This window comes from Bradyrhizobium sp. Kon58, assembly GCF_055807455.1.
Genome location: NZ_JBVVOT010000039.1, coordinates 1 through 55844, shown reverse-complemented (window position 1 = coordinate 55844; position 55844 = coordinate 1). Strand labels below are relative to the sequence as shown.

The window sequence follows — 55844 nt, the reverse complement described above, 5'->3', positions numbered from 1 at the left end:
GCTCAGTGCGAGTCGGCCCAGACCTTCTTCTTGGTGAAGTACATCAGGCCGGCGAAGATGATCAGGAAGATGAAGACTTGGAAACCGAGGCGCTTGCGCGCTTCCATGTGCGGTTCGGCGGTCCACATCAGGAACGTGGTGACGTCCTTGGAATATTGCGCGACCGTGGTCGGCGAGCCGTCGTCGTAGGTGACCTGGCCGTCGCTGAGCGGCTTCGGCATCTTGATGGCGTGGCCCGGGAAATACTTGTTGTAGTAGGACCCCTCCGGGATGGTCACGCCTTCGGGCGCCTTGTCCTCGAAGCCCTGGAGCACCGCCGAGACGTAGTCCGGGCCCTGCTCTTGATACTGGGTGAAGAAGTCGACGATGAACCAGGGGAAGCCGCGGCCGTAGGAGCGCGCCTTGGTGATCAGCGACAGATCCGGCGGCGCCGCGCCGCCGTTCGCCGCACGCGCGGCCTGCTCGTTCGGGAATGGCGAGGGGAAATAATCCGCCGGCCGGCCCGCGCGCTCGAACATATCGCCCGCGTCGTTCGGGCCGTCCTTGACCTTGTAGTCGGAGGCGAAGGCTGCAGCCTGCGCGACCGAATAGCCGGGACCACCGGCTTCCGCGAGGTTGCGGAAGGCGATGTAGGACAGGCCGTGGCAGTTGGCGCAGACTTCCTTGTAGACCTTCAGGCCGCGCTGCAACGCGCCGCGGTCGTACTTGCCGAACGGACCCGCGAACGACCATTTGTTGCCCGGCGGCTTGTCGCTGCCTTCGGAGGCACGCGCGTTGTCGGCGGAGCCCGCAAACAACGCGCCCGCCAGCGCAAGCACGATCGCGCTCGACACCATCGGCGTCGACCTGCTTCCGGTTTTGGCCAGGACGGCATCCGAGATCGAGTTCGGCACAGGCCGCGGCTTCTCGATCCGCGAGAGCAGCGGCAGCACGATCAGGAAATAGGCGAAGTAGCAGAACGTCAGGACCCGGCCGGCGATCACGTAGATGCCTTCCGGCGGCTGCGCGCCGAGATAGCCGAGCAGGATGCAGACCGCGACGAAGATCCAGAAGAACTGCTTGGCCAGCGGACGGTACTTCGACGATTTGGTCTTGGCGGCGTCGAGCCAGGGCAGGAAGCACAGGATGATGATCGCCGAGAACATCCCGATCACGCCCGCGAGCTTGTTCGGGATCGAGCGCAGGATTGCGTAGAACGGCAGGTAATACCATTCCGGCACGATGTGCGGCGGCGTCACGCCCGGATTCGCCGGAATGTAATTGTCGGCGTCGCCGAGATAGTTCGGCATGTAGAAGATGAACCAGGCGTAGAGCAGCATGAAGCAGGACACGCCGAACATGTCCTTGATGGTCGCATGCGGCGTGAACGGAACCGTGTCCTTCTCCGTCTTGGGCTCGACGCCATCAGGGTTGTTCTGGCCGGAGACATGCAGCGCCCAGACGTGAAGCACGACGACGCCCGCGATCAGGAACGGCAGCAGATAGTGCAGCGAGAAGAAGCGGTTCAGCGTCGGGTTGCCGACCGAATAGCCGCCCCACAAGAGCGTCACGATGCTCTCGCCGACATAGGGGATGGCGGAGAACAGATTGGTGATGACGGTAGCGCCCCAGAAGCTCATCTGGCCCCAGGGGAGCACGTAGCCCATGAAGCCCGTCGCCATCATCAGCAGGTATATGATGACGCCGAGGATCCACAGCACCTCGCGCGGCTCCTTGTAGGAGCCGTAATAGAGGCCGCGCAGCATGTGGACGTAGACGGCGACGAAGAACATCGAGGCGCCGACGGCATGCATGTTGCGCAGCAGCCAGCCGTAATTGACGTCACGGACGAGCAGCTCGACCGACTTGAAGGCGAGGTCGGCATGCGGCGTGTAGTGCATCGCCAGGATCACGCCGGTCAGGATCTGGATCCCCAGCATGAAGGAGAGGATGGCGCCGAAGGTCCACCAATAGTTCAGGTTGCGCGGGGTGGGATAGACCACGAAGGAGGAGTGCATGAGGCCGAGGATCGGCAGACGTCGCTCGATCCATTGCAGGGCCGGATTGCTCGGCTGGTAGTCGGATGGTCCGCTCATGATGCGATCCTGAGGAAATAGTACGACGAGACGGCGCGAAGCTTCGGACGAGGGCCCGAGGCTCAGCCGATCTGGATTTTGGTGTCGGAAACGAACTGGTACGGCGGCACCGGCAGGTTCGCGGGCGCGGGCCCCTGGCGGATGCGGCCGGACGAATCGTACTGCGAACCATGGCAGGGGCAGAAGAACCCGTCGTAATTGCCTTCATGGGCGATCGGGATGCAGCCGAGATGGGTGCAGATGCCGATCACGACCAGCCACTGCTCGTGGCCGGACTTGACCCGGGCCTCGTCGGACTGCGGATCGGGCAGGCTCGCCACGTTGACGGCGCGCGCCTCGTCGATCTGCTTCTTGGTGCGGTGGCTGATATAGATCGGCTTGCCGCGCCAGAACACCTTGATGTCCTGCCCCTCGGCGACCGGGCTGAGATCGACCTCGATCGGCGCACCGGCGGCGATGGTCGACGCATCAGGATTCATTTGGGAAATGAAGGGCCAGAGCGCGGCTGCGCCCCCTACTGCTGCAGCTGCCCCCGTTGCAACGAATAAGAAATCACGGCGTGTCGGATGGTCCGCCGAAGACGCTGTCGTCACGATTCCAACCCTTTCTTCTTATGCAGCCGGCGGAACCGCTCCAGGAGCCCCCAAGGTCCCCAGAACAGCCTGCCGGCGCCCGCGGCCCCCCGCGGCGGCAGAACTTCACGTGCCCCCACCAAAACAAGGCGAAAACAGCAGTCCAGAATCGTTCTATTGGCACCCTTGCCGGGCGAGCGCAAGCCCGCTATCGGCGCGGGAGCGTGCAATGCACGAATTCCGCGGCCAGCGATGTTTTATTGAGACATTTCCGGCCCGCACCGAACCGAGACAGCCCATGCACAGCCCATGCAGATAGCGCTTTTCCAACCCGACATCCCCCAGAACACCGGCACGATTCTCAGGCTCTGCGCCTGTCTGGGCGTGGCCGCCCATATCATCGAGCCGGCCGGCTTCCCGGTCTCCGACCGGCATTTCCGCCGGGCGGGAATGGACTACCTCGATCAGGTCAGCATCGTCAGGCACGACTCCTGGTCGAAATTCGAGCAATGGCGCGCGACGCAGGGCGCCCGCCTGCTGCTGTTCACCACCAAGGGAGCGACCGACTACCGCGATTTCCGTTACCAGACGGCGGACATCCTGCTATTCGGGCGCGAGAGCGCCGGCGTCACCGAGGCCGTGGTCGAGGCGGCGGACGCCCGGCTGGTGATCCCGATCGCTCCGGGGCTGCGGTCGCTCAATGTCGCCATGACCGCGGCGATGGCCGCAGGCGAAGCACTGCGGCAGCTCCGGAACCCGCAAGTTTGAGATTGTTGAGGAGAGACGGTTGAGTTACGCGGTCAAGGAAATCTTCCTGACCCTGCAAGGCGAAGGCGCCCATGCCGGGCGCGCGTCCGTGTTTTGCCGTTTTGCCGGCTGCAATCTCTGGAGCGGGCGCGAGACGGATCGCAGCGAGGCCACCTGCACATTCTGCGACACCGATTTCGTCGGCACCGACGGCACGCTCGGCGGACGCTATGCTTCGGCCGCGGAACTCGCCGGCACCATCGCGGCGCAATGGACGGCGTCGGCCGACAACCGTTACGTGGTGCTCACCGGCGGCGAGCCGCTGTTGCAGGTCGATGCCGCGCTGGTCGATGCGCTCCACGCAAACGGCTTCGAGATCGGGGTCGAGACCAACGGCACCATCGCCCCGCCCGAAGGGCTCGACTGGATCTGCGTCAGTCCGAAGGGCGGCAGCGATCTGGTGATCCGGCGCGGCCACGAGCTGAAGCTGGTCTATCCGCAGCCGCTCGCCATGCCGGAGGCCTTCGCGGATCTCGCCTTCGAGCGCTTCTCGCTGCAGCCGATGGACGGGCCCGAGGTCGCCCAAAACACCGCGGGCGCAATCGACTATTGCCTCAATCATCCGCAATGGCGGCTCAGCGTGCAGACGCATAAGTCGCTCGGCATCAGATAGGATTGGTTTTCGAACAGATGTGGGAATTGACGAAATCGTTTCGCTTCGAGGCGGCGCACTCATTGTCGGGAACGACGTTCGGCGCTGATAGCGAAGAGATCCACGGCCACTCCTTTCGCGCGGAGGTGACGCTGCGCGGCACGCCCGATCCCAAAACCGGCATGGTGGTCGATCTCGGCCTGGTCCAGCGCGCCATCGAGGACGTGCGCATGACGCTTGACCATAAGTACCTCAACAAGATCGAGGCGCTGGGCACACCGACGCTGGAAAACCTCTCGCGCTTCGTCTGGGAGCGGCTCGCCCCTATCGGCAAGCTCACCCGCGTCAGCATCCACCGCGACAGTTGCAACGAGAGCTGCACCTATTACGGTCCGCAGGGTTGAGAGAATGACATCCACATTGGACCCGAGCTTGATCGAAGACCGTAAGACCCGCGCTCGCGCCTGGTTCGAAGCCCTGCGCGACGACATCTGCGCGAGCTTCGAGCGGCTGGAGGACGATGCCCCGCAAAGCCTTTATCCGGGCGAGCCGGGCCGCTTCAAACGCACGCCGTGGCAGCGTACCGATCATACCGGCGCGGCCGGCGGCGGCGGCGTGATGTCGATGATGTCAGGCCGCCTGTTCGAGAAGGTCGGCGTGCACTGCTCCACCGTGCACGGCGAATTCGCGCCCGAGTTTCGCGCGCAGATTCCCGGTGCGGCGGACGACCCGAAATTCTGGGCCTCCGGCATCTCGCTGATCGCGCATCTGCGTAATCCGCACGTGCCGGCGGTGCACATGAACACGCGCTTCGTCGTCACCACAAAAGCCTGGTTCGGCGGCGGCGCCGATCTCACGCCGGTGCTCGATCGCCGGCGCACGCAGGACGATGCCGACAGCATCGCCTTCCACGCCGCAATGAAACAGGCCTGCACGCAGCCGAACGGCGTCGCCGATTACGGCAAGTACAAGAAGTGGTGCGACGAGTATTTCCACCTGCCGCACCGCAAAGAGGCGCGCGGCATCGGCGGCATCTTCTACGACTGGCATGACAGCGGCGACTGGGACGCCGACCTCGCCTTCACCCGGGACGTCGGCCGCGCCTTCCTGAAGATCTATCCCGACATCGTGCGGCGCAATTTCGCGACAAGCTGGACCCCAGAGGATCGCGAGGAGCAGTTGATCCGGCGCGGCCGCTATGTCGAGTTCAACCTGCTCTATGACCGCGGCACCATCTTCGGTCTCAAGACCGGCGGCAATGTGGATTCGATCCTGTCGTCGCTGCCGCCGGAGGTGAAGTGGCCATGACGACGATGAAGCCCGCAATGAAGCCGCTGCCGCGCGCCATGCTGATCGATATGGACGACACCATCCTGTCGGCCTATGCGCGGCCCGAGATCGCCTGGAACACGATCACAGCAGAGTTCGCCGATGAGCTCGCGCCGCTGCCGCCGCAACTGGTCGCAAGCACCGTCCTGGCCTTCGCGAAAAACTTCTGGGCCAATGCGGACGCCTCCTGGCGGATGAAGCTCGCCGAGGCCCGCCATCTCACTGTCAAGGGCGGTTTTGCCGCGCTCGCGGCCGCCGGTCATCGCGCCCTGCCCGACGACCTCGCCATTCGCCTCGCCGACCGTTTCACCGCCTATCGCGAGGAGGAGATGTTCGTCTTCCCGGGCGCGCATGACGCCATCGACAGGCTCAAGGCGCTCGGCATCAAGCTCGCGCTGGTGACCAACGGCGCCGCCGACACCCAGCGCGCCAAGGTGGAGCGCTTCGAGCTGGCGCATCGCTTCCATCACATCCAGATCGAGGGCGAGCACGGCTTCGGCAAGCCCGAGGAGCGCGCCTATCTGCACGCGATGGACGCGCTCGGCGTCACCGCCGAGGATACCTGGATGATCGGCGACAATCTGGAATGGGAAGTGGTGACTCCGCAGCGTCTCGGCATCTACTCGATCTGGATCGACGTGCATGGCGACGGCCTGCCCGAAGGCTCGATCGTCAAGCCCGACCGCATCATCCGCTCGCTGACAGAACTGGTGCCGGGCTGACTGCAATCAGGGTGCGCAAACAAAAACATCGAAAACAACCCCATGCACAGTAGACGGCCGCAGCAAAATCAAGGACTTGCGGCAAGCGTAAACTGCGTATCTGACAAAATCGTTTGCTCCGTCGGGCAAAACAGGCGCATGGTGTCATGGTCGCGACGCACGGGACGGAAGAGCCCTTGCGCCATCCATCGAGCAGGCGCCATTGCCTCTCGTGATGGGATCGCTCCGGCCTAAAGCTCTCTGATCGACGTTTCAGCAGTCCGGCCGGCGGATGCGCGCTACCGCAACACATAAACTGACCGAGTAGCCCGTGATTGGCATGTCATGCCGGTTTGCTAGCTTCACCGTCAATCAACCCGAAAGGACCATCCATGGAACTAAAAGCCGGCGATATCGTCATGCTGAAATCCGGCGGGCAGCCGCTCACCGTCGCGGACGTGAAAGGCGACGACGTGATCTGTCTCTGGATGGGCGCGGAAGGCGATCTGTTTCGCGAGACGCTCCCGCTTGCGGTGCTCGAGCACCTGGAAGAGCTCGACGACGAAGACGAGGATGAAGACGACGAAGACGAGGAGTAAGCGCGGCTGAGGCCGCATCTAGTTTGATCGGAGCGCACAGCTCCGGCGCGCATGATGTCCGCTTCTTCGCCAACAATGGCGCGATAGCGGACATCGCTGCATGGCAGAACGGCCGACGAGGACGTTGTCCGGATTCGTCCTCTTGTCAGCATCCGTTACCTTGCTGACGGGATTCCTCGGCGGATACTTTCAGGATCATCGTGTCTCACGTAAGTGGTGCAGCCAGCACTGTCACGGCAATTCCCATTTGTCCCGTCGGCCGTAGGCCGAGATCAGCTTGTGTAAGCCTGAAGGCCCGCGCCGATATTTAGCGATCGGCTACACGGTTCGATGGCTTCTTCGTATTGGCGGAGCTGCAGGTGCGCAACACAGAGGAGCCGCACCGTGATATTCTTCTGCAAGATGGCTAGATCTGTCCGATCGCCGTCGAACCGGTCGGACCATACGTCGTGCGCAGTCTGAAGATCAGTCAGCGATACGCTGATCCGCACCTGATCTCCGCTGCGCTTCACCGCGCCGCGCACCGCCCAGCGGGTGCCGATATCCGTTCCAAGCTGCTTCAGATCGATCGACTTATTCTTGTAGGTGCGGGCGGCCTCGCGTCCGATGACGAAAGTGGCGGGCGCTCGCGCAAGATCGGTCGTCAAATCTGTCGTGATGGCATCGGCAAGGTGATCCTGCTCTGGATCGTTGGTGAGGTTGGCGAAGGGCAACACGATGAGAGAGAGACGATGCGCGATCTCGGGCCTGACTATCGGCTGTCCGTGAAGCTCTCGAGCTTCCTGAACCGCGTCGGTACGGAGCGTCTTCCAGACATTCCAATAACCGACAAGGCCGCCGGCAATTGCACCGATGGCAGCCACCGACGCCAGCGTCCCGCCGACGAACTTCAGAGGGCCTCTGATGTGACGCACCCAGTTCTTGGGCCGCCATTTGAAAGCTACTTTTTCGGAGAACTCCGGGACCAAAACCGCTGCCTCCGCGGCTGCGCGCGCAAGATTCGACGGTTCTGCGAGGGCGCCTAATGTCACCGCAGTTTCGGGACATCGCTCGTCATCGTGGACAGCGCCCACGAAACGAAAGCCCTTTCGTGGAAATGTCTTGATAAGACGTTGTTGCACGCCTGAGTCACCGATCGCGCGTCGGACCGCGTTCAATCGGGTCGTCAGGGCCGCATCGGACACGATCCGACCATTCCAAATCGCGTTTATGAGATCATCCTTGCTGACGACGCGATCCCTGCTGCGGATCAAATAGCCGAGCAGATCAAGTACCTGTGGCGTCGTAGGCACGGCATCAGCCCCGCGCCGCAACTCGCGCCGGTCGGTATCCAGCATACAGTCCTCGAAGAAATAGCGCATGGCACCATTCCCCAGGCTTGCCCTCTACTGCCGAGAGCGCCGCAGCGATTGTCCGGCGGAGGATAGGCCTTCGAACGGAAAAATGTAAGCCGAATATCAAGTGTGCCTTGCCCAGCGTCGCGGGATCGGCCGACGTCAGCCGCACGGAAACGCCCCCGCACCGGCTGGACGCAAAGAATAAGCCGCCGGTAAGAAAAATGTAAGCCCCTCGTCAAGCGTGCCGGACCAAGCATTGGCACCTTAGCCCTCGGTGAGAAGCAAGCCAAAGGAGATTGCGATGAGCGCGATCTATGGCGCCGCGGGGATGCGACGGCCCTTCGGATCAACGCAGCGCGTTGTCAGCCTGGTCCGGCAATTCTTGAGCACATGGCGGGAGCGCCGCAGACGCCGGAGTGCACAAGCAACCCTGTGCGGCCTCAGCGACAGGGAACTCATGGACATCGGCACGACGCGTGGCGAGATCGACTACATCGCCTCGCACCGAAACATCGCGAGGCCGAATCGTTCGACAGACCGGGACAGCGGCGTCATTGCCCTGCTGCTCTGTGGCGCGCTTATCCTCGCTTTCGCAAGCGAGGCCAAAGCTCAATGCACCGCGCAGGACGTTCTGCGCAATCACCTGGACCTCAAGACCGCTCCTCCGGTGCCGCGATCGCAGACTCCCGTCAGTTCGGCCGCCGATGTTCGGCTGTGGAAGACGATTGCGATAGGGACGTTCAGGGACATGCGCGCCCTTCGCAAGGCGATGAGTGCAATGGGCTGCGACGTCGGAAGCGCCGCTGCTGAAGTCCTTGCGCGGCCGGCTTTTACTCTGAGTGGCAAGAAAACGGACGTGGAGCTCGTCCCTGTCTCGGCCGCTGAGCTCGGCTTCGAGGGCGAGACAGCATCGTTGACCGAAATCTATGCGCGCGCGCAACGGCTGGGTTTCGGACTTGCGCCCGCAGAAATCGCTCCGCAGCTGAGACTTCAGTACTTGGACCAGCCAATCGGTGAGTTTCTCATCATCGGCATGGAGCCGATCAGGACATGGGCGGGTGAACCGGTCATCCTGACGGTGGCCAATGGTGGAGCAGGCCTCATTCTCATCGGCCAGGGCACCCGCGAGAACGCGGAAATTCCAGTGAACTCCACCATTGTATTCGTGCGGCCAAGTACACCCGCCCTGGCGGAGACCGCGGCATTCAAGTAGCTCGGGTGATGCGTAAGTCCGCTTTAGGCCGAGAAGCGGCATTTATGGGTACTCGCCCTGGTCGCGTCGAGCCACGTTGAGAGTTTCAGCTTGGCGCTGTCGAAAAGATTGTCCGGCCTGCTCCTGCGACTAGAGCTTGCGAGGCCAAGTTGGGTCCGGGCTTCCGGTTCAACCCATCCGGAACGTCAATCCAACGGGACGTTCAAGCTGGTACCTTTGGTGATGATGCCGCCGCGGTTGCCGATCTCAATCGAGCCATAGCGCTGCTTGAAGCAATCGGGCAACGGCCGGTCGCCTTCCATGCTGAGCCAAAGGCGCAATAAATGACGCTTCTGGCCTGCATCGGGCCAATCGCGGAATCCGGTCCGGTCATGCAGCAAGGCATGATTGTAAACGAACTGCATGTCACCCGGCTGAAGCCGCATGCCGAAATGCAGAGTGGGATCATTTGCGAGCGCGTCGAAGAGATCGAGCGCCTCGACGTGAACAGGCGTCAGTCTCGGCGCATCGGGAAAGCGCTGCGCACTATCGATATACTGGCGCTGATAAAACCCGGTCAGGAACCCCGCATGCCAATTCAGCACCGGGATTTCAAGATATGGCTTTTCGTTCTCCGGCACCTCGCCTCGCCGGTCTGTCGCGATCGGATCAAACAAGAGAGCGGCAAGGTCGGGACGACGGTCAAACATCTCGTTGTAGATTGTCGTCGTACTGACGAGGAGAGAATCCCCTCCCTCCATCGCCTCGCGAATGCATAACAATCCAACCACGTCCGACGAATCCGTGTGGAATGTCTGCCGTTCCGAAGTTTGATAAATGCGGGTGTTCGGATCCTTCGCATCGGCGCCGGTGTCACGAACGTGACCGAGAATGTGGCCCGCTGCATTCTGAGACCGCGCCGATCCAAGATGCGCGCCCACCCCGCAAAATATCGTCGCGGCGAACTCCTGGTTATACTTTGCCACCGGCAGGCCGCGGATCACCTCGAAGCCAAGGCCAGCCAGGAGCGTTGTCTTAAGCTCTTCCAGATGCGCGCCGAGGCGGGGAAGCGGAAAGCTTTCCTTCGTGATCTCGGCGATTTTCTTGTTTCTGCCGAGATATCTTTCAGCCGCGCCCTCGAGCTCGGCGATCTCGCCGGCCGCAAGCGATATCAACCATCGATCGGGATTGGCTTTCATCTCAGCGCCCTGCCAGGCGGACGGGATATCGACCTTCCCAGGAGGGCGATGGATCCCGCCGGGCACTGAGACCACATTCATAGTGTTGGTTCCTGAGGGAGATTGAACGTCAGACATCGGCGCGGAAGACATGGGCGCGGATGATCGACGATATTGTGCCGACCGCTTGTTTGCAACTTGGCTGAAGCGCCGCCGTGAGCCGAGCGCATTGTCCCCGTGACGAGATCCGTTCCAAGCAGTCGCGTGTTGGGTGAGCCGCTTCCGCCAAAATGATTACACGGCCATTCGTTCGGCCGGACAAAGCCCGGGAAAAAGTGGCATCAGCCGGAACGTTCACGAAGCTGGCTGAGTTAAAAGTCATGCGCGTCGCGCTGCGGTCATGGCCGCACCGCACGGCCCGGATAAGGCTCTGGAAGAGGCGAAAGCTACTCTGCGGCGTGCTTCGCGGCACGGCCGCGCGAGGATCGCGATGTACACGACGGCGATATACGATGAGCTGAGGCAGATCGAGCGCGACGTCGTCGAGGGAGAACGGCGGCTCGCAGAGCAGGAGGCGCTGATCATCGAGATGAAGCGCCAGAACCTGGACACAGCCAAAGCTGAAGGCGAACTCGAACGGATGCGCATGGAGCAGCGAGGTCGCGATCAGGATCGGCAACGTCTGCTCTCACGGCTGCAGCCCTGAAACAATTCCGCTCAATGGGGCTGATCCGCCGAAGGCGTCGTGTTCCTGAGACGCAAGACCAGGCCAGGTGCACTCGGCGAGAAGTCCGCCAGGAGTTTACGCCCTTTGTATCGCCGGATCGATGTCCGAAGGCCGGTAAGCCATCGAATTGCCAAGCACGCAAACGAGAGAGTCCCACCTTCTTCGTTGTTCCATGTAGGATTCGCACGAATGCGGAAGGTCGTCGGTGACACTGATGCCGGCTTGCCGCAGCCGCCGTCGCGCATTGTCGAACCGGACCCGCCAGACTTGCCGATCTCCATCGTCGGCCTCATCCGAGGCTTTCTCGTGCAGGAAAACGTTGTTGAGGGTCGAAAGGAGCAGCAGCGCGGAGGACCATAGTTGGGTGACTGCGCCGGATTGCTTGAGCCAATCGGCGTCCTTCGGCAATGCACTTCTGATCAGCGAGACTGCATCGAGGACGATCAGTGACGACCGCGAGACGGAGTAGAACGGTTCAGGGAAGCGGAAGTAGAACAGGACGGGATAGAAGTGGTGAGCTTCTTTGGTGCCTGTAACCTCTGCGGCCAACTCGGACAAATTGTTGTAACCCGCACTCAGCTGGTTATTTGCGAACAGATGCCCGAGCAGATCCGCGGCATCGCCGGTCTCACCGCAAAGCGCGTGAATCTTGAGGCAGAGCGTGTTCCTGCTCCTGAGTGCGCCGTAGATCTGCATCAGGTAGGTGATCGTGAGCGATATGACTGACGTCCCGATCACCGAATTCAGAACAAACAACAGCTTCGCTCCGGCACTCTGCGGACCAAAGTTGCTGCCGCCTACGATCGACAGGCTGCTTCCGGCGACATAAAGCGCGGTCACGAAGTCGGTTGGGGTCTCCTGGTTGCTGGTAATGCTGGTCCCGAGCTGAGGGTGCACAATCAGTGCAGCCCCAAGCGCGAGCAGAATAGACCAGGTGAACAGCAAGGCGACCAGAATCAACGGGCCGCAGAATGAAAGCAGATGGTTGCCGTTGCCGGCCGAGGAAAGCCGGCGCAGCGCGAGCCAAACCAGTCTGGCCAGGCGGTCGCTGATAATTCCGGTGCCGGCGCGTGCGTAGAGAACCGTGAGGAATACGTCGGCAAGGATCAGTGCCATCAGCAGCGCGCCGGCTAAAGGCTCAAGCCAGTAGGCCATCATTCCTCCTCGCCCTGCGGCGTTTCCGGAGCCCTGCGCTTACTGCCGGTTCGGGTCGCGGCTTGACCCGACGGTGTTCGCGTCGCCGGGCATGAACTTGAACAGCGTGAAGTTCTTGTCGGTCCACGCCATGTGGAACCAGGGCGAATCCTGGATATGCGACGCGGTGACATAGATTGCGCCATCAGGACCTTGCGAGAAGGTGTCCGGCCAGCGCAGGCGCGAATCCGTCAACAGCTGTCGCACGGTCCCATCGCTGGGGTTGAGGACCTTGACGGCATTGTTGGCGATCGAGCTCAGATAGATTTCGCCATTTTCGCCGGTCCAGAGCCCATCGACGGGCTCCGTCGTTGCCACTGTTTCCGGCCGAGCGTGAGCCGCCGCGTCCGCACTCTGGATACTGGACGTGGCGATCCGGTAGAGCGTCTTTCCGGTCAGGGCCTGCCAGTAGAGGGTGTTGCCGTCCTTCGAGAGCGCCAGACTATCGGCATTGAACAAGGGCTGCCGTCCGTCCGGCCGCCGCAAGGGCTGGCCATCTGTCATCACGGTGACGCTCGGATCGAATTGGGTCGAAGGATCCTCGCTCAGCACACGCCAAGCCTGCCCGGACTCGATGTTGAGAACAACCAGGCCGCCGGGCGAACCGGAATCGGTCAGATAGGCGAATTTTCCGTCGGGAGCGATACGGATGTCGTTGAGATAGCTGGCCGGACCAGCGACGTCCGGCCCGATCGGAAAGGTCCGCTTCACAGTGTTCGATTTCAGATCGACCTCGACGATCTTGGGTCCACCCTTCACCGTCTTCTCGGCATTGGGAGCCGCGGGATCGACGACCCAAAGCGATCCGCGCCGGTCCGCAACAACACTTTGAACGCAAACGAAGTGATCCTTGGGCGATACCTCGGACATTCGCGCGTTGCGCCAGCCGTTCCATTCCTCATTGGGATATGGCTTGGTCGAGCCGTCCGGCATGAGTTCGGCCACCGAGACCGGCGTATCCTCCGTCCAGCGCGGGAAGTTCACGAAGATGCGGCCGTCCGGGGCGACCGTGACGCCGGTCACCTGATGGTCGAACGTCGCGAGCGATTGCAGCCGGCTGTCGCGACTTTCGACAAGAGGCGCGACAAGCCGCTGGGCCTTGGACTTGATATCCTCTGTTGCGGATTGCGCGTGAACCGCGGACGAAATGGATAGCACGACTGCCAAGCAGGAGCTGAACGCGATTGCACGCATGAGAGGCCCTTTCCAAAAAGTTTAGGGCCCAATCCGGCTTTGCTTCGATCGTTCCTCGCGACTCCACATCTGCCAACGCGTTTGATGGCTAGTTCCGTCAAACAGTCGAGCGATGATAGTTGCCGAGGTATATGGGGCGAGCGAGTTCATCGCCTCCGTCGCGATCACAATTTCAAATCAGCAAATCATGATGCGCAGGTACAATGGCTTGATGCGCGCCGTTATTGCCGTGATCGTCCGCGTGTCCGTTCAGCGCATGAGGGACGGGCTTGGCGAGGTCCTCCGCTTGACCATGCGGAACGTGCGGAACGTGCGGAACGTGCGGATCGAGCGGATTATTGAGCTGTTTCAGCTCAACTGTCGCGACGAGAGTAGAAGGAGTTGGTCCGCTATCGAAGCGGAACACCGGTCCTTGGTCCAGGCCGCCGATCCCCAACGCAGCTTTGGCAGGGTGCGCGTCTTCCGATGCGATTGCAGCAGATTGCGCAGGGTGCTGCGAGTTGCCGCGTCCGGCGTTGCCGCCGGCTGCGACGCTCGGCTCTATGACGTCGGCTGCTTGCGATGCGTTGGCAGAGGTTGAGTGCAACTCGTCCTCCGAGCTGCCGTGGTCCACCGTGGCTGGTTCTGTCGTCTTCACTGCCCCCGCAGCGTGCGAAGCCGAAGCGTGATGCTGGCCGCCATCGCCCGGTTTGCCCCCAGCTTCAGTCGATTCCGTGCTTGCCGCGTTTGCAGAGCCCGGCTCTGAAGCGTGCTGCGAGTTGCCGTGGCTTGTGCTGGCGGCCGTTGCGACGCCCGGATCGGTCTCAGCTGCGTCCGGTGCGTTTGCAGCAGATGAGTGCCCGGATTTGCCGTGTTCCGCAGCCCCTGGTTCTGCCGTCTTCGCTGGTCCGTGCGCCGCATCAGAAGCCGAAGCGTGATGCTCGCCGCCGTTGCCCGGTTTGGAGCCAGCTTCAGTCGGTTCGCCGGCTGCCGCCTTTGCAGACCCCGGCTCCGAAGCGTGCTGCGAGTTGCCGTGGCCTGCGCTGGCGGCTATCGCTGCGCCCGGATCGATCTCGCCTGCATCTGGTGCATTTGGGGCGGCGGAGTGCCCGGATTTGCCGTGTTCCCCGCCCCCTGCGTCGGCCTTCTTCGCTGGCCCTTCCGGAGCTTCCGAAACCGAAGCATGATGCTCGGCGCCATTGCCGACGCCGTGGCCCGGTTTGGAGCCAGCTTCAGTCGGTTCGCCGGCTGCCGCCTTTGCAGACCCCGGCTCCGAAGCGTGCTTTGAGTTGCCATGACCCGCGTTAGCGGCCGTTGCGACGTCCGGATCGGTCTCAGCTGCGTCCGGTGCTTTTGCAGCTTTTGAGTGCCCGGCTTTGCCGTGTGCCGCGCCGTCTGGTTCTGCTTTCTTCGCTTGCCCTCCCGGAGCCTCCGGGCCCTTATCGTGATGGTCGGCGCCATTGCCGACGCCGTTGCCCGGCTTGGAGTCTGCTTCAGTCGACGGGTCCGAAGCGTGCTGCGAGTTGCCGTGGCCCGTATTGTCGGCGGTTACGATATTGGGTTGGCCGATCTCGTTCGGTGCCGTCGACGAAGCGCCGGTGCCCGTATTGGTCGGACCACTGTTCGATGTGACATTGGCGACTGCCGGGGCCGTCGCGCTATGCGTAAGCTCGATGGATGATCCGTGAGCCGACGCCGCAGACGCAGCATCGCTCTCTTCCGTTGCATCCGCGGACGGGTCGGTGGAGCTTCCGAGCCTCGTCGACGTTCCCAAACCGGTCCGGGCCTGCCCGAAATGGAAACCCGAGCCGTTGTTGGCCAGAAGGGCCCAGGCTCCAGACGTCCCGAGCGTGCTCTCGCTCCCCTCGATACTGGTTTGGACATGGTCCTTGCTCAAAACAGTCTCATCGGTTTCGGTCGCCGATGTCACCGCGGCTTCGAGCTGCTCCAAGGTGGTCGCGATAACGGCGCCATCGGGCTCGGAGCCGACGTCCGCCTCTGCAATGGATACAATCCCCTCCAGATGAATTTCCAGCAGGCCGCGATCGCCGACATCAAGGACACGATCGGTCGCATTCACATAGACGATCGTTTCGTTGCTTGCGGAGTCGTAGACCCAAGCGAGTGTATGTGGCGGTATAGACTTGGTTGCCGCCGTCATATGCAGCCAGGCAAGCGCTCCGAAAGCCGCAAGATTGATCCTGCCCGGCCCCGATGCGAAATCGAACACAGCGTCGGAAGAGGTCGGCTTGGAATGGTTAGACTCGGAATCGATCGGGGAGCGATAAACAATTTTTTCAACGTTGCCGCCTACGCCGATACCGGCATCGTGACCAAGGTCCGCGCCAACAGGTGTATGGAGATTGTCACCCGTATCGCCTGCGCCTTTTTGAACCAGAGCGCCTTCTTGAACCGCATTGTCGTGTCCAGCGGTCACAACGGCGGAAGACAGGTGGACATCGTGCGAAAGAAAACTTGGGGCTGAATGGTCGTCAGGATTGGCGGCAGCATGAGTGATCGCAGCCAGCTTTGTGGTCGCACTCTCTTCAGTGACGGCCAGGATGCTGTCGATCGAGGCGTCACGGAGTTCATGCGCGTGGACGGCGAGATGGGGGTCCTGCAGTGCGTAGATCAACGCACCGGTGAGGATAGCAAAGTTGCCATACCCTCCATGCATCGACGTCGCATTGGAAAGAAGCCGCGGGAATTGATGTTCCGGGGCTGGGTCGTCACCGGTCTGTATGTCGATGGCTTCTCGCAGTAGGCGCGGAAGATCGGGCGCGCTCGATCCAGCAGGAGCGTGGTGTGTCCACGGTTTCGAGCCTCCGGAGTGCTCGGCCGCGCGCAGCGCTTCCATTGCCGCCGCCGGGTTCGTGATTTGGACCGCCTTGGCGAACAGATCTCTCTGGGCTTGCGTCGGCGTCTCGCCGGATTCCCAGACGACGAGGTGCCGGAGAATTCCTTTTTTCCAGGGCTCGTACGCGGCGTGCTCGTCCGCGTGGCCGACGCCGTTATCATCCGGAAAGATGCCGTTCGCTTCCGACGCCTTGAGTTCGTCCGCAATAGCGAACGCCAGAAAGGCCAGGGAGAGCGCGGCCAGGCCGGAGGGGCGTTGCAGCAACGCAATGGTCGCGAGCACAGTCCTGTTGGTGATCTCAAGCTTCTGGAAAATGTTGTAGAGGTGGACTTTGACCGTCCCGTCGGAAACCTTGAGCTGACGCGCGATCTCCTTGTTCGACAGTCCTTCCGCCACGAGTCGTGCGATTTGACGTTCCCGTTGCGTCAACAGCTCCAGCATCTTTTCGACTTTGCCGTCGCCGTCCGCCTCCTTGCCGGCTGCCGAGAGATCGGACTTCGCCAGCGCCACGCCGCTCTTGGTCATCAGCCGCAGTGATCGCAGCATCGTGGCGGGAGAGGCATATTTCGAAATTGCGCTGCAGGCGCCGGCTGCGATGGCGGAAGCCAGATCGTGGTCGGTGTCGGACTCGGTAAAGAACACCAGGCGCGTGGAGAGCTTCTCAGCCTTCACAATCGCGAGGATCTCGGAGACCGTGAGATCCGGCACCCTGTCGGCGAGAAGCGCGACGTCGGGTGTCAGCTTCCGAATTGCTTCGAGGCAGCTTGTCCGATCGCTGGACGCTGCGACAACGTCGAAATCCGGCTGCGTCCCGAGGACCGACCTCAGTCCCTGCAAAACGATCGGCTGTGGATCGACGAGCAAAAGCCGGATGGGCTTGAGTATCCCCTGCCTCGCGGACGCGTCCAACATCGATCTTGCCCTCGGCCCGGTCCTCTATGTCCTTCGGCATATGGCCGTGGCCGGGTGGGATATTAAAATCATAGGAGGCTTGGTGGTTCCCCGGCCTGAACCAGATTTGGACGCATGTGAGTGAAAAATATGTCCTTTGACCCCATGGCCGTTGCAGTCGACTGGCTTGATGCCTATCGCGCGGGCGATATCGAAGCGATTTTGGAACTTCATGCCGAGGACGCCGTGGTCCACTGCGGCTGCGCCGGCGGCCGAACCATCACCGGCCGCGAGGCACTTCGTGCCTATTGGGTCGATCACCTCCGAAAATATCCGGCAGGCACGTTGGATGATCTCAATCCCTGGCGCAACGACGGTACCATTATCTCGTACCTCACCAGTGCCGGCGTCATGAGTGCACTTTTGGCGTTTGACGCCGCCGGCAGGATCAAGGAACTGGACTGCAGTCCCTCACGCTAGACCTGCGGCGTGATCCCGCAGCGGGACGCGTGCCACATCCGACTTGATTAGATCAGCTGCCGCGCCGCAGCCGAGATCATCACCAGCCCACCAGTGATCACGGCGACGTCGAGGATCGCGGTGTGGATGTGCACCGGCATCCGCTCGACGAAGGCTTTTGCCAGGAACGCGCCAGGGATCGCGATTGCTCCGATCAGAAGCAAAGGCGAGCACCTGCAAGCGTGCCCGAAGGTTTGATAGGGATGGAAACGCTACTGCGCCCTTCGGGCTTCCGCAACGCGCAGCATGACGTAGATCAGAACACCGAACGCTGCCCCGCCGATCAGGCTGATACCCAGCACCGCAGCGATCATCAGTGCCATTTGGGCGGGACGCCCCATCGCGTCGAGAACCATGCCGGCACTGAACATCATGCCCATGGGAATGCCCCACACTAGAACGCCGGCCACGACTTGCCGGCCCAAATTGGCATCGAACGACCGCGGGTAAATTCGCCGTCCTGCCCGCCGGCGAAGGGTCAGGATCAACTGCGACACGGCGATGAAGACGACGATAAAGGCCGTGGTTTGCATCGACTCCTTCAGTTGCATCGCGACAAGAAGGGCAGCAGCCGACGCTAGCGCATAGGCTGCGTAGACCAGCGGTAGTGCGGAGCGAAGTTCGGACCAGAAATGCCCCTGCGGCGGCGCCTCGTCGACGATAACCGGCTGCTTCTTCGAGAGTCCGGCAAACAAGGCCCTGGCTCCGGCCAGTATCGACGCCGCCGCGACCGCAACAGCCGTGGCGATCGGTCCGCCGTAGCTTTCGCCGAGACGGTCAAGCGGATCGATGACGAGCAGCAGGCCAAGCAGTGTCATCGCCATCGTGGCTGTTGTCGCCAGTGCATTCAGCCAAGGCGTGTGCGTGGTTTCGGCCATGAGCCGCTGGAGGCGTTCGGCCTTGGTGACCCATTCGCCCCCATGCCGGGCGCCCCATTCGCTGCTCACGCGCGTCATGACCACGCCAATGAGCACAATCGCGGCGAGCCCGTAGAATATGACATAGCTGTCGCCGAGCAGCGCACGCAAGATCGGCCCAGCCAGGAGGGCTACGAGCGGAAAGATAAGCATTTCTGCCAGACGCTGGTTGCGCGACTTGAGAAGAACAAGTTGATCGGTCGACATTCCCAACTCTCCAGGAAAGGCACGCGCTCGCGACATCAGGGGCGGATGGTCTTGCAACGAAAGGCCGCACCGCGCCTTCACTGCAATTCCATTCGATAAGCGTTGAATTTCTTATTCTTACTCACATCGGCGAAGTAGATCCCTTCAAGCCCGCCTGCCGGCAGGCGTCCTTCAGCAACCAGCGTTGTCACCCGCAGCACCGCGATTCCCCCTGAACGTCAGCGGTTTGGTTTTGGGCATCGGTCCCAACGGCCATCGCGACGACGAGCATGAGAAGGCATGTCAGTCGTGATCCGATCATTGCCCGCCCCACAGCTTGTGATTGAAAAATGATCAAATGTCAGACGAAGTCAAGCTTGCGGTGATTGGGGCCGGCGCCATCTACCCGATCAGCTGCCTCGCCGCCGCCGAGATCATCACCAGCCCACCGGTGATCACGGCGACGTCGAGGATCGCGGTGTGGATGTGCACTGGCATCCGCTCGACGAAGGCTTTGGCCAGGAACGCGCCGGGAATCGCAATCGCGCCGATCAGAAGCGCAAAGGCGAGCACCTGTGCGGTCACGGCGCCGGCCAGTCCAAACACCGAGATCTTGATGAGGCCGGTGCCGAGCGAGATCATTGCGTCGGTCGCGATCACGGCGGCGCCCTCGAGGCCCGCGGCCATCAGCAGCGACAGCAGGATCACGCCGGAGCCGGAGGTGCCGCCGACCAGCACGCCATAGCCGACCGAGCCGGCCGCAAGCCCGGTGTCGCCGATCCTGACCTGGCGGCGGCGGAGCACACGGCGCAGCGGCACGCTCAGGATCAGCATGGAGCCGATCACCAGCGCCGCGCCCGCATTGGTGAGGCGGGTATAGCCGTAGGCGCCGAGCGCCGTCGTCGGCGCCGCACAGGCCAGCACGATCAGCGCGCGGCGGCGATCGGCATAACGGAGATAGGCGATCGCGCGGCTGGAATTGGTGAAGATCGCGGAGATCGCGATGATCGGCACCACCGGCTCGGCGCCGACGAGAGGGACCAGCACCAGCGGCATCAAGGCGCCGGTGCCGTAGCCGGCGAGACCACCGATGATCGAAGCAAACAACGCCATCAACGCGACCAGCAGGAGCTGAAAGATCGAGATGTCGGCGAAGCCTGAGACGATGGTCACGTTCTCTCGTCGCGGCTGATGCGTGCCGCAGCTTGATCGGCGATGGAAGCGAGTGCGGCTTCCTCTAGGGGAAAATCCGCCGCAAGCCAAGCGTCCTCGGCGAGCGTCAAGACATGTCCGAGCGCGGGTCCTTCCGCCATGCCGCGCGCGATGAAGTCGGCGGCGCGGAGCGGAAATTTCGGCGCAATCCAGCGCTGCGGCAGCTCGGCGAGCGCACGCCATCGCGACGAGCCGACGTCGCCACCGGCTCGCGCCCAACCCAGCAACACGCGATCGTGATAGCGCTCCGGGCCAAGTCGGTAGAGCAGCCGCCGCGCATCGGCTTCGCCCTTGGTGGCCAAGCGCCACCAGCGGTGCCCCATCGAATCCAGCGCCTTGGTTTCCGCATTCGAGAGCCTCAGGCGCGTGGCGACGCGCTTGGCGTCTTCGGTCACGGCAACCGTCAGCGCGGCGAGGCGACGCGTGCTGCTCGCGGCGAGTCCAAGCGCGCGCTCGATCGCGATCATCGCCGAGAGCGGTCCGGTGTAGACCACGCCGCCGGTCAGCGCCTGCAGCAATCCGCCATCGGCCATCGCAAGCGCGGCGGCGGAGGCGCCGGGAGCGACCAGCAGCTTCAGCATCTCCATGCGCAGCCGCTCGGCCGACAGGCTCGCAAGGCCGGCGCGTCCCCGGATGCAGGCGAGATAGCCGTCGCGGTCGGGATCGCCGGCGCCGAAGGCGGCGTGGATGCGGAAGAAGCGCAGGATGCGCAGGAAATCCTCGGCGATGCGCTGGTCGGGATCACCGATGAAGCGCACGCGCCGCGCCGCCGCATCCGCGATGCCTCCGACGTAATCGTGGACGACACCGTCGGCATCGACCGAGAGCCCGTTCATCGTGAAGTCACGGCGCTCGGCGTCCTTCACCCAGTCGCGGCCGAACGCGACCTTGGCCTTGCGGCCGAAGGTCTCGGTATCCTCGCGCAGCGTCGTGACTTCGTACGGCTGGCTGTCGATGACGAGGGTGACGGTGCCGTGGTCGATGCCGGTCGGCACGGCCTTGATGCCGGCGCTCTTGGCGCGACGCATCACCTCGTGCGGGAGCGCCGTGGTCGCGATGTCGATGTCACCGGGCACGAGGCCGAGCAGCGCGTTGCGCACGGCGCCGCCGACCACCCGCGCCTCCTCGCCATCCGCGTTGAGCAATTGCAGGACGCGCGCGGTCCCGCCCGAGATCAGCCAGGGCGCATCGGCGAGCATGGGCACCGCGCTCATCGGCCGGCCCTATCTTTCCACGCCCGGCACGAGCTTGCCGTTCTCGACATGGGCGGGGACATAGGTCGAATCCGGCGCAGCGCCGGAGTAATGCGCAAAGCCGATCAGCCCCGCGATCACCAGCACGAGCGCCGCCAGCATGAGACGCGCGACGATGGTGGTCGGCCAGGACGATTGCACGAACAGGCCGGAACGCGTGGCGGCCAGGAACAGCGCATAGACGGCAAAGGGAACGAGGAAGATTCCGATCTCGGTCAGGATCGGCCGGATCATGATGAGTAGATCCGCTCGTAGAGCACACGCAGCATGCCGGCCGTCGCGCCCCAGATGTAGCGTTCGGCAAACGGCATCGCGTAGTAGGACCGCTCCATGCCGCGGAATTCCTTGCTGTGCACCTGGTGGTTGGCCGGGTTCATCAGGAAGGATAGCGGCACTTCGAACGCATCATCAACCTCGGAATGGTTGATCGTCAGCTCAAATCCCGGGCGCACCCTGGCAACCGTCGGCAGGATGCGGAAGCCAAAGCCGGTGCCGTAGAGATCGAGATAGCCGATCGGCTCGACGAAGTCTCTGGACAGCCCGACCTCCTCCTCGGCCTCGCGCAGCGCCGCGTCGAGCGGCGAGCGGTCGGTCGCGTCGATCTTGCCGCCGGGAAAGGCGATCTGGCCGGCGTGGTCGTTCAGATGCGCCGAACGCTGCGTCAGGAGGATGGTCGGCTCGGGATGATCGACCACCGCGATCAGGACCGCCGCCGGCCGCACCGGCTGCTCGCGCGCGATGATCTCGAGCATCTTGTCGGTGCCGGGATCGCCCGAGGCTGGAATGATGTTGGGATCGTAGAGGCCGGGCGGAACGTCGAAGCCGAGCCGCGCGGAGGAGCGCGCGAAGAAATCGGCCGCACCGATCACGGCGGGATCGTTCCTGGAGATAGGCTTGTTCAAAGCGCGGCCCTCACCTGCTCCGCATCGGCCATGGCGAAGAACTCGCCGGCCGATTCGACACCGAACATCGGCTGGCCATCGACCATCCGCTCCTCACCCATGTCAACCAGATCGTAATAGAGCGCGCGGGTGACCTTGGCCCAGAGCTCGGCGCGGACGTGCAGATAGGGCGTCAGCCCGCCGTCCTTGGCCTGTTCGAAGCGCAGCCGGTGCGCCGCATCGCAGGTGACCCAGTCGTCGACATTGGTGCGGAAGCGGAGCACGCGGTGGTTGGCCTCGCCGTCCGTCTGCATCTCGACCGCCATGAACGGCGCATCGTCGACGCGAATGCCGACCTTCTCCACCGGCGTAACGAGGAAATGCTTGTCGCCTTCACGCTTGAGGATGGTCGAGAACAGGCGGACCAAAGCATGACGGCCGATTGGCGTCCCCAAATAGAACCAAGTACCATCGGAGGCGATTCGCATGTCGAGATCGCCGCAAAACGGCGGATTCCACAAATGCACCGGAGGCAGGCCCTTTTTGGCGCCTTCGGCATCGGCAGCAGTTTTGGCAGCGGCAGTCAGCCCCTCGAGACCGCGATCGGCGCTCTGCCCTTGGTTCGCCATGGTTTGCCCTGACTTTGTCATTTGGCACGATCGGTCATTTGGCACGATTGGTGCAGGTTTACGTTGTATCCGGGTGCTCGGTTCCACCCGCATTCATCCGGTGTGGAGGTCGCCACTTCGTGATGCCCTACATATCCCTAAGCCGATAAGGTGGGGATAGGTTAATTCAACGAATACATGGCCTTCCTGCAAGTCTAGCATAGGGCCCACGTCTTGAGTTGAGGACGTGATGACATGACGACGCAAGCGAGCCGCATGGCAGGCTGAAGGAGCTAACGGATGGCGGAGAGTGTCGAGAAGCTCGAAGACGGTATCGTGCGTTCGGCCGAGCAGGTGTCGAGTCAGATTCGCGCGGCAAAGGATGCGATCGCGTCCGTCATCTTCGGCCAGGACCGCGTGATCGAGAACACGCTGGTCACCATTCTCTCCGGCGGCCACGCGCTGTTGATCGGCGTCCCCGGCCTCGCCAAGACCAAGCTGGTCGAGACGCTCGGCATCACGCTCGGCCTCGATGCCAAGCGCATCCAGTTCACCCCCGATTTGATGCCGTCCGATATTCTCGGCGCCGAAGTGCTCGACGAGAGCACCTCCGGCAAGCGTGCCTTCCGCTTCATCTCCGGCCCAGTGTTCGCACAACTGCTGATGGCCGACGAGATCAACCGCGCCAGCCCGCGTACGCAGTCGGCGCTGCTGCAGGCGATGCAGGAGCAGCACATCACCGTTGCCGGCGCGCGTCACGATCTGCCGAAGCCGTTCCACGTGCTCGCCACGCAAAACCCCCTGGAGCAGGAAGGCACCTATCCGCTGCCTGAAGCCCAGCTCGACCGTTTCCTGATGGAGATCGACGTCGATTATCCCGACCGCGACGCCGAGCGCCGCATCCTGTTCGAAACCACCGGCGCCGACGAGACGCTGGCGAAGGGCGCGATGACGCCTGACGCACTCATCACCGCGCAGCGGCTGATCCGGCGCCTGCCGGTCGGCGATTCCGTGGTCGAGGCGATCCTGTCGCTGGTGCGCTCGGCCCGTCCGGGTCCGGACGGCGGCGACACCAGCAAGTTCATCGCCTGGGGACCAGGCCCGCGCGCCAGCCAATCGCTGATGCTCGCGGTGCGCGCACGCGCGCTGATCGACGGCCGCCTCGCGCCCTCGATCGACGACGTGCTCGACCTCGCCGAGCCCGTGCTGAAGCACCGCATGGCGCTGACGTTCCAGGCGCGCGCCGAGGGCCGCACGATTCCGGACGTGATCCGGCACTTGAAGACACGGATCGGTTGATGGCGGCGGAGAACGGGCACGCAGCAAAGGAGATCATCGCGATCCGACGAGCCGATGGCGAAAGCCGCACGCTCGCAGCTTCCTTGCCGCGCCTGGTGCTCGAGGCTCGCCGTATCGCCGCTAACGTCATCCACGGCCTGCACGGCCGCCGCCGCGCCGGCTCCGGCGAAAATTTCTGGCAGTACCGCCGCTTCGTCTCCGGCGAGCCGTCGCAGAACGTCGACTGGCGGCGCTCGGCGCGCGACGATCTTCTCTACGTCCGCGAGCTCGAATGGGAAGCCTCGCACACGGTTTGGATCTGGCCCGATCGCTCGCCCTCAATGGCCTTCGCTTCAAAACAGGCGCGCGAATCCAAGCTCGAGCGGACGCTGATCGTCGCCTTCGCGCTGGCCGAGCTGCTGGTCTCCGGCGGCGAACGCGTCGGCATTCCCGGGCTGATGGCGCCGACCGCGAGCCGCAGCGTCATCGACAAGATGGCGCAGGCGATGCTACATGACGATGCCGACCGCTTGAGCCTGCCGCCGTCCTTCGTGCCTGCGGCGCTGGCCGAGACGATCGTGCTGTCGGACTTCTGGTCGCCGATCTCCGAGATCAGAACCACGCTCGCCGGCCTGTCCGGCTCCGGTGCGCATGGCACGCTGGTGCAGGTGGTCGATCCCGCCGAGGAATCATTCCCCTATTCCGGCCGCGTCGAGTTCGTCGAGCCGGAAGGGTTCGGCGTGATCACCGCCGGCCGCGCCGAGAGCTGGGCGCAGGATTACACCGCGCGGCTCGCGCTGCACCGTGACCAGATCCGCGCCGAGACCAACAAGCTCGACTGGCTGTTCACGACGCACGCCACCGACCGCTCGGCCGCTGAGCTCTTGCTGTTCCTGCATGCCGGCATGCAGGTGAGCAAATCGGGCGCCCGCACCACCACGATCAAGGCGGGGCCGGCAGCATGATGGGACTGCCGCTCGCGTTCACCGAACCGCTGCTCCTGATCGGCCTCGTCAGCCTGCCGGTGCTGTGGTGGCTGCTGCGCGTGATGCCGCCGCGGCCGCGCCGGATCGAGTTTCCGCCGACGCGCCTGTTGTTCGACATCGCACCACGTGAAGAGACCCCGTCGCGGACGCCGTGGTGGCTGACCGCATTGCGGCTGCTGGCTGCGGCGCTGGTCATTTTCGCCGCCGCCGGTCCGATCTGGAATCCGCAAACCGGCGCGGCCGCGAGCAAGGCGCCGCTCATGATCATGTTCGACGACGGCTGGAGCGCGGCATCGAACTGGGACATCCGGATCAGGGCCGCCGACGAATTGATCGCCAGTGCCGAGAACGATCGCCGTGCGATCGCACTGGTGCCGCTGTCCGAGCCGAACCGCGATATCACCCTGATGCCGGCGGGCGCCGCGCGCGTCGCGCTGCGGCAGCTCACGCCGAAGCCGTATTCGATCGAGCGCGTCGAGACCCTGACCGCAATCGATCGCTTCCTGAAAGCGACCGGCGACTGCGAGATCGCCTGGCTCTCCGACAGCGTCGATACCGGTCGCGGCGAGGAGTTCGTGACTGGCCTCGGCAAGACCGTCGGCGACCGCAGCCTGACCGTGTTCGAAGGCGGCACCTCGTCGCCGCTGGCGCTGGTCGCGGCCGCGAATGCCGCAGCCAGGATGACGGTGAAGGTGCTGCGCACCGACAGCGGCATCGCCATCGGCACCGTGCGCGCGCTGGACCAGAAGGCCTCGCCGATCGGCGAAGCGCGTTATTCGTTCGGCCCGCAGGACAAGGAAACCGAAGCGTCGTTCGATCTGCCGGTCGAGCTGCGCAACGACATCACGCGGCTGGAAATTGCCGGTGAGCGCTCCGCAGGCGCAGTGCAGCTGCTCGACAAGCGCTGGCGCCGCCGCGCCATCGGCATCGTCTCCGGCTCGACCAGCGAGACCGCGCAGCCGCTGCTGGCGCCGACCTTCTATCTCACCCGTGCGCTGGCGCCGTTCGCCGACGTGCGGCTCGCCGACAAGGGCTCGCCGCAGCAGGGCATCACGCAGTTCCTCGACCAGAAGCTGCCGATGATCATCCTCGCCGATGTCGGCACCATCGCCCCTGAAATCCGCGAGCGTCTCAACGCCTGGATCGATCAGGGCGGCGTGCTGGTGCGGTTCGCCGGTCCGCGGCTGGCGCAGGCCGAGGATGATCTCGTTCCGGTCAAGCTGCGCAAGGGCGGCCGGACGCTCGGCGGCAGCCTGACCTGGGAAAAGCCGCAACACCTGGCCTCCTTTGCCGCCGACGGTCCGTTTGCCGGCGTCGTGGTCCCCAAGGACGTCACCATCAGCCGCCAGGTGCTGGCCGAGCCCGACGCCGTGCTCGCCACCAAGAGCTGGGCGTCGCTGGAAGACGGCACGCCGCTGGTAACAGGCGAGCATCGCGGCAAGGGCGTCGTCAGCCTGTTCCACGTCAGCGCCGACATGCGCTGGTCGGATCTGCCGATGTCGGGCACCTTCGTCGAAATCCTGCGGCGCGTCGTCGACATGTCCGGCTATACCGCCAAGCCGGGCGCAGGCGTTGCCACTGAAGGGACCGCCGAGACGGTGGCGCCGTTGCACATCCTCGACGGCTTCGGCGCTTTCGGTCCGCCGCCGGCCGCCGCAAAGCCGCTGCCCGCGGATTATCGCGACCGCGCCACACCCGATCATCCGCCGGGCTTTTATGGTCCGGCAGAAGGACCGCTCGCCGTGAACACGCTTGCCAGCGCCGACCGTATCGCAGCCCTAAACACCGCGAGCCTGCGCGCCCGGCGCGCCACCTACACCAACGCCGAGCCGCAGGACTTGCGCGGCTGGCTGCTGTCGACGGCGCTCGCGCTGTTCCTGATCGACGCCGTTATCGTCGCGGTGCTCGGCGGTGGCCTGGCCGCGCTGCTGCGCCGCCGCGCTGCGCCCGCGATGATCGTCTTCGGGCTGGTGCTCGCAGGCCTCGCCGCGTTCGCGCCGACGCCGTCGCACGCGGACAGCGCGTCCGACGAGTTCGCGATGAAGGCGGTGTCGCAGACCCGCCTCGCCTATGTCGTGACCGGCAATGCCGACGTCGATTCCATCGTCAGGGCCGGGCTATCGGGACTGACGCTGTTCCTGGCGCAGCGCACCGCGCTCGAGGCCGGCGATCCCGTCGGCATCGATCCGGCGCGCGACGAGCTCGCCTTCTTCCCGCTGATCTACTGGCCGATCGTGCCCGGCGCGCCAAAGCCGTCGCGGGACGCCATCAACAAGATCGACGCCTACATGAAGCAGGGCGGCACCGTGCTGTTCGATACCCGCGATGCGGTCGAAGCGCCGCCCGGCGCGAACGGCGCGGCACAGACCCCCGCCATGCAGACGCTCCGCGAGATCCTGTCCTCGCTCGATGTGCCCGAGCTGGAGCCAGTGCCGCGCGAGCACGTGCTGACCAAGACCTTCTTTCTCCTGCGCGACTTTCCTGGCCGCTTCACGACCGGCCAGACCTGGGTCGAGACCTTGCCGCGCGAAGACGACGAGGACGGCGCGCAGCGGCCGGCACGCGGCGGCGACGGCGTCTCGCCGATCATCATCACCTCGAACGACCTTGCCGGCGCCTGGGCCGTGCGGCCCGACGGCCAGTCCATGCTGCCGGTGACCGGCGGCGACCCCCGCCAGCGCGAATTCGCCTACCGCGCCGGCGCCAACATCGTGATGTACACGCTGACCGGCAACTACAAGGCCGACCAGGTGCACGCACCGGCCCTGATCGAACGGCTGGGGCAATGATGCGGGTTCTGAAGTTTAATGCCCGCCCAGTTGAATCCGTCATGGCCGGGCTTGTCCCGGCCATCCACGCCTTGCCGCACGGCATGAAGAACGTGGATGCCCGGGACAAGCCCGGGCATGACGATGCCGAGAGAGTGGCGCCATGAATTACGGCATCGCATTCACGCCGCTGGTTCCCGCGATCGTGCTGTGGCTCGCGCTGGCCGCGATCGTCGTCATCGCGCTCGTGCTGCTGCTGGCGCGCGCGCGCGGCGCTGCCGTGCGCGTGGCCGCGCTGGCGCTGTTCCTGCTGGCGCTCGCCAATCCCTCCTTCACCCGCGAGGACCGCGATCCCCTCACCTCGGTCGCCGCAATCGTTGTCGACAAGAGCCCGAGCCAGAATTTCGGCAATCGCAATCGCGAGGCCGCTCAGGCGCAGGAAGCGCTGGTCGACAGCCTGAAGAAGATCAAGGGGCTCGAGGTCCGCGTCGTCGATGCCGGACAGGCCGACGGCGAGACCGACGGCACCAAGCTGTTCGGGGCGCTGGCCTCGGCCTTGTCGGACGTGCCGGTCGACCGCGTCGCCGGTGCGTTCCTGATCACCGACGGCCGCGTCCACGACATTCCGGCCAACGCCGCCGGGCTCGGCTTCCAGGCGCCGGTGCACGCGCTGATCACCGGGCAGAAGGACGAGCGCGATCGCCGTATCGCCGTCATCGCCGCGCCGCGCTTCGGCATCGTCGGGCAGCCCCAGACTATCACCTACCGCCTCGACGACCAGGGCGTCAGCGGCGAGCGCGCCAAGGTCACGGTTCGCAGGGACGGCGAGGTCATCAACGAGCGCACGCTTTCGAGCGGCCAGGCGGCAAGCGTCGAGGTCGACATCAAGCATTCCGGGCCGAACATCGTCGAGATCGAGGCCTCGCCGCTCGAGCGGGAATTGACGCCGGTGAACAACCGCGCCGTGGTCGCCATCGACGGTGTGCGCGACAAGCTGCGCGTGCTGCTGGTCTCTGGCGAGCCGCATTCCGGCGAGCGCACCTGGCGCAACCTGCTCAAGTCCGACGCCAGCGTCGATCTCGTCCACTTCACCATTCTGCGGCCGCCGGAGAAGCAGGACGGCACGCCGATCAACGAATTGTCGCTGATCGCGTTTCCGACCCGCGAGCTGTTCCAGCAGAAGATCAACGAATTCCAGCTGATCATCTTCGACCGCTATGCCCGCCAGGGTGTGCTGCCGATCGCCTATTTCGACAACATCGCACGCTATGTGCGCTCCGGCGGCGCGGTGCTGGTCTCGGCTGGTCCCGACTACGCGTCCAACACCAGCATCTGGCGCACGCCGCTGGATTCGGTACTGCCGGCCGAACCGGTCGGGGTGACGGAAAAGCCGTTCTACGCGCATCTGTCCGATGTCGGCAAACGTCATCCCGTCACGCGCGGCCTCGAGGGCTCCGCGTCCGAGCCGCCGCGCTGGAGCCGCTTCTTCCGCACCGTCGAGACCCGCAACTCGGTCAACCCTCCGGTCATGACGGGCGTCGACGGCAAGCCGCTGCTGTTCCTGTCGCGCTTCGGCGAGGGCCGCGTCGCGCTGCTGCTCTCCGACCACATCTGGCTGTGGGCGCGCGGCTATGAAGGCGGTGGTCCGCATCTCGATCTGTTGCGGCGGATGTCGCACTGGCTGATGAAGCAACCTGATCTGGACGAGGAAGCGTTGCGCCTGCAGGTGCAGGGCAAGAATCTCGTGGTGGTGCGCCAGACCATGGCCGACAGCGTTCAGCCGGTGAGCGTGACCTCGCCGTCGGGCGTCTCGCGCGACCTGACGCTTGCAGCCGGCGATCCCGGCGAATGGCGCGCCAGCCTGCCGGCGAGCGAGCTCGGCCTGTGGCAAGCCACCGACGGCACGCTGAAGGCGCTGATCAATGTCGGCCCGACCAATCCGAAGGAGTTTTCGGAAGTCACCTCCACCACCGAGACGTTGAAGCCGCTGACCCAGGCGACCGGCGGTGATGCCGTGCGGGTGGTCGACGGCGCCAACGTCGAGCTGCCGCGCATCCTGCCGGTCCGCTCGGCCAGCGTCTTCCATGGCGACGGCTGGATGGGCGTGCGGATGCGCGACGCCAGCGTCGTGAAGGGCGTCGGCGTGCTGCCGATCTTCGCCGGCCTGATCGGCCTATTGCTGCTGCTCGGCGCATTCGCCGCAACTTGGGTCCGTGAAGGGCGCTGATCTCCTCTCAGGGCGTGATTGGACGAGACCCACCCAGCGACGCCACGGCCGATGCGCTCCCTCCCCTTGCCTAGAGGATTGCCTCGATGCCTTTACGGCGGATCACGTTGAGGAGCACAAGGGCGGGACCAGTAGGATGTTTGTCGCCACGTTCGATTTGCGACACGTAGCCGGCCGTTACATTGAGGTAGCGGGCGAAAACTGCTTGGCTCAGTTTTGCCTCCTCGCGGATCGCCTTTATGTCAGCGCCCGAAATTTTCGCCGTGATAGCAGCCGGGATATCTGAGGCTCCGAGATGCCGCATTGTAATCTTGCCGCGTGCTGCCTTCGTCAACAGACCGCTTTTCTGCAGATCATCCGCCGTTTCCAGCAACTCCTTCGTGAGTCGACTGGTCTTTGCCTTCTTAACCTTTGTCGTTGCCATCGTGCACCTCGATTAAAATTCCGTCGCCTAGCGCTCGGTCGATGCTCTTTTTGTCCGCGTCCAGAAACGAGGTTGCGATTTCACGTAGCGTGAGCAGCTCACCGTTGCTAATGTTCTCGCGCTCGTTTTTGGCGAAGGCAAAGAGGTAGACGGCGCGATCGGAGCCAAATCCGATCAGCATCCGAAATCCCCCTCTCCTGCCCTGCCCCGGACGAGCGACCCGCTGCTTGATAACCTTGCCGCCGAGATCAGCGTCGATCAGGCCACGCTTGGCACGGTCAACGGCTTCGACAAGGGCCGCATCGCTGATGCCATTCTGGCGCGTAAACTTCGCGAGTGTTCTGGTTTTGAAAATACGCACCATGGCATCTATAGTTCTATAAACTATAGTTTTTAGTGCGATATTTCAAGGCGACTATGCGCGAGAACCGAGCGTTTTGGGCAACGCAATCGAGGCGGGCGTCGATCGGGCGACCCTGGCTATCATTGGCGCATCGGCGGGAAGTTGCCTCCGCGTTCAGCCAGTGACTTGGTGCACGCCAGCGGCAGTGTTTTCCAAGCAATCGGGAACGAACGAGGCAAAGTAAGTGCGTCACTCGCGTTTGCGGCGACGCGGGTGCGCGAAGGGCGCTAGTTGCCCGAACGACACATCGAACTACGGCCTGCGCCCGCGGGCCTGCCCGCGGTTGACATCCGCTCACCGATCGCGCGATGTTACATTATAACATCGCAGGAAGCCGAGGGGATTGGGGCCTCGCGATGTGGGGTGGCGTTTCCAGATGAAGTGGTTCCGGTCGAATATCAGGCACGGCGCCCGGCTCGCGATCTTCGCGATGCTGGTGCAGTTCGCGCTGACGTTCGGCCACAGCCATTGGTTTGCCCAGGCCGCTCCCCTCGCCCAGCCCTCGCTGCAGCAGACCGACAGCAACCAAGGTCTCGCTGCGATCGACCGCGCTGCGGTCGAAAGGCAATCGCCGTTGGCTCCCGACCGGGAGCACCCGGGCGAGGACAATTGCGCGATCTGCGCATTGGTCGCGATGGCTGGCACCGTCATGTTCGCGGCGCCGCCTGTGTTGTTGCTGCCGCAGGCGATCGACCTGCTCTTCCGCACCAGCGACGCCGAATTCGTCCATTTGAAATCGGCCGGCACGGCGTTCCAGCCGCGCGCCCCTCCCGCGTCCTGACTCCAGCTTGATCACGCCCGGACTCGCCGCTTTCAGGCGCGTGCCCGGGAGACGTTGAAGTCGAATTCCGTCGCGCAGCGACGGCAGGCCGCCTCCGATCAGCAGACCATCATGCGGACGGCGCCTGACTGGAATCAGGACCATGTTATTCAAATTGCGGCGCGCGCAGCGCCTTGGCGGAGCAAGCCTGCTCCTGCTCGGCGCCGCTACCTCGGCGCTGGCCGAGGATAAATCATCGACCGAGATCCCCGCCGTCACCGTGACGGCCCCGAGCCCCATCGTACGCAGGGCGGTGGTGCCGACCCGCAACCCGGGCCGCCCCACGCGAACCGCGCGGGCACGCAGCCACGAACGCACGGCGGACGCCACGCCGGCAGCCTCCACGCCGGCGGCACCTCAGCAGGGCGTGCTGCCCATCGTGACCAACCAGTTCGCGACCGTCACCGTGGTGCCGAACGAAGAGATCCGCCGCGAGGGCGGCGGCCAGCTCGGCGACCTCCTGTTCTCGAAACCCGGCATCACCGGCTCGAGCTTCGCGCCCGGCGCCTCCAGCCGGCCAATCATCCGGGGGCTCGACGTCAACCGCGTCGGCATCGTGGAGAACGGCACCAATGCCGGCGGCGCCTCCGATCTCGGCGAGGATCACTTCGTCCCGATCGACCCGCTCGCGACCAACCAGGTCGAGGTGGTGCGCGGGCCGGCTGCGCTGCGCTATGGCTCGACCTCGATCGGCGGCGTCGTCAGCGCCACCAACAACCGGATTCCGGACGCGCTGCCGAACTGCGGTGCCCAGCCGTTCCAGAGTTTCGGGCTGCCGGTCAAGGCACCGCTCGCGAGCGCCGCGACATCGCCTTGCGTCACCGCCGAGACGCGCAGCGCGTTCAGCTCGGTCGACCGCGGCGTCGAGAGCGGCGTGCTGCTCGACACTGGCGGCGGCGATTTTGCCTTCCATGCCGACGTCTACGGGCGCAACACCACCGACTACAGCATCCCGAGCTACCCGTACCTCACCGACCAGAGCCGGCCCGTCGCCAACGGACGCCAGCCCAACTCGGCGACGCGCTCGGACGGCGCCTCGATCGGCGGCTCCTACTTCTTCCAGGGCGGCTATATCGGTGCGGCGATCACCCAGAACGACGCGCTCTACCACATTCCCGGGATCGACGGCGCCGACCACAACACGCGGATCGATGGTCACCAGACCAAGATTAACGTCAAGGGCGAGTACCATCCCGATGCTACGGCGATCGATGTCGTTCGCTTCTGGGCCGGTGCGACCGACTATCGGCACAACGAGATCGGGCTTGCCGATCCCGCCGATCCCACCAGCGACGGCGTGCGGCAGACTTTCACCAACAAGGAGCAGGAGATCCGCACCGAGGTGCAGCTGATGCCGTTCAACGCACGCTTCGCCGAGGTGACGACGGCGCTGGGCTTCCAGGCCGGTCATCAGGAATTGAGCGCGCCGAGCCCGGACAATCCGGGCACGCTGTTCAACGGCCTGTGGGACCCGAACAACAGCACGCGCGTTGCCGGTTACGCCTTCAACGAGTTCAAGTTCACGGACGCGACGCGGGCGCAGATCGCCGGCCGCGTCGAGCATGTCGAGCTGCACGGCACGACGCCGGATTTTCCCGCGGACTTCCTGCCCGACGGCACGCCGCAGGCGAGTATCGGCCGCAATCCGTCCTTCACGCCGAAGAGCGGCAGCATCGGCCTGTTGCAGGACCTGCCGGGCGGCCTGGTCGGCAGCATCACCGCGCAATATGTCGAGCGCGCGCCGAAAGCTGCCGAGCTGTTCTCGCGCGGCGCGCATGATGCGACCGCGACCTTCGACATCGGCAATCCCAACCTCGGCATCGAGACGGCAAAATCCGTCGAGGTCGGCCTGCGCAAGGCGACGGGACCGTTCCGGTTCGAGGCGACCGTCTACTACACGCACTTCAACAACTTCATCTATCGCCGTCTCACCGGCGTGATGTGCGACGACGACTTTGCCTCGTGCGGCACGCCCGGCGCCGAGGTGAACCAGGCGGTCTATTCGCAGCGGGACGCGAACTTCCGCGGCGGCGAATTCCAGTCGCAGCTCGACGTCGGTGCATTGCAGGGCGGCATCTGGGGCATCGAGAACCAGTTCGACGTGGTCCGTGCCACCTTCACCGACGGCACCAACGTGCCGCGCATTCCGCCGGTGAGACTGGGCGGCGGCGTGTTCTGGCGCGACGACAATTGGCTGATGCGCGTCAATCTGTTGCACGCCTTCGCTCATAACGACGTCGCAGTGATCGCGGAGACGCCGACGGCAGGCTACAATTTGCTGAAGGCCGAGGTCAGCTATAAGACCAAGCTCAACCCGAATGCATTCGGCGCGCGCGAGATGCTGCTCGGTCTCGTCGGCAACAATCTGTTGAACGAGAACATCCGCAACTCGGTGTCCTACACCAAGGACGAGGTGCTGATGCCCGGCATCGGCGTGCGGGCGTTCGCGAACTTCAAGTTCTGAAAGCGCGATAGCTAGCCGGACTTCATCGTCCTGTGGCTGAAGCGGCTGTTTCAGGGGCGTCATCTGCCGCCTCCTGAAACAGCACGGCAAACAGCAGGGTCCACAATGTCAGGAGAGAAATGGGGATCGTGTAGTATGGCGTCGCGATCGGATAGGTGAAGAAGAAGGCGAGGTTGAGCGCCAGATTGACCAACGTGAGCAGCGCAACGCGGCGAATGCCGTTCGCCTGCCGCAACAGCCAGATCGAGCCTGCAATTCCGGTGACGATCAGCAACGTCTGCAGCGGGTCCGCGAGGTAATCCCGGACGACCGCGAACGAGAAATCCAGCGGCCTGACATCGGGGTTGTTGCCATAGGTCGACGCGAACGGACTGCCGGCGTTGACGGCGTGAAAGACGATGGTCGGGATCACGCCGGCCAGCAACGCGACGCCGAACACGACTCCCTGCAAGAACCGGGACAAGGTCCGCTCCGCAAGGAACGCGACGAGGAGAAACACGCCATAGCCGGACGCCAGGAAGAGATTGGCCAACCGAAAATCGACGGTCAATCCGAGCAGGAAACCGATGGGCGCCAGCAGCCAGATATTAGGTTGAGATCGCGGGCCCGCCAGCGATCGCGCCGTGAGACATCCTGCGAGGGCACACACGACGACGGTCGGGGCCATCGAATAGCTCGCCTTGACCGGATTGACCATCAGGTAGATCGCAAGACAGCCGAACGCCCCGGCCATCAGGACCGACCTCATGCTGCGCGCGAGAGAAAGCGCAAACAGCGCAAGGCCGAGGACGACAATGGTCGCCAGCAGGTACATGGGCACGACCTGGTGACCCGGCGGAAACAACGCCAATACCAGTCCGACACCCGGCGGGTATTGAATGACGACCTTCCCCGTGGCCGGCATCAGATTGTGACAGGGCGCGGCGGTCGTATCGTTCCAGTCGGGGTAGCCGATCTCTTTCAGCTTTGCTCTCTGATAGCCATCGTCGTCGCGGGCGAGGTTGGTGTCGAATCCCTCCACCAACCCGAACCTCTGGAACAGATGCGCCTGCCTGAGGTAGCAGATGTCGTCATAGACGCCGCGCGCCTCGTTCCATCGCATCATGGTCCAGACATGGCCGACCAGCACCGCGAGAAACAACACGGCGAAGACGACTTTGCTGGTGTGGATTTTGTTCATCGGGATCATGCTGCGGCGGGAGGCGGCTGCTTTAGCGGAAAGCGAGATAGAGATTGGACGATAGCGGGCCGAGCGACAAACCGGTGTAGCCCACGGCCGCGGACTTGGGGGTGGAGGACTTGGCACTCGCAGATTTGGCAACCAGCGCGGCGAGCTCCAGCAGCCGTTTTCGCGTCATCAGAATCAGGTTTTGCTCGTCGGTCCATTCCGACTTGCCGGCGATCCTGCAGACGATCCTGAAGGTGCCGTCGAGATAATGCGCCAGCGGGATGGCCGTGTGGTGCTCGACCGGAAAGAACCTGTTGGGGACCGTGATGAACACCCGCCGCGCGACGCGGCAAAGCTCCGCGACCAGCAGCACCTGATTTTCATGGCTTCCGGCATGTTCGAGCACGGCATTGGATGTCGCGACATCGAACGCATTGTCGTCGAACGGTAGCCGTTTATTCGGTTCGATCTGCACGTAACGGCAAAGTGGAAAAGCCGCCTTGAACCCTAATCCTTCGCCGAGGCCGCAGGCCGTGATCTTGTGCTGATGCGGGTAGCTTCGCTCCAGCACGTTGGCGCCATCGTTGATCACGTCGGACACGCCGACATCCAGGATCTCGTCCGCCGCGGACGGCTGCATCTGGGCGATGAAATCCTGGAAGATGCGGTCGCGCGCCGCGATCAGCAGCTTTTCCGCCGTGCTCCCGGACGCCACTTCCCGGTAATATTGCTGATCGACCGGCACTGCCCTACCTTCATGTGAGCTTCGAAGCGATGGCGCGTCAGGTTCGCGTCTTGCTCCAGTCGGGGCCGACCGGACCCGATACGCCTTCGAACGCGCCCTCGACCAGCTCGGTGACGAGGAGCCGGCTGTAATCAACCGGGCCCGGCATGGTGACGCGTCCCTTGGCGACCTGCTTGAAGCCGACGCGGCTGTAATAGGGTTCGTCGCCGACCAGCAGCACGATGGCGTGGCCCTGCGCCTTGGCATCCTTCAGCGCGCGCTCGAGCAGCAGCCGGCCGACGCCGCGGCTGCGGAACGGAGGCTCGACCGTCAGCGGTCCGAGCAGCAGTGCCGGCGTGTCGCCGACGCAGATCGGCAATTGCCGGACGGATCCGATCAGCAACGTACCGACGCGGGCGGTGAAGGAGAGATCGAGCACATGATCCACATGCTCGCGGATGCGGTACGCGCTGAGCACGAAGCGGCCGGGTCCGAAGGTGCGTTCGTGCAGCCGCTCGATGGCCTGAGCATCGCCGGCGGCTTCCGACCGGATGGTGAGGGAGAGATCGTTCATCGCGTCGGCGGAATATCACCTTGGAGGGCAGCGGTCCATGGGATTGCGCCCGGCCCCGGGGGCAATTTCAGGGCCTCCCGAGCGGCGGCTGGGACAGGTAGGCGAGCATCTTCATTTCCCGCCGTCCGCGCGTCACGGTGTCGAGCACGAGCCCCGACGAAGCCGAAAGCAGCGCCATGATCATCAACCCCATGGAGAGCACGGCGGTCGGCAGGCGCGGGACGAGACCGGTCTCGAGGAAGGTGATCACCACGGGCAATCCGAAAGCGATCGACAGCAGCGCGAGGACGATGCCGATCGCCGAAAAGAAGCGTAGCGGCCGCTCCGACCGGTTGAGCTTCAGCATCGTGTTGAAGATGCGCAAGCCGTCCTGCCAGGTGTTGAGCTTGGAGAAGGAGCCTTCCGGGCGCGAGTAATAGGGCGTCTCGACCTCGGCGACCGGCAGCGACAATTCCAGCGCATAGACCGCGAACTCGGTCTCGATCTCGAAACCGCCGGACAGGACCGGGAAGGATTTGACGAAGCGGCGCGAGAACACGCGGTAACCGGACAGGATGTCCTTGAAGGCGTGACCGAAGGTCGATGCCAGGAAACCGGTGAAGAGCCGGTTGCCGATGCGATGACCGCGCCGATAGGCCGCTTGCGATTGATCGACGCGCAGACCGACAACCATATCCAGATGCTCATCGAGGAGCTGGTCGATCATGCGCGACGCGCTCGGCGCGTCGTAGGTCGCATCGCCATCGACGAGCACGTAGATGTCGGCCTCGATGTCCGCGAACATGCGGCGCACGACGTGGCCCTTGCCCTGGCGCCGTTCGCTGCGCACGATCGCGCCCGCCTCGCGCGCGACCGCCGCGGTGCGGTCGGTCGAATTGTTGTCGTAGACGTAGACCTCGGCCGCAGGCAGGGCCTTGCGGAAATCGGCGACGACCGTCGCGACGGCGGCTTCCTCATTGTAGCAGGGCACCAGCACGGCGACCCGAAATGGCCATGACCTTGTCGATTGAGACAATCTTCATCCCTCGTCCATGCGCCGACACCGCAGGCGCGGCGATTTACTAGCACACGCCGTCCTCATCGCCACGTCGCAATCCGCGGCCTGTCGTGTAGGACTTCCGCGATCCGCAGCCGCGTGCCGGGCGTGGTCCCCTCGGGCAGCGCGGTGACCGCGAAGAATCCACACTCGGCGATCTCGCGGTTGGGCGCGGGCAGGCGATCCTGCTTGAACTGCCTGACGACGTAGACCGCGACGTGGTCGCGGCGCGAGACGTGGCTGTTGAGGAAGATGCCATGCAGCACGGCATCGCCGGTGAGATCGATATCGCCCTCCTCCTTGAGCTCGCGCCGCAGCGCCTGCTCCATGGTCTCGCCGAGATCGACGCCGCCTCCCGGCAGATACCAGCCGGTGACGTAGCTGTGCTTGACCAGGAACACCCGGGTGTCGGCATCCAGCACCACGGCGCGGACGCCGAGCGTCATGCCGCGGACCAGCAGGAAATAGGCGTGGAAGATTCGCCGCAGCAGCGGCTCGAATCTCCGTCGGACGCTGTTCAGACGTTCTCCCATCGGGCTCCCTCGATGCCCCGCTTGCACCTGGCCTGCGACCTTGCCATTACAGCGGGCGAATAGCGAGGCAATCGCCCCCCATGGCCCCCTTCACGCTCGCCCATCTGTCCGACCCGCATCTGCCGCCGCTACCGAAGCCGCGGTTGATCGAGCTCGCCGGCAAGCGCGCGCTCGGCTATGTCAACTGGACGCGCAACCGTCACAAGTACCAGCGCCGCGAGGTGCTCGACGCACTCGTCGCCGATGTGAAGGCGCAAGCTCCCGACCACATCGCGGTCACGGGCGATCTCGTCAATCTGGCGCTGGAGGCGGAGTTCGCGCCGGCGCGCGCCTGGCTCGACGGCGTCGGCCCGCCCGACCGCGTCACCACCATTCCCGGCAATCACGACGCCTATGTCCGCGCCACCTTTCATCGCTTCGGCGAAACCTTCGCGCCCTATCTTGCGGGTGACGATGGCCGTATCGGCTTTCCGAGCCTGCGCCGACGCGGGCCGCTCGCGCTGATCAGCCTGTCCACGGCGGTGCCGACCTTGCCGTTGATGGCGACAGGCACGCTCGGGCGCGATCAGCTCGCGTCGCTCGAAGAGGTGCTCCAACAGCTCGCGGCCGAGGACGTCTTTCGCGTGCTGCTGGTGCATCATCCGCTGAAGTCCGGCGCGCGCCACAAGCGGATGACTGACTCCGCCGGGCTGCTGACGCTTTTGAAACGCCACGGCGTCGAGCTGATCCTGCACGGGCACGACCACATTCATTCGACGATGTGGTTCGAGGGCCCCAACGGCAACATCCCCGCAATCGGCGTGCCGTCGGCCTCCGCGCTCGCGCACGGGCACACCCCGGCGGCGGCCTACAATCTGTTCACGATCGAGAAGGACAACACCGGCTGGCGTTGCGAGCAGACGGTGCGGAGCCTGGGGGCCGGATTTCAGATCGGGCAGATCAAGCATGTCAGATTGATCTGAGGTCGTCGCCGTCATTGCGGAATGATCCGTAGCCCGGATGGAGCGCAGCGTAATCCGAGGCGGTGCATCTGTAGCGATAAGTTTCCCGGATTGCGCTTCGCTGCATCCGGGCTACGAGAGACGCCTCACCAGCTCCGCAGGGCCGCGAGCACGGCAACGCCGAACAGCGCGGCGGCGCCGAGCACAAATCCGAACACGAACGGCCAGAGGCGCGAGCGGCGCCGCGGCGGCGCGGCCTCGGGCTTCGGCTCGGGCGGGACCACCATCGCATGCTCTCGCTCGATCATGCGGCGCGCGACGTAATCGGTCACGGCCTCGACGATCACAGCGGTGTCGTGCGATTCGGCGAGCACGATGCGGCCGAAGCGGGTGTCCTGCACGAAGCGGTACATCCGCTTGTCGCGCCCCATCAAGATGTGCGCGACGACGTCGATCCAGAGCCTGGGCGTATCGCCCTGGCTGATGCCGCGGTCGAACAGGTCGATCTTGTCAGGCACCTGCGCGAACAGGGGATCGAGCGAATCGTTGAGGATCTCGAGCCGCGCCACCTCGGCATCGCGCAAATCGACGACGACGCCGGTCCGGTCGGCGGCCTCGATTCGCGCCTGCAACAGCGCATCGCGCAGCCGCACCGGGCGCGGCTGGCTGGGATGGATCCCGCTGGTCTCGGGCTCTGACATTGGCGGCCTCGTCCTCACTTGGCCGGATTAACCTATCAGCAACCAAAGTGTCCGCAAAGGCCCTACAATTCCAGTTACTTACGGTGCCCACAGGTCGTTCACCTGTGCCAAAAACAGACGATCCCACCCGGCTTGCGCCGGATGGGACCCTCCGTCCTTGGACGTCTTCTTATTCAGATTGTCAGGCCGAGACCCGCGACGGCTCTTCCACGATCGAGAAGCGGACGCCGGCCTTGTGGCGGTTCTCTTCCGAGACCGAGCGCCAGGCGTCCTCGGCCTCCTTGCGGGTCTTGAACGGACCCTGCACCTGGGCCGAGCCTTCCACGAGCTTGTGGAAGTTCATCGAACCGAACTCGCCGCCGATCACCCAGAAATTGCTGTTGGTCATTGTCAGTCTCCTGTCGATTAGCGTGATGCGTTAGCCGAACTGGTTCATCGTGTTATGGGCGCCGCCCGCCTTCAGGGCAGCCTCGCCGGCGAAGTATTCCTTGTGGTCGTCACCGATGTCGGAGCCGGCCATGTTCTGGTGCTTGGCGCAGGCGATACCCTGACGAATCTCGGCGCGCTGGACGTTCTTGACGTAGCCGAGCATGCCCTGCTCGCCGAAATATTCCTTCGCCAGATTGTCGGTCGAGAGCGCCGCCGTGTGGTAGGTCGGCAACGTGATCAGGTGGTGGAAGATGCCGGCACGCTTGGCCGAATCCGCCTGGAAGGTACGGATGCGCTCGTCGGCTTCCTTCGCCAGCGGCGTATCGTCGTATTCGACCTTCATCAGCTCGGCACGATTGTACTTGCTGACGTCCTTACCCGCTTCCTTCATCGCGTCGTAGACCTGCCAACGGAAGTTGAGGGTCCAGTTGAACGAGGGCGAGTTGTTATAGGCCAGCTTCGCGTTCGGAACCACCTTGCGGATCCGGTCGACCATCTTGGCGATCTGCTCGATATGCGGCTTCTCGGTTTCGATCCAGAGCAGGTCGGCGCCGTTCTGCAGCGAGGTGATGCAGTCCAGCACGCAGCGGTCTTCGCCGGTGCCCGGGCGGAACTGATACAGATTGGAGGGCAGCCGCTTCGGACGCATCATCTTGCCGTTGCGGTTGATGATGACGTCGCCGTTGCGGGCGTTCTCCGTGGTCACTTCCTCGCAATCCAGGAAGCTATTGTACTGGTCGCCGAGGTCGCCGGGCTTCTGGCTGACCGCGATCTGCTGGGTCAGGCCGGCACCGAGCGAGTCGGTGCGGGTCACGACGACGCCGTCTTCGACGCCGAGTTCGAGGAAGGCGTGGCGGCAGGCCCGGATCTTGGCCAGGAACACCTCGTGCGGCACGGTGACCTTGCCGTCCTGGTGGCCGCACTGCTTCTCGTCCGAGACCTGGTTCTCGATCTGGAGCGCGCAGGCACCCGCCTCGATCATCTTCTTGGCGAGCAGATAGGTCGCCTCCGCATTGCCGAAGCCGGCGTCGATGTCGGCGATGACGGGCACGACATGGGTCTGGAAGTTGTCGATCTTCTCGATCAACTCCTTCTCTCGGGCCTTGTCGCCTTCCTTGCGGGCCTTATCGAGGTTGCGGAAGATATCGTTCAGCTCGCGCGAGTCGGCCTGACGCAGGAAGGTGTAGAGCTCTTCGATCAGCGCCGGCACCGAGGTCTTCTCGTGCATCGACTGGTCCGGCAGCGGGCCGAACTCGGAGCGCAGCGCCGCGATCATCCAGCCGGACAGGTACAAATAGGTGCGATCGGTCTTGCCAAAGTGCTTCTTGACCGAGATCAGCTTCTGCTGGGCGATGAAGCCGTGCCAGCAGCCCAGCGACTGCGTGTACTTGGTGGGATCGCCGTCATAGGCGGCCATGTCGGCTCGCATCAGCGCCGCGGTGTAGCGGGCGATATCCAAGCCGGTCTTGAAGCGATTCTGCAGGCGCATGCGGGCGACGGCCTCGGCCGACACCCCGTTCCAGGTCGGCTGGGTCTCCAGGAGCGACCGGGCCGCCTCGACCTCATTCTGATACGAGGCGGGGGCCTGGAGGGGGCTGATGCCACGGGGCTGGTAATTCATGTGCCTGATCCTTTCACCGACGATGGCCACCAGCCATCGACATTCTTGACAATGCATTGCGAGATGCGTGTCAGAAGCTAAACGCGAGAAAGCTCAGCTCGTATAGTAGGCTTGTATTTGAATGGTGATGTCATGTAACATCGGTACTTGTAATAGATGTCACTTTGTAAATCTTGTAAATTAATTAGGTCAGTAAGCCTGCCCTTGATGCCCCCTCCGGAGACCTGAGAATGCCCGCCGGTTCCAGCAAGAAGCTCTTCGTCGGCCCGCGCTTCCGGCGGATCCGGCAGCAATTGGGGCTGTCGCAGACCCAGATCGCCGAGGGGCTCGGGATCTCGCCGAGCTATGTCAACCTGATCGAGCGTAACCAGCGTCCGGTGACCGCGCAGATCCTGCTGCGGCTGGCCGAAACCTACGACCTCGACCTGCGCGACCTCGCGACCGCCGACGAGGACCGCTTTTTCGCCGAACTCAACGAGATCTTCTCCGACCCGCTGTTCCGCCAGATCGACGTTCCCAAGCAGGAACTACGCGATCTCGCCGAGCTTTGCCCCGGCGTCACTCATGCGCTGCAACGGCTCTATGCCGCCTATGCCGAGGCCCGCCAGGGCGAGACGCTCGCCGCGGCACAAATGGCCGACCGCGACGTCGGCACCCGCTATGAGGCCAATCCGGTCGAGCGCGTCCGCGAGCTGATCGAGGCCAACCGCAACTACTTTCCGGAACTCGAGCAGGCCGCGGAGACTCTGCGCGACGAACTGAACGTGCCGGCCGAAGAGCTTTATGCGGCGCTCGCGGCACGGCTGCGCGAAAAGCATTCGATCCAGACCCGCATCATGCCGGTGGACGTGATGCGCGAGACGCTCCGGCGCTTCGACCGCCACCGGCGCCAGCTCCTGATTTCCGAGCTGGTCGACCCGCCCGGCCGCGCGTTCCAGCTCGCATTCCAGCTCGGCCTGGTTGAATGCACGCAGCATCTGGAGACCATCATCGGCCGCGCCGGCCCGCTCGACGACACACCGCGCCGCCTGTTCCGCATCACCCTCGGCAACTATTTTGCAGCCGCCGTGATGATGCCCTACCCGGCTTTCTTGGCCGCGGCGGAAGCGTTGAACTACGACATCCATCTGCTGGCGCAGCGCTTCAATTCCGGCTTCGAGCAGGTCTGCCATCGGCTCACCACCCTGCAGCGGCCGAACGCGCGCGGCATCCCGTTCTTCCTGCTTCGTGTCGACAATGCCGGCAACGTCTCGAAGCGATTTTCATCGGGCACGTTCCCGTTCTCGAAATTCGGCGGCACTTGTCCGTTGTGGAACGTGCACTCGACGTTCGACACGCCTGATCGCCTGCTGAAGCAGGTGATCGAGCTGTCGGACGGCACGCGCTATTTCTCGATCGCGCAGATGGTGCGCCGCCCGGTCGCGCCGCACCCGCTGCCGCAGCCGCGCTTCGCCATCGGCCTCGGATGCGAGATCCGTCACGCCGCACGCCTCGTCTACGCTGCCGGCATCGATCTGGAGAAAACGGAGGGCACGCCGATCGGCGTCAACTGCCGTCTCTGCGAGCGCGAAAACTGCGCCCAGCGCGCCGAGCCGCCGATCACGCGCACGCTGATCCTGGACGAGACGACGCGGCGGGTGTCGAGCTTTGCATTCTCGAATGCACGGGAGTTGTGAGAGGCGTATTCACCCCCTCGTCATTGCGAGCGAAGCGAAGCAATCCAGACTGTCTCCGCAGTGACAGCCTGGATTGCTTCGTCGCTTCGCTCCTCGCAATGACAAAGGACTTACGCCAGCGTATGCACGATCACCGGCCCCGCGGCGGCGCGGGCGTCGCCGGCAAGCAACGCACCCAGATCCTTCTCGATCCAGGCGATCGCACGCCTGTTCGCCTCCTCCGCCTGCTCGAACTTGTCGAAGATCGAAATCGCTGTGACCGTGTCGTCGCCGGCATAGACGACGTAATAGGCGCGAAAGCCGTCGACGTCGCTGATGATCGGAACGGCGCCTTCCTTGATACGGCGCGCCAGCTCTTCGGCGCTTCCGCTTTTTGCCTTGGCCTGACGGATGGCGGCATACATGGCATCCTCCCTTCCGGCTATCTGGTTCGAGGGCTTGGTGCCCGGACCGCATGCTACGCCGAAGCGCGCGGGCAATCCACGCTTGGTTAATCCGGCGCTAATTCAATTCCGCGATCCGCAACCATCGATTAAGCACGCCTCAACATCGCTGCCTTAGTCTCGCCCCACTCACTTTTCGCAAACAACGGCGGCTTATCCTGCCGCGTGAAGTGACATCAGGGGGTTCATCATGCGCATTGCGTTGCTGCTGACCGCGACCATTGTCGGCGCGCTCTTTGCCAATCCGTCCCATGCCGGACCGCTGGATGCGTCCGCCGGCGCAGCGCAGGCGTTGCCGCCGGGCTTCCAGAGCTACCGCGGCTACATGTTCGACTTGTCGGAGAATTCCGACCGCAAGGATGTCGACAAGCTCACCGACAATGTGAAGAGCCAGATCGACGTGGTCGAGGCTGCCGGCCTCTCGCCGCGCGTGCTGCGCTTCTTCCGCACCGTCCCGATCATCGCCAGCGAGCTGGCCTGCCTCGACGAAGGCGCCGCGACCGCGTGCTACGGTCGGGTCGCTCCGAACGTCGAGCGCCACGTGCCGCGGACGCTCACTGTTTGGGACCATGCCACCCAGCGCTGGACCAATCCCAATGCCGTCGACCTCGCGGTCGATTCCGGCCTCGGCGTGATCATGCTGCGGCCGGACATGATGCGTTACGAAAAGGAAGCCGTGCTGCTGCACGAGCTCCTGCACGCCTACCACGCGCGGCTGTTGCCGGACGGCTACGCCAACAAGGGCGTGATCGGGTATTACGCCTACGCCAAGTCCAAGGATCTCCTGCCCAAGGAATCCTACGCGCTGAAGAATCACATGGAATTCTTTGCGGTGACCGCCAGCATCTTCCTAGCCGGCAAGAGCGAATTCCACGACCCGAAGTCGCGCGAGGTGCTCAAGGAGAAGCTGCCGGACTACTACAAATATCTGGTCGGCGTGTTCGGCTTCGACCCCGATCCGGCAGCGACAAGCGGCCCGGTCGCCTCGCTGAAGTAAGACAGAAAGCGCAAACCAAGGCAGAGAGCCGCGCGCGCAGCGCGGCTTTTTTGTTTTGGTCACCGGAAGCTGCGGATGACGCGTGGCCGGGAATTGCCAAGGCGGGGCCCGATCTGCATAGTCCGCCCGCATCGATACTGTTTTCGAAGAGGATAGAACAACATGGCGGACGCCGACCTGGATGTCGTGATCCGGCAACTGGCCAGACAGCTGCATACGGGCCTGATGACCCGCGCCAAGGAGCGGCGGGATCGATTCAACGGCCTTGCGGCCAAGGCCAAAGGCAAGGAGACTGGCGACCGCTTCAAGATGATGGCCAAGGCCACCATGGAGCAGGCCATTGCCGCCGCCAAGCGCCTGCAGATGTCCGCCGACAACGTCGCCGACAGCTACGCGCGGTCGATGCGGATCGCCGCCAGCACACCGGTCGCGGTGAAGGTGGAGAAGGCGCCCAAGGAAAAGCCGGTGAAGAAGGCCAAGAAAGCCAAAGCCAAGAAGGCGAAGTAGGCGCTCACCTTCTTCCTTCTCCCCTTGCGGGAGAAGGTGGCGCGAAGCGCCGGATGAGGGGTTGTTTCCGCGAATTCAACTGCGGCAGGCTCACGCGCGGAGAGATACCCCTCACCCGTCTCGCCGCTTCGCGGCGAGCCACCCTCTCCCGCAGGGGGAGAGGGTTGCAGCGGCGCACGCAGCTCTAGATATCTCTACCTTCCGGGCGCGGCGAGCCGGGTTGGCTCGGCGCTCGCGAGTTCGGCGAGTTTTGCGCGCGCCGCATCGCGGGTGTGGGCATCCTTGCTGGCGGGCAGCGCCAGCGCGGCCTCGAAATCGGCGCGCGCCTCATTCGGTTGGCCGCGGGCGAGGAAGGCGAGGCCGCGGTCGAGCCGAGGCTGCGCATCCGAGGGGTCGAGGCGGACCGCGGTGTTGTAGCTCAGGATCGCGCGATCGAGATCGCCGGCGGCCGCGAGCGCGAGACCGCGCTGGTGATAGGGCGCGGCGTGCCTGGGATCATGCGCGATCGCCTCGTCGTAATCCTCGATGGCAAGTTCGAGGTCGCCGTTCTGCCGGCGCGCCAGCGCCCGATCGCGATAGAGCGAGGCGCGGTTGGGATTGAGGTGGATGGCCTCGTCGAAATCCGCGATCGCCCGCCGCCAGTCGCCATGGCGCAGCGCGATCCGACCGCGCCCCTCATAGGCGAACGCGATCAGCGAGCCGCGCAGCGGCGAGAAGCCGATCACCGCCGAACAGATGTCGGGCTCGTCCTCGTCTCCGCAATTGACGACGGTGTGCGTGGACAGGCCAATCAGCACGCCCAGGGCGATCAACAATGGTACTGCAGCTTTGGTCATCTTCGACGGTGGCGGGCAGAGGGCCGGCCACGCATCCCCTTTCGCAGGAACTGTCACGGCAGGGTGTTAACACCGGCCGGGACCGTCCTGTGTGCGACAGGTCACAAAGCGCGCAAATTAGAGCCGCTGTTGCGTCAGCCCCAAGGCCCGCGCGAGGACGAGCGACCCCACGGGCTCCGCGGCGGATAATTCTCATTGGCGCCGACCGACGGCGACGCCTGCGCGCCAAGCTCGGCTGCGAGCTGCTGAAGCGCCGCGATGCGGTTCTGCGTCGAGGGATGGGTGGCGAACAAATTGTCGACGCCGTGGCCCGACAGCGGGTTGATGATGAACATGTGCGCGGTGGCGGGATTTCGTTCCGCCTCGAAATTCGGGACCTGATGCGCAGCACCTTCGATCTTCACCAGCGCCGAGGCCAGCCACATCGGCTGACCGGCGATGCGTGCGCCGAGATTGTCCGCGGCGTATTCGCGGGTGCGACTGATCGCCATCTGCACCAGCATGGCGCCGATCGGGGCGAGGATCATCATCAGGATCGAACCGACGATGCCGGGGCCGTTGTTGTCGCGGTTGCCTCCGAAGAACATGCCGAACTGCGCCAGCATCGAGATCGCACCCGCAATGGTCGCGGTCACGGTCATCAGCAGCGTGTCGTGGTGCTTGATATGAGCGAGCTCGTGCGCGATCACGCCGGCGAGCTCCTCGCGGCTGAGCTGGCGCATCAACCCGGTGGTGACGGCAACCGCGGCATTCTCCGGATTGCGCCCGGTGGCAAACGCGTTGGGCTGCGGCTCGTCCATCAGGAACACGCGCGGCATCGGCAAGCGGGCGCGGCCCGCAAGCTCGGCCACGAGCCCGACCAGCTCCGGCGCGCTGCTGCGGTCGACCTCATGGGCGCCATACATGGACAGCACCATCCGGTCGGAGTTCCAGTAGGTGAAGAGATTGGTCGCCGCGGCAATGACGAGCGCAATCATGGCGCCGCCGGCACCGCCGATCAGATAGCCAACACCCATGAACAGAGCGGTGAGGCCTGCGAGCAGCATTGCGGTACGAAGATAGTTCATGGCCGTCTCCCGAGGCCGGCCGTGGCCGCTGGAGGGATTGCGGGCCGGCAAGCATGAGGTAGGGATGACCCCCGTCCGCGTGCAAGGTTTCAAGGTGCGTCGCGGAGCCGCGGCACTTGACCAACATTGCTTTTCCGTCATGCCCGGGCTTGTCCCGGGCATCCACGGTCTCCCTCCACGCAAGGCCGAAAGGCGTGGATGGCCGGGACAAGCCCGGCCATGACGAAGGGATGGTTTGAGGCGCTCAATTCCCTTAAGCTTTGGCAAGATTCCCCACGCGCCCTCCCCCCGGAAACCTCATGCTCCAGACCCGATTTGCGATCGTGGCCGTCACTCTTGTCGCGCTGTCTGCAACCGCCTCCGCCCAGTTCGCTCCGCCGGCCGCAAAGCCGGCGATCCCCCGGGCCACCGCGCCCTCGCCGCGCGCGGCGTCGTGCCACAACGGGGCGAACTTCGATCGCTTCCTGGCCGACGTGAAGCAGCAGGCCGTTGCCGCCGGCGTGTCGCAGCGGACGATCGCGGCGGCCTCGCCTTACCTCGTCTACGACCAGGGCATCGTCAATCGCGACCGCGGCCAGCGCGTGTTCGGCCAGCTCTTCACCGAATTTGCCGGCCGCATGGCCGCGCCCTATCGCATGCAGAACGGCCAGCAGCACATCAAGCAGCATGCGGCCGCGTTCGCGCGCGCGGAGAAAGAATACGGCGTGCCGCCGGCGGTGATCGCCGCGTTCTGGGGACTGGAGAGCGATTTCGGCGTCAACATGGGCAATCTGCCGACGCTGAAGTCGCTGGTGTCGCTGGCCTATGATTGCCGCCGCTCGGAGATGTTCGTGAACGAGACCATCGCCGCGCTGAAGATCATCGACCGCGGCGATTTGCATCCCGACGAGATGGTCGGCTCGTGGGCCGGCGAGCTCGGACAGACCCAGTTCCTGCCGGTGCATTACGTCAACTATGCCGTCGACTACGACGGCGACGGACGTCGCGATCTCCTCCGCAGCGAGGACGACGTGATCGGCTCGACCGCGAACTACATCGCCAACGGATTGAAGTGGCGGCGCGGTGAGCCGTGGCTGGAGGAGATCAAGGTGCCGCAAAACCTGCCGTGGGATCAGACCGACCTTACGGTGCAGCTGCCGCGCTCGAAATGGGCGCAGCTCGGGGTGACCTATCCCGACGGGAGGCCGCTGCCGAACGACAATCTCGCGGCCTCCGTGCTGCTGCCGATGGGGCGCTTCGGTCCGGCCTTCATGGCGTACCCGAATTTCGCGGCCTACACCGAGTGGAATAACTCGCTGATCTACTCGACCACCGCAGGTTATCTCGCCACCCGCATCGCGGGCGCGGCTCCGATGCGAAAGCCGTCCACACCGGTCGCGCAGCTGCCGTTCAACGAGCTCAAGCAATTGCAGCAGCTTCTGGTCCAGGCCGGTTTCAACGTCGGCAAGGTCGACGGCGTGCTGGGCCAGCAGAGCCGCGCCGCCGTGAAGGCGATGCAGATCAAATACGGTCTGCCGGCCGATTCCTGGCCCACCGCCGAGCTTTTGGCCCGGATGCGCGGTGGCACGGCGCAGGCACAGCCGGCGGCGACGATCCGATAGAATTTTCGCACTGCACAAGCCGCGGGCGCGATTGTATTTTTCCATGAGGTTCCCATGTGAGTGGCTCAGGTTTCTCCTGAGATTTCCCACCACAGAGCGAGCATCACATGTCCTTCCACGACGCCGTCGTTCCCGCCTATTTGCAAATGCTGAACAGCCTGACCGGCCTGCTCACGAAAGCCGAGGCGCATTGTGCGGCCAAGAAGGTCGACCCCAGCGTCCTGCTGGGCTCCCGCCTGTTTCCGGACATGCTGCCGCTGTCGAAGCAGATCCAGCTGGTCAGCGATTTCGCAGCCAAAGGCTGCGCCCGGCTGACGCACAGCGACGTGCCGTCCACACCGGACACCGAGACCAACTTTGCGGAATTGAAGCAGCGCCTGGCAAAGACCATCGACTATGTGAAATCATTCAAACCGGAGCAGTTCGAGGGCGCCGACACCAAGGACGTCACCTTCCCGGCCGGCCCCGACAAGTCCATCACCATGAAGGGCCAGCAATTCCTGAGCGCGTTCTCGCTGCCGAACTTCTATTTCCACGCCGCGACCGCCCACGGCCTTCTGCGCCACGCGGGCGTCGAGGTCGGCAAGCGCGATTTCCTCGGCGCGAACTAAAACGCGATGATTCAGACGGCCGCGGCGGGAGATCGAATCTGCTGCCGCGGCTGAAATTGCACATGCTTTATGCTGCGCGGCTCCGCTGCGCATCTCGCCTGCAGTTTCTGTATGGCTCCTCCCTTGCGCTGATTGCCGCGATGCACAAATGTTCCGGACCTCTCACCGCCTGGAAGCATTCTCATGAGCCGTTCGACCAAATTGTTTGAGACCTACAAGCTCGGCCCGATCACACTGGCCAACCGCCTGGTGATGGCGCCGCTGACGCGCAACCGCGCCGCGCCCGGCACATTCGTACCGAGCCCGCTTGCGGCGGACTATTACGGCCAGCGCGCTTCCGCGGGCCTTCTGATCACCGAAGCGAGCCAGGTCTCGCAGCAGGGCCAGGGCTACCAGGACACCCCCGGCATCTACTCCAAGGAGCAGGTTGCCGGCTGGCGCAAGGTCACCGATCAGGTGCACCAGCGCGGCGGCAAGATCTTCATCCAGCTCTGGCATGTCGGCCGCATTTCGCACGTCGACCTTCAGGCCAATGGCGCAGCCCCGGTGGCGCCGAGCGCGATCCGCGCCAAGGGCAAGACTTTCGTCAACGGCGGCTTCGCCGACGTCTCCGAGCCCCGTGCGCTCGAGCTCTCCGAAATTCCAGGGATCATCGACGATTTCAAGCGCGCCACGAAGAATGCGCTCGAAGCCGGCTTCGACGGCGTCGAGATCCACGGCGCCAACGGCTATCTGCTCGAGCAGTTCGCCAAGGACGGCACCAACAAGCGGACCGACGCCTATGGCGGCTCGATCGAGAACCGCGCGCGGCTGATGCTGGAAGTCTCCAAGGCTGTCGCCGCCGAGGCCGGCGCCGAGCGCACCGGCATCCGCATCTCGCCGGTGACACCGGCCAACGACATCTCGGAGTCGAACCCGCAAGCCCTCTACGACCATATCGTCGACGGTCTCGCCGCGCTGAAGCTCGTCTATCTCCACGTCGTCGAAGGCGCCACCGGCGGTCCGCGCGACATCGCGCCGTTCGACTATGCGGGCCTGCGCAAGCGCTTCCCCGGCGCCTATATCGCCAACAACGGCTATGATTTCGATCTCGCCACCAAGGTGCTGGACGCGAACGCGGCTGATCTCATCGCCTTCGGCAAGCCGTTCATCTCCAACCCCGATCTCGTCGAGCGGCTGAAGGCGGGCGCGACACTGAATGATTGGGACAAGAACACCTTCTACGGCGGTGGCGCGAAGGGATACACGGACTACCCGGCGCTGGCGGCTGAACCGGCGGAGTAAGGCGTCGTCGTCGCTCCATCCTTCCGTCATTGCGAGGAGCGAAGCGACGAAGCAATCCAGACTACGTCCGTGGAAAGACTCTGGATTTCTTCGCTTCGCTCGCAATGACGGTGGAAGCAAAATCCAGGACAATAAAAAGAAAAAGGCCGGGATTGCTCCCGGCCTTTCGTCGTTATGATGACGTGCCTTACTGCAGCGAAGCGCGCTTCGGGGGCTGGGCCGGCCACGACTTGATCAGGGTGTCGTAGTCGACCGTCTCGCCCTTCGGCTTCTCGTTGGCGAGCTTGCGCTGGGGAGCAATCGTGCCGTCCTTCTGGGCCTTGGCGAACCAGTACTCGGCCGTCTCCTTCTTGTGCAGCTTCGGACCGCAGGCACCCTGCACGCCGGACTTCTCCAGACGCTCCATGACGGAGTCCTGCGCGGCGGCGAGCGAGTCCATCGCGGCTTGCGGCGTCTTCGCACCGGACGACGCATCGCCGATGTTCTGCCACCACAGCTGCGCCAGCTTCGGATAGTCGGGCACGTTGTTGCCGGTCGGGGTCCACTGCACGCGCGCGGGCGAGCGATAGAACTCGATCAGGCCGCCGAGCTTCGGCGCACGCTCCGTGAACGACTTGTCCCAGATGTCGGATTCACGGATGAAGGTGAGACCGACGTGGCTCTTCTTCAGCGACACCGTCTTGGAGACGATGAACTGGAGATAGAGCCAGGCTGCCTTGCGGCGATCCGCCGGGGTCGACTTCAGAAGCGTCACGGAGCCGGCGTCCTGGTAGCCGAGCTTCATGCCTTCCTTCCAGTACGAACCGTGCGGTGACGGAGCCATACGCCACTTCGGCGTACCGTCCGCGTTCATCACGGCGATGCCCGGCTTCACCATGTCGGCGGTGAAGGCGGTGTACCAGAACATCTGCTGGGCGATGTTGCCCTGCGCCGGCACCGGACCCGACTCGGAGAAGGTCATGCCCTGCGCCTGCGGCGGAGCATACTTCTTCATCCACTCGAGGTACTTCGTGATCGAGTAGACCGCGGCCGGACCGTTGGTGTCGCCACCACGCTCGACCGAGGAGCCGACCGGACGGCAGCCTTCCATGCGGATGCCCCATTCGTCGACCGGCAGACCGTTCGGGATGCCCTTGTCGCCGTTACCGGCCATCGACAGCCAGGCGTCGGTGAAACGCCAGCCGAGCGACGGGTCCTTCTTGCCATAGTCCATATGGCCATAGACCTTGACGCCGTTGATCTCCTTGATGTCGTTGGTGAAGAACTCGGCGATGTCTTCATAGGCCGACCAGTTCACGGGCACGCCGAGCTCGTAGCCATACTTGGCCTTGAACTTGGCCTTGTAGTCGGCGTTGGTGAACCAGTCGTAGCGGAACCAGTACAGGTTCGCGAACTGCTGGTCGGGCAGCTGATAGAGCTTGCCGTCCGGCGCCGTGCCGAACGACTTGCCGATGAAGTCGTTGACGTCGAGCATGGGGTCGGTGACGTCCTTGCCCTCGCCGGTCATGTAGTCCGACAGCGCGATGGTCTGGCCGTAGCGGAAGTGGGTTCCGATCAGGTCGGAATCGTTGATCCAGCCGTCGTACACGTTCTTGCCGGACTGCATCTGGGTCTGCAGCTTCTCGACGACGTCACCTTCCTGGATGATGTCGTGCTTGAGCTTGATGCCGGTAAGCTCGGAGAACGCCTTGGCCAGCGTCTGCGACTCGTATTCGTGGGTCGTGATGGTTTCGGAGACCACGTTGATCTCCATGCCCTTGAAGGGCTCGGCGGCCTTGGCGAACCACTCCAGCTCCTTCTTCTGGTCTTCCTTCGACAGCGTCGAGGGCTGGAATTCCGCGATCCACTTCTGGATCGCGGCGTCGTCGGCGGCGCGCACCGGCGCCGAGACGGCCAGCGACACCGCGACGATGGCGGCGACGCTGGACATCGTCAGAAAGCTATTCTTGGTCAATGGACGTTCCCTTCTCCTAAACTGCCGCATGTTATTCCTCCGTTGCAGCGACAAACTTTTTACAGGCCCGGGTTGGTCCCGGATCTGGCCGTTCCTTCGCGGGCTAGACCGTGCGGAAAATGAGTACGGCCGTGGCCAGCGAAATTCCTGATGCGATCCAAAGGCGCGAAATTTCAAGTCCGTCCTCGCCGATCGGCAGCGTGGCGAGGGCGTCGGTGCCGGCGAAGGCGATCCAGAGCAGGTGGATGACCGCCGCCGTGATCAGGGAGATGAACAGGCGGTCGCCGCGCGTGGTCGGGATGCGCAGCACGCCGACGCGCTCTGCTTCGGGATAGGCCACCCCAAGCCAGGTCATCACGGCAAGCGTGCAGGCCAGCGCGACGAAGAAGATCGCCGTCGGCGGCGTCCAGGCCATCCATGCGATAGATTCCATTGATGCCTCCCTAAACCCGACCGAGCGCGAAACCGCTCGCGATGTAATTCCGGACGAACCAGATCACGAGCGCGCCCGGGATGATCGTCAGCACGCCGGCCGCCGCCAGCAGGCCCCAATCCATGCCCGCAGCCGACACCGTGCGCGTCATGATCGCCGCGATCGGCTTGGCCGAGACCGAGGTCAGCGTGCGCGCGAGCAACAGCTCGACCCAAGAGAACATGAAGCAGAAGAAGGCGGCGACGCCGATGCCGCTCGCAATCAACGGCACCAGGATCTTGATGAAGAAGCGCGGGAAGGAATAGCCGTCGAGGAAGGCGGTCTCGTCGATCTCGCGCGGCACGCCGGAGACGAAGCCTTCCAGGATCCACACCGCTAAGGGCACGTTGAAGATGCAGTGCGCGAGCGCGACCGCCCAGGGCGTATCGAACAGACCGATCGCCGAATAGAGGTTGAAGAAGGGCAATGCATAGACCGCGGCCGGCGCCATGCGGTTCGACAGCAGCCAGAAGAACAGATGCTTGTCGCCGAGGAAACGGTAGCGCGAGAACGCGTAGGCCGCCGGCAGCGCCACCGAGATCGAGATGATGGTGTTGAGGACGACATATTCCAGCGAGTTGATATAGCCGGAATACCAGCTCTCGTCGGTGAAGATGCGCTTGTAATGCTGCAGCGTCGGGGCATGCGGCCACAGCGTCATCGTCGAGACGATCTCGGCGTTGGTCTTGAAGCTCATGTTAACGAGCCAGTAGATCGGCAACAGCAGGAAGATCAAAAACAGCGCCATGATGAGGCGACGGCCGGGGATCGAATGCATCACACGGCTCCTTCATGCGATTTCCGGTCGGCGCCGGCATTGGTCATGACGGTGTAGAAGATCCAGCAGACGATCAGGATGATGAGGTTGTAGACCAGCGACAGCGCGGCGGCCTTGCCAAGGTCGAACTGGCCGAGCGCGATCTTGACCAGCTCGATCGACACGAAGGTCGTCGAATTGCCGGGGCCGCCGCCCGTCACCACGAACGGCTCGGTGTAGATCATGAAACTGTCCATGAAGCGCAGCAGCACCGCGATCAGCAGCACGCGGTTCATCTTCGGCAGCTGGATCGCCTTGAACACCGCCCAGCGCGAGGCGCCGTCGATCTGCGCCGCCTGGTAATAGGCTTCGGGAATCGACTTCAGGCCGGCGTAGCACAGCAGCGCGACGAGGCTGGTCCAGTGCCAGACGTCCATCACGATGACGGTGACCCAGGCGTCGATGTCATTGGACACGTAATTGTAGTCGATGCCGATGGCATTGAGGACATAGCCGAGCAGGCCGATGTCGGGCCGGCCGAAGATCTGCCAGATCGTGCCGACCACGTTCCACGGGATCAGCAACGGCAGCGCCAGGATGACGAGGCAGGCCGCAACCGTCCAGCCCTGGCGCGGCATCGACAGCGCGACGACGATGCCGAGCGGCACCTCGATCGCGAGGATCACCAGGGAAAAGAACAAATTGCGGCCAAGCGAAGCGAGGAAGCGGCCGCCGAGGTCGGTCGAAGGATCGAGCAACTCCTTGAACCAGCCGACACCGTTCCAGAAGAACTGGTTGTTGCCGAAGGTGTCCTGCATCGAATAGTTCACCACCGTCATCAGCGGCAGCACTGCCGAGAAGGCGACGACCAGGAACACCGGCAGCACCAGGAACCAGGCTTTTTGGTTGACGGTCTTGTCCATCAGGCGGCTCCCTCCACCAGAAGGCTGTCGGCATAGACATGGACGTGTGACGGGTCGAATTTCAGGCCGGCCGTGCCATCCGGGCTGGTGAAGCCGGCCGGCGCGCGGGCCGCGAGCTTTGCATCACCGAGCCGCGCACGCGCGAAGCGAATGCGGCCGAGGTCGTCGACGCGTTCGATCTTCGCACTGAGCAGGCCGGGCGCAGGCGCGACGGCCTCGACGAATTCCGGACGGACGCCGATCTCGATCTTCGCGCCACCAGGCAGCTTGTCGTAGCTGCGGTTGAGCGCGATCACATGACCGCCGATCCTGGCCTCACGGCCCCTCACCTCGGCCGGCAGGATGTTCATGCCGGGCGAGCCGATGAAGTAGCCGACGAAGGTATGCGCCGGCTTGTCGAACAGCTCGGCCGGCGTGCCGCTCTGCACCACCCGGCCGTCATGCATGACCACCACGGTGTCGGCAAAGGTCAGCGCTTCGGTCTGGTCGTGGGTGACGTAGATCATCGTCAAGTCGAGCTCGCGATGCAGCGCCTTCAGCTTGGAGCGGAGCTGCCATTTCAGCTCGGGGTCGATCACGGTGAGCGGCTCGTCGAACAGCACGGCGGCGACGTCGGAGCGGACGAGGCCGCGGCCGAGCGAGATCTTCTGCTTGGCATCGGCCGTGAGCCGCGTCGCCTTGCGGTTCAGATAGGGCTCGAGGTCGAGCAGGCGGCCGATCTCGGCGACGCGCTTGTCGATCTCGGCCTTCGGCACGCCGCGGTTCTTCAGAGGGAACGCCAAATTCTGCCCCACCGTCATGGTGTCGTAGATCACCGGA

Annotated in this window: 54 protein-coding genes and 1 pseudogene; 22 read left to right on the top strand and 33 right to left on the bottom strand. The window is 64.0% G+C overall.

The annotated features are described in order from the left end of the window. Nucleotides 1–2: 2 nt before the first annotated feature. Both fbcH and petA read right to left on the bottom strand, forming a co-directional pair. Nucleotides 3–2075, bottom strand: a complete 2073-nt coding sequence (fbcH, locus tag AC0L20_RS35885; RefSeq protein ID WP_473295112.1) for a cytochrome b/c1 — start codon at nucleotides 2073–2075, stop codon at nucleotides 3–5. Between the two features lie 62 nt (nucleotides 2076–2137). Then, nucleotides 2138–2668 (bottom strand): ubiquinol-cytochrome c reductase iron-sulfur subunit, encoded by a 531-nt coding sequence (petA, locus tag AC0L20_RS35880; RefSeq protein WP_026232845.1) that lies wholly within the window; start codon nucleotides 2666–2668, stop codon nucleotides 2138–2140. 288 nt (nucleotides 2669–2956) lie between these two features. Between petA and AC0L20_RS35875 the strand changes: the two genes are divergently transcribed. From AC0L20_RS35875 to AC0L20_RS35850, 6 genes are all read left to right on the top strand, one after another. Then, nucleotides 2957–3415 (top strand): tRNA (cytidine(34)-2'-O)-methyltransferase, encoded by a 459-nt coding sequence (locus tag AC0L20_RS35875; RefSeq protein ID WP_473295111.1) that lies wholly within the window; start codon nucleotides 2957–2959, stop codon nucleotides 3413–3415. Nucleotides 3416–3434: 19 nt separating this feature from the next. Further along, nucleotides 3435–4067, top strand: a complete 633-nt coding sequence (gene queE / locus AC0L20_RS35870) for a 7-carboxy-7-deazaguanine synthase (RefSeq protein ID WP_473295110.1) — start codon at nucleotides 3435–3437, stop codon at nucleotides 4065–4067. A 17-nt stretch (nucleotides 4068–4084) separates the two neighbouring features. Beyond that, a complete protein-coding gene (locus tag AC0L20_RS35865) occupies nucleotides 4085–4450 on the top strand; it encodes a 6-pyruvoyl trahydropterin synthase family protein (RefSeq protein WP_247357255.1) in 366 nt (121 codons plus the stop codon). Nucleotides 4451–4454: 4 nt separating this feature from the next. Beyond that, nucleotides 4455–5354, top strand: coding sequence for an oxygen-dependent coproporphyrinogen oxidase (hemF, locus tag AC0L20_RS35860; RefSeq protein ID WP_473295109.1), 900 nt, complete (start codon nucleotides 4455–4457; stop codon nucleotides 5352–5354). After that, entirely contained in the window at nucleotides 5351–6097 is a 747-nt protein-coding gene (locus AC0L20_RS35855; protein WP_473295108.1) for an HAD family hydrolase, read from the top strand. The genes hemF and AC0L20_RS35855 overlap by 4 nt, the downstream gene beginning before the upstream one ends. Before the next feature lie 371 nt (nucleotides 6098–6468). Continuing rightward, nucleotides 6469–6675, top strand: a complete 207-nt coding sequence (locus AC0L20_RS35850; RefSeq protein WP_018454945.1) for a YodC family protein — start codon at nucleotides 6469–6471, stop codon at nucleotides 6673–6675. A gap of 272 nt (nucleotides 6676–6947) precedes the next feature. Here the strand turns inward: AC0L20_RS35850 and AC0L20_RS35845 are convergent, their stop codons facing one another. Then, nucleotides 6948–8036 carry a winged helix-turn-helix domain-containing protein gene (locus AC0L20_RS35845; protein ID WP_473295107.1) on the bottom strand — a complete coding sequence of 363 codons (1089 nt, stop codon included), beginning with the start codon at nucleotides 8034–8036 and terminating at the stop codon, nucleotides 6948–6950. 277 nt (nucleotides 8037–8313) lie between these two features. On the opposite strand from AC0L20_RS35845, the gene AC0L20_RS35840 reads away from it, so the two are divergent. After that, entirely contained in the window at nucleotides 8314–9225 is a 912-nt protein-coding gene (locus AC0L20_RS35840) for a DUF1127 domain-containing protein (protein ID WP_473295106.1), read from the top strand. Between the two features lie 185 nt (nucleotides 9226–9410). Here AC0L20_RS35840 and AC0L20_RS35835 read toward each other — a convergent pair whose 3' ends face one another. Further along, a complete protein-coding gene (locus AC0L20_RS35835) occupies nucleotides 9411–10484 on the bottom strand; it encodes a TauD/TfdA family dioxygenase (RefSeq protein WP_473295105.1) in 1074 nt (357 codons plus the stop codon). A gap of 298 nt (nucleotides 10485–10782) precedes the next feature. Between AC0L20_RS35835 and AC0L20_RS35830 the strand changes: the two genes are divergently transcribed. Next, nucleotides 10783–11088 carry a hypothetical protein gene (locus AC0L20_RS35830; protein ID WP_473295104.1) on the top strand — a complete coding sequence of 102 codons (306 nt, stop codon included), beginning with the start codon at nucleotides 10783–10785 and terminating at the stop codon, nucleotides 11086–11088. Between the two features lie 96 nt (nucleotides 11089–11184). On the opposite strand, the gene AC0L20_RS35825 is transcribed toward AC0L20_RS35830, so the two are convergent. The 3 genes from AC0L20_RS35825 to AC0L20_RS35815 form a co-directional block, all read right to left on the bottom strand. Beyond that, complete coding sequence (locus tag AC0L20_RS35825; RefSeq protein WP_473295102.1) at nucleotides 11185–12267, bottom strand: two pore domain potassium channel family protein; 1083 nt, start codon at nucleotides 12265–12267, stop codon at nucleotides 11185–11187. A gap of 36 nt (nucleotides 12268–12303) precedes the next feature. Beyond that, nucleotides 12304–13497, bottom strand: coding sequence for an L-dopachrome tautomerase-related protein (locus tag AC0L20_RS35820; RefSeq protein ID WP_473295101.1), 1194 nt, complete (start codon nucleotides 13495–13497; stop codon nucleotides 12304–12306). 172 nt (nucleotides 13498–13669) lie between these two features. After that, nucleotides 13670–17245 carry a LuxR C-terminal-related transcriptional regulator gene (locus AC0L20_RS35815; protein ID WP_473295100.1) on the bottom strand — a complete coding sequence of 1192 codons (3576 nt, stop codon included), beginning with the start codon at nucleotides 17243–17245 and terminating at the stop codon, nucleotides 13670–13672. 129 nt (nucleotides 17246–17374) lie between these two features. Between AC0L20_RS35815 and AC0L20_RS35810 the strand changes: the two genes are divergently transcribed. Then, the gene (locus AC0L20_RS35810; RefSeq protein WP_473295099.1) at nucleotides 17375–17704 is read left to right on the top strand and encodes a nuclear transport factor 2 family protein; all 330 of its coding nucleotides are present in this window, start codon (nucleotides 17375–17377) and stop codon (nucleotides 17702–17704) included. Between the two features lie 47 nt (nucleotides 17705–17751). Here the strand turns inward: AC0L20_RS35810 and AC0L20_RS35805 are convergent. From AC0L20_RS35805 to AC0L20_RS35770, 8 genes and pseudogenes are all read right to left on the bottom strand, one after another. Continuing rightward, nucleotides 17752–17904 (bottom strand): annotated as a pseudogene (locus tag AC0L20_RS35805) (sulfite exporter TauE/SafE family protein); the annotation flags it as partial. A gap of 51 nt (nucleotides 17905–17955) precedes the next feature. Continuing rightward, a complete protein-coding gene (locus AC0L20_RS35800) occupies nucleotides 17956–18867 on the bottom strand; it encodes a hypothetical protein (protein WP_473295098.1) in 912 nt (303 codons plus the stop codon). A 77-nt stretch (nucleotides 18868–18944) separates the two neighbouring features. Beyond that, nucleotides 18945–19067 carry a hypothetical protein gene (locus AC0L20_RS35795; protein WP_473295097.1) on the bottom strand — a complete coding sequence of 41 codons (123 nt, stop codon included), beginning with the start codon at nucleotides 19065–19067 and terminating at the stop codon, nucleotides 18945–18947. Nucleotides 19068–19248: 181 nt separating this feature from the next. After that, nucleotides 19249–20019: a sulfite exporter TauE/SafE family protein gene (locus tag AC0L20_RS35790; protein WP_473295096.1), complete on the bottom strand. Its 771-nt coding sequence runs from the start codon at nucleotides 20017–20019 to the stop codon at nucleotides 19249–19251. Beyond that, nucleotides 20016–21272, bottom strand: a complete 1257-nt coding sequence (locus AC0L20_RS35785) for a CCA tRNA nucleotidyltransferase (RefSeq protein WP_473295095.1) — start codon at nucleotides 21270–21272, stop codon at nucleotides 20016–20018. The genes AC0L20_RS35790 and AC0L20_RS35785 overlap by 4 nt, the downstream gene beginning before the upstream one ends. A 9-nt stretch (nucleotides 21273–21281) precedes the next feature. Further along, nucleotides 21282–21545: a DUF6111 family protein gene (locus tag AC0L20_RS35780; RefSeq protein WP_007595079.1), complete on the bottom strand. Its 264-nt coding sequence runs from the start codon at nucleotides 21543–21545 to the stop codon at nucleotides 21282–21284. Next, nucleotides 21542–22213, bottom strand: a complete 672-nt coding sequence (locus AC0L20_RS35775) for a CoA pyrophosphatase (protein ID WP_007595081.1) — start codon at nucleotides 22211–22213, stop codon at nucleotides 21542–21544. Before AC0L20_RS35775 ends, AC0L20_RS35780 begins: the two co-directional genes overlap by 4 nt. Further along, complete coding sequence (locus tag AC0L20_RS35770) at nucleotides 22210–22821, bottom strand: DUF1285 domain-containing protein (protein WP_473295094.1); 612 nt, start codon at nucleotides 22819–22821, stop codon at nucleotides 22210–22212. Before AC0L20_RS35770 ends, AC0L20_RS35775 begins: the two co-directional genes overlap by 4 nt. A 279-nt stretch (nucleotides 22822–23100) precedes the next feature. Here AC0L20_RS35770 and AC0L20_RS35765 point away from each other — a divergent pair, with 279 nt between their 5' ends. The 4 genes from AC0L20_RS35765 to AC0L20_RS35750 all read left to right on the top strand — a co-directional run bounded on the left by AC0L20_RS35765 (nucleotide 23101) and on the right by AC0L20_RS35750 (nucleotide 30059). After that, nucleotides 23101–24099, top strand: coding sequence for an AAA family ATPase (locus AC0L20_RS35765; protein WP_473295093.1), 999 nt, complete (start codon nucleotides 23101–23103; stop codon nucleotides 24097–24099). Further along, nucleotides 24099–25043, top strand: coding sequence for a DUF58 domain-containing protein (locus tag AC0L20_RS35760; RefSeq protein WP_247438791.1), 945 nt, complete (start codon nucleotides 24099–24101; stop codon nucleotides 25041–25043). Before AC0L20_RS35765 ends, AC0L20_RS35760 begins: the two co-directional genes overlap by 1 nt. Then, entirely contained in the window at nucleotides 25040–27853 is a 2814-nt protein-coding gene (locus AC0L20_RS35755; protein WP_473295092.1) for a DUF4159 domain-containing protein, read from the top strand. The genes AC0L20_RS35760 and AC0L20_RS35755 overlap by 4 nt, the downstream gene beginning before the upstream one ends. Before the next feature lie 142 nt (nucleotides 27854–27995). Beyond that, nucleotides 27996–30059: a hypothetical protein gene (locus tag AC0L20_RS35750; RefSeq protein WP_473295091.1), complete on the top strand. Its 2064-nt coding sequence runs from the start codon at nucleotides 27996–27998 to the stop codon at nucleotides 30057–30059. 70 nt (nucleotides 30060–30129) lie between these two features. Here AC0L20_RS35750 and AC0L20_RS35745 read toward each other — a convergent pair whose 3' ends face one another. Beyond that, entirely contained in the window at nucleotides 30130–30483 is a 354-nt protein-coding gene (locus AC0L20_RS35745; protein ID WP_473295090.1) for a helix-turn-helix domain-containing protein, read from the bottom strand. Beyond that, nucleotides 30464–30847, bottom strand: a complete 384-nt coding sequence (locus tag AC0L20_RS35740) for a type II toxin-antitoxin system RelE/ParE family toxin (protein ID WP_473295089.1) — start codon at nucleotides 30845–30847, stop codon at nucleotides 30464–30466. Before AC0L20_RS35740 ends, AC0L20_RS35745 begins: the two co-directional genes overlap by 20 nt. Before the next feature lie 415 nt (nucleotides 30848–31262). Between AC0L20_RS35740 and AC0L20_RS35735 the strand changes: the two genes are divergently transcribed. Together AC0L20_RS35735 and AC0L20_RS35730 are read left to right on the top strand one after the other, a co-directional pair. Continuing rightward, nucleotides 31263–31667 carry a DUF2946 family protein gene (locus tag AC0L20_RS35735; protein WP_473295088.1) on the top strand — a complete coding sequence of 135 codons (405 nt, stop codon included), beginning with the start codon at nucleotides 31263–31265 and terminating at the stop codon, nucleotides 31665–31667. Between the two features lie 142 nt (nucleotides 31668–31809). Beyond that, a complete protein-coding gene (locus AC0L20_RS35730) occupies nucleotides 31810–34170 on the top strand; it encodes a TonB-dependent receptor (protein ID WP_473295087.1) in 2361 nt (786 codons plus the stop codon). A 22-nt stretch (nucleotides 34171–34192) separates the two neighbouring features. On the opposite strand, the gene AC0L20_RS35725 is transcribed toward AC0L20_RS35730, so the two are convergent. From AC0L20_RS35725 to AC0L20_RS35705, 5 genes are all read right to left on the bottom strand, one after another. Next, complete coding sequence (locus tag AC0L20_RS35725) at nucleotides 34193–35350, bottom strand: hypothetical protein (RefSeq protein WP_473295086.1); 1158 nt, start codon at nucleotides 35348–35350, stop codon at nucleotides 34193–34195. Nucleotides 35351–35381: 31 nt separating this feature from the next. Continuing rightward, nucleotides 35382–36083, bottom strand: a complete 702-nt coding sequence (locus AC0L20_RS35720; RefSeq protein WP_456765622.1) for a methyltransferase domain-containing protein — start codon at nucleotides 36081–36083, stop codon at nucleotides 35382–35384. Between the two features lie 37 nt (nucleotides 36084–36120). Next, nucleotides 36121–36636 (bottom strand): GNAT family N-acetyltransferase, encoded by a 516-nt coding sequence (locus AC0L20_RS35715; protein ID WP_473295085.1) that lies wholly within the window; start codon nucleotides 36634–36636, stop codon nucleotides 36121–36123. A 67-nt stretch (nucleotides 36637–36703) separates the two neighbouring features. Next, nucleotides 36704–37651 carry a glycosyltransferase family 2 protein gene (locus AC0L20_RS35710; protein WP_473295084.1) on the bottom strand — a complete coding sequence of 316 codons (948 nt, stop codon included), beginning with the start codon at nucleotides 37649–37651 and terminating at the stop codon, nucleotides 36704–36706. Nucleotides 37652–37713: 62 nt separating this feature from the next. Then, nucleotides 37714–38205, bottom strand: a complete 492-nt coding sequence (locus AC0L20_RS35705; RefSeq protein WP_473295083.1) for an NUDIX domain-containing protein — start codon at nucleotides 38203–38205, stop codon at nucleotides 37714–37716. Nucleotides 38206–38285: 80 nt separating this feature from the next. Here AC0L20_RS35705 and AC0L20_RS35700 point away from each other — a divergent pair, with 80 nt between their 5' ends. After that, nucleotides 38286–39167 (top strand): metallophosphoesterase family protein, encoded by an 882-nt coding sequence (locus tag AC0L20_RS35700; protein WP_473295082.1) that lies wholly within the window; start codon nucleotides 38286–38288, stop codon nucleotides 39165–39167. Nucleotides 39168–39292: 125 nt separating this feature from the next. Here the strand turns inward: AC0L20_RS35700 and AC0L20_RS35695 are convergent, their stop codons facing one another. From AC0L20_RS35695 to AC0L20_RS35685, 3 genes are all read right to left on the bottom strand, one after another. Beyond that, nucleotides 39293–39847 carry a hypothetical protein gene (locus AC0L20_RS35695; protein ID WP_473295081.1) on the bottom strand — a complete coding sequence of 185 codons (555 nt, stop codon included), beginning with the start codon at nucleotides 39845–39847 and terminating at the stop codon, nucleotides 39293–39295. Between the two features lie 181 nt (nucleotides 39848–40028). Then, the gene (locus tag AC0L20_RS35690) at nucleotides 40029–40235 is read right to left on the bottom strand and encodes a DUF4170 domain-containing protein (RefSeq protein WP_007595122.1); all 207 of its coding nucleotides are present in this window, start codon (nucleotides 40233–40235) and stop codon (nucleotides 40029–40031) included. Nucleotides 40236–40265: 30 nt separating this feature from the next. Next, entirely contained in the window at nucleotides 40266–41897 is a 1632-nt protein-coding gene (locus AC0L20_RS35685) for an isocitrate lyase (protein WP_473295080.1), read from the bottom strand. A 230-nt stretch (nucleotides 41898–42127) separates the two neighbouring features. On the opposite strand from AC0L20_RS35685, the gene AC0L20_RS35680 reads away from it, so the two are divergent. Then, nucleotides 42128–43573 carry a helix-turn-helix domain-containing protein gene (locus AC0L20_RS35680; protein WP_473295079.1) on the top strand — a complete coding sequence of 482 codons (1446 nt, stop codon included), beginning with the start codon at nucleotides 42128–42130 and terminating at the stop codon, nucleotides 43571–43573. Nucleotides 43574–43683: 110 nt separating this feature from the next. Here AC0L20_RS35680 and AC0L20_RS35675 read toward each other — a convergent pair whose 3' ends face one another. Then, nucleotides 43684–43977 carry an antibiotic biosynthesis monooxygenase gene (locus AC0L20_RS35675; protein ID WP_007607017.1) on the bottom strand — a complete coding sequence of 98 codons (294 nt, stop codon included), beginning with the start codon at nucleotides 43975–43977 and terminating at the stop codon, nucleotides 43684–43686. A gap of 229 nt (nucleotides 43978–44206) precedes the next feature. On the opposite strand from AC0L20_RS35675, the gene AC0L20_RS35670 reads away from it, so the two are divergent. Together AC0L20_RS35670 and AC0L20_RS35665 are read left to right on the top strand one after the other, a co-directional pair. Then, a complete protein-coding gene (locus AC0L20_RS35670) occupies nucleotides 44207–45013 on the top strand; it encodes a hypothetical protein (RefSeq protein WP_473295078.1) in 807 nt (268 codons plus the stop codon). Between the two features lie 162 nt (nucleotides 45014–45175). Continuing rightward, nucleotides 45176–45520 (top strand): hypothetical protein, encoded by a 345-nt coding sequence (locus AC0L20_RS35665; protein WP_473295077.1) that lies wholly within the window; start codon nucleotides 45176–45178, stop codon nucleotides 45518–45520. A gap of 194 nt (nucleotides 45521–45714) precedes the next feature. Here AC0L20_RS35665 and AC0L20_RS35660 read toward each other — a convergent pair whose 3' ends face one another. Further along, nucleotides 45715–46356: a tetratricopeptide repeat protein gene (locus AC0L20_RS35660; RefSeq protein WP_473295076.1), complete on the bottom strand. Its 642-nt coding sequence runs from the start codon at nucleotides 46354–46356 to the stop codon at nucleotides 45715–45717. A 134-nt stretch (nucleotides 46357–46490) separates the two neighbouring features. After that, nucleotides 46491–47423, bottom strand: coding sequence for a zinc metalloprotease HtpX (gene htpX, locus AC0L20_RS35655; protein WP_473295075.1), 933 nt, complete (start codon nucleotides 47421–47423; stop codon nucleotides 46491–46493). Between the two features lie 299 nt (nucleotides 47424–47722). On the opposite strand from htpX, the gene AC0L20_RS35650 reads away from it, so the two are divergent. The 3 genes from AC0L20_RS35650 to AC0L20_RS35640 all read left to right on the top strand — a co-directional run bounded on the left by AC0L20_RS35650 (nucleotide 47723) and on the right by AC0L20_RS35640 (nucleotide 50919). Continuing rightward, nucleotides 47723–49024, top strand: coding sequence for a lytic murein transglycosylase (locus tag AC0L20_RS35650; protein WP_473295074.1), 1302 nt, complete (start codon nucleotides 47723–47725; stop codon nucleotides 49022–49024). Between the two features lie 107 nt (nucleotides 49025–49131). Beyond that, on the top strand, nucleotides 49132–49635 hold the full coding sequence (locus tag AC0L20_RS35645) for a DUF1993 domain-containing protein (RefSeq protein ID WP_473295073.1): 504 nt from the start codon (nucleotides 49132–49134) through the stop codon (nucleotides 49633–49635). 183 nt (nucleotides 49636–49818) lie between these two features. Beyond that, the gene (locus AC0L20_RS35640) at nucleotides 49819–50919 is read left to right on the top strand and encodes an alkene reductase (protein WP_473295072.1); all 1101 of its coding nucleotides are present in this window, start codon (nucleotides 49819–49821) and stop codon (nucleotides 50917–50919) included. A gap of 187 nt (nucleotides 50920–51106) precedes the next feature. On the opposite strand, the gene AC0L20_RS35635 is transcribed toward AC0L20_RS35640, so the two are convergent. The 5 genes from AC0L20_RS35635 to AC0L20_RS35615 all read right to left on the bottom strand — a co-directional run. Further along, nucleotides 51107–52849, bottom strand: a complete 1743-nt coding sequence (locus tag AC0L20_RS35635; RefSeq protein WP_035962951.1) for an ABC transporter substrate-binding protein — start codon at nucleotides 52847–52849, stop codon at nucleotides 51107–51109. 127 nt (nucleotides 52850–52976) lie between these two features. Beyond that, nucleotides 52977–53306 (bottom strand): DUF2160 domain-containing protein, encoded by a 330-nt coding sequence (locus AC0L20_RS35630; RefSeq protein WP_211398805.1) that lies wholly within the window; start codon nucleotides 53304–53306, stop codon nucleotides 52977–52979. A gap of 10 nt (nucleotides 53307–53316) precedes the next feature. Next, a complete protein-coding gene (locus AC0L20_RS35625) occupies nucleotides 53317–54123 on the bottom strand; it encodes a carbohydrate ABC transporter permease (protein WP_018454979.1) in 807 nt (268 codons plus the stop codon). After that, nucleotides 54123–55025 carry a carbohydrate ABC transporter permease gene (locus AC0L20_RS35620; RefSeq protein WP_007595151.1) on the bottom strand — a complete coding sequence of 301 codons (903 nt, stop codon included), beginning with the start codon at nucleotides 55023–55025 and terminating at the stop codon, nucleotides 54123–54125. The genes AC0L20_RS35625 and AC0L20_RS35620 overlap by 1 nt, the downstream gene beginning before the upstream one ends. Further along, the coding region (locus tag AC0L20_RS35615) for an ABC transporter ATP-binding protein (RefSeq protein WP_473295071.1) at nucleotides 55025–55844 on the bottom strand (820 nt) is incomplete at its 5' end. The genes AC0L20_RS35615 and AC0L20_RS35620, both read right to left, overlap by 1 nt.

Bases quoted from the DNA above. Each gene is read 5' to 3' on its own strand.
- AC0L20_RS35830 (WP_473295104.1), top strand. From the start codon at position 10,783: ATGGCCGCACCGCACGGCCCGGATAAGGCTCTGGAAGAGGCGAAAGCT.
- AC0L20_RS35810 (WP_473295099.1), top strand. From the start codon at position 17,375: ATGTCCTTTGACCCCATGGCCGTTGCAGTCGACTGGCTTGATGCCTAT.
- AC0L20_RS35840 (WP_473295106.1), top strand. From the start codon at position 8,314: ATGAGCGCGATCTATGGCGCCGCGGGGATGCGACGGCCCTTCGGATCA.
- AC0L20_RS35645 (WP_473295073.1), top strand. From the start codon at position 49,132: ATGTCCTTCCACGACGCCGTCGTTCCCGCCTATTTGCAAATGCTGAAC.
- AC0L20_RS35670 (WP_473295078.1), top strand. From the start codon at position 44,207: ATGCGCATTGCGTTGCTGCTGACCGCGACCATTGTCGGCGCGCTCTTT.
- AC0L20_RS35675 (WP_007607017.1), bottom strand. From the start codon at position 43,977: ATGTATGCCGCCATCCGTCAGGCCAAGGCAAAAAGCGGAAGCGCCGAA.
- AC0L20_RS35640 (WP_473295072.1), top strand. From the start codon at position 49,819: ATGAGCCGTTCGACCAAATTGTTTGAGACCTACAAGCTCGGCCCGATC.
- AC0L20_RS35700 (WP_473295082.1), top strand. From the start codon at position 38,286: ATGGCCCCCTTCACGCTCGCCCATCTGTCCGACCCGCATCTGCCGCCG.
- hemF (WP_473295109.1), top strand. From the start codon at position 4,455: ATGACATCCACATTGGACCCGAGCTTGATCGAAGACCGTAAGACCCGC.
- AC0L20_RS35865 (WP_247357255.1), top strand. From the start codon at position 4,085: ATGTGGGAATTGACGAAATCGTTTCGCTTCGAGGCGGCGCACTCATTG.
- AC0L20_RS35650 (WP_473295074.1), top strand. From the start codon at position 47,723: ATGCTCCAGACCCGATTTGCGATCGTGGCCGTCACTCTTGTCGCGCTG.
- AC0L20_RS35760 (WP_247438791.1), top strand. From the start codon at position 24,099: ATGGCGGCGGAGAACGGGCACGCAGCAAAGGAGATCATCGCGATCCGA.
- AC0L20_RS35690 (WP_007595122.1), bottom strand. From the start codon at position 40,235: ATGACCAACAGCAATTTCTGGGTGATCGGCGGCGAGTTCGGTTCGATG.
- AC0L20_RS35730 (WP_473295087.1), top strand. From the start codon at position 31,810: ATGTTATTCAAATTGCGGCGCGCGCAGCGCCTTGGCGGAGCAAGCCTG.
- AC0L20_RS35800 (WP_473295098.1), bottom strand. From the start codon at position 18,867: ATGTCGACCGATCAACTTGTTCTTCTCAAGTCGCGCAACCAGCGTCTG.
- AC0L20_RS35825 (WP_473295102.1), bottom strand. From the start codon at position 12,267: ATGATGGCCTACTGGCTTGAGCCTTTAGCCGGCGCGCTGCTGATGGCA.
- AC0L20_RS35770 (WP_473295094.1), bottom strand. From the start codon at position 22,821: ATGGCGAACCAAGGGCAGAGCGCCGATCGCGGTCTCGAGGGGCTGACT.
- AC0L20_RS35680 (WP_473295079.1), top strand. From the start codon at position 42,128: ATGCCCGCCGGTTCCAGCAAGAAGCTCTTCGTCGGCCCGCGCTTCCGG.
- AC0L20_RS35820 (WP_473295101.1), bottom strand. From the start codon at position 13,497: ATGCGTGCAATCGCGTTCAGCTCCTGCTTGGCAGTCGTGCTATCCATT.
- AC0L20_RS35715 (WP_473295085.1), bottom strand. From the start codon at position 36,636: ATGAACGATCTCTCCCTCACCATCCGGTCGGAAGCCGCCGGCGATGCT.
- AC0L20_RS35630 (WP_211398805.1), bottom strand. From the start codon at position 53,306: ATGGAATCTATCGCATGGATGGCCTGGACGCCGCCGACGGCGATCTTC.
- AC0L20_RS35705 (WP_473295083.1), bottom strand. From the start codon at position 38,205: ATGGGAGAACGTCTGAACAGCGTCCGACGGAGATTCGAGCCGCTGCTG.
- AC0L20_RS35695 (WP_473295081.1), bottom strand. From the start codon at position 39,847: ATGTCAGAGCCCGAGACCAGCGGGATCCATCCCAGCCAGCCGCGCCCG.
- AC0L20_RS35685 (WP_473295080.1), bottom strand. From the start codon at position 41,897: ATGAATTACCAGCCCCGTGGCATCAGCCCCCTCCAGGCCCCCGCCTCG.
- fbcH (WP_473295112.1), bottom strand. From the start codon at position 2,075: ATGAGCGGACCATCCGACTACCAGCCGAGCAATCCGGCCCTGCAATGG.
- AC0L20_RS35740 (WP_473295089.1), bottom strand. From the start codon at position 30,847: ATGGTGCGTATTTTCAAAACCAGAACACTCGCGAAGTTTACGCGCCAG.
- AC0L20_RS35735 (WP_473295088.1), top strand. From the start codon at position 31,263: ATGAAGTGGTTCCGGTCGAATATCAGGCACGGCGCCCGGCTCGCGATC.
- AC0L20_RS35625 (WP_018454979.1), bottom strand. From the start codon at position 54,123: ATGCATTCGATCCCCGGCCGTCGCCTCATCATGGCGCTGTTTTTGATC.
- AC0L20_RS35835 (WP_473295105.1), bottom strand. From the start codon at position 10,484: ATGAATGTGGTCTCAGTGCCCGGCGGGATCCATCGCCCTCCTGGGAAG.
- AC0L20_RS35750 (WP_473295091.1), top strand. From the start codon at position 27,996: ATGAATTACGGCATCGCATTCACGCCGCTGGTTCCCGCGATCGTGCTG.
- AC0L20_RS35850 (WP_018454945.1), top strand. From the start codon at position 6,469: ATGGAACTAAAAGCCGGCGATATCGTCATGCTGAAATCCGGCGGGCAG.
- AC0L20_RS35845 (WP_473295107.1), bottom strand. From the start codon at position 8,036: ATGCGCTATTTCTTCGAGGACTGTATGCTGGATACCGACCGGCGCGAG.
- AC0L20_RS35665 (WP_473295077.1), top strand. From the start codon at position 45,176: ATGGCGGACGCCGACCTGGATGTCGTGATCCGGCAACTGGCCAGACAG.
- AC0L20_RS35780 (WP_007595079.1), bottom strand. From the start codon at position 21,545: ATGATCCGGCCGATCCTGACCGAGATCGGAATCTTCCTCGTTCCCTTT.
- AC0L20_RS35765 (WP_473295093.1), top strand. From the start codon at position 23,101: ATGGCGGAGAGTGTCGAGAAGCTCGAAGACGGTATCGTGCGTTCGGCC.
- AC0L20_RS35725 (WP_473295086.1), bottom strand. From the start codon at position 35,350: ATGAACAAAATCCACACCAGCAAAGTCGTCTTCGCCGTGTTGTTTCTC.
- AC0L20_RS35785 (WP_473295095.1), bottom strand. From the start codon at position 21,272: ATGAGCGCGGTGCCCATGCTCGCCGATGCGCCCTGGCTGATCTCGGGC.
- AC0L20_RS35755 (WP_473295092.1), top strand. From the start codon at position 25,040: ATGATGGGACTGCCGCTCGCGTTCACCGAACCGCTGCTCCTGATCGGC.
- AC0L20_RS35855 (WP_473295108.1), top strand. From the start codon at position 5,351: ATGACGACGATGAAGCCCGCAATGAAGCCGCTGCCGCGCGCCATGCTG.
- AC0L20_RS35635 (WP_035962951.1), bottom strand. From the start codon at position 52,849: ATGTCCAGCGTCGCCGCCATCGTCGCGGTGTCGCTGGCCGTCTCGGCG.
- AC0L20_RS35815 (WP_473295100.1), bottom strand. From the start codon at position 17,245: ATGTTGGACGCGTCCGCGAGGCAGGGGATACTCAAGCCCATCCGGCTT.
- AC0L20_RS35660 (WP_473295076.1), bottom strand. From the start codon at position 46,356: ATGACCAAAGCTGCAGTACCATTGTTGATCGCCCTGGGCGTGCTGATT.
- htpX (WP_473295075.1), bottom strand. From the start codon at position 47,423: ATGAACTATCTTCGTACCGCAATGCTGCTCGCAGGCCTCACCGCTCTG.
- AC0L20_RS35745 (WP_473295090.1), bottom strand. From the start codon at position 30,483: ATGGCAACGACAAAGGTTAAGAAGGCAAAGACCAGTCGACTCACGAAG.
- AC0L20_RS35875 (WP_473295111.1), top strand. From the start codon at position 2,957: ATGCAGATAGCGCTTTTCCAACCCGACATCCCCCAGAACACCGGCACG.
- AC0L20_RS35620 (WP_007595151.1), bottom strand. From the start codon at position 55,025: ATGGACAAGACCGTCAACCAAAAAGCCTGGTTCCTGGTGCTGCCGGTG.